Annotated in this window: 55 protein-coding genes (1 of these 55 cut by a window edge); 34 read left to right on the top strand and 21 right to left on the bottom strand. The window is 70.5% G+C overall.

The annotated features are described in order from the left end of the window. Nucleotides 1-28: 28 nt before the first annotated feature. Both ACWD0F_RS31830 and ACWD0F_RS31825 read left to right on the top strand, forming a co-directional pair. On the top strand, nt 29-346 hold the full coding sequence (locus ACWD0F_RS31830) for a hypothetical protein (RefSeq protein ID WP_449881906.1): 318 nt from the start codon (nt 29-31) through the stop codon (nt 344-346). A 23-nt stretch (nt 347-369) separates the two neighbouring features. Then, nucleotides 370-2,493: a carbon starvation CstA family protein gene (locus tag ACWD0F_RS31825; RefSeq protein ID WP_449881903.1), complete on the top strand. Its 2,124-nt coding sequence runs from the start codon at nt 370-372 to the stop codon at nt 2,491-2,493. A 33-nt stretch (nt 2,494-2,526) separates the two neighbouring features. On the opposite strand, the gene ACWD0F_RS31820 is transcribed toward ACWD0F_RS31825, so the two are convergent. Then, nucleotides 2,527-3,114, bottom strand: coding sequence for a histidine phosphatase family protein (locus tag ACWD0F_RS31820; protein WP_449881900.1), 588 nt, complete (start codon nt 3,112-3,114; stop codon nt 2,527-2,529). 52 nt (nt 3,115-3,166) lie between these two features. Between ACWD0F_RS31820 and ACWD0F_RS31815 the strand changes: the two genes are divergently transcribed. Together ACWD0F_RS31815 and ACWD0F_RS31810 are read left to right on the top strand one after the other, a co-directional pair. Next, nucleotides 3,167-4,117, top strand: coding sequence for a DNA polymerase domain-containing protein (locus tag ACWD0F_RS31815; RefSeq protein ID WP_449881898.1), 951 nt, complete (start codon nt 3,167-3,169; stop codon nt 4,115-4,117). Between the two features lie 118 nt (nt 4,118-4,235). Beyond that, nucleotides 4,236-5,741, top strand: a complete 1,506-nt coding sequence (locus tag ACWD0F_RS31810; protein WP_449881895.1) for a M28 family metallopeptidase — start codon at nt 4,236-4,238, stop codon at nt 5,739-5,741. Between the two features lie 45 nt (nt 5,742-5,786). On the opposite strand, the gene ACWD0F_RS31805 is transcribed toward ACWD0F_RS31810, so the two are convergent. The 4 genes from ACWD0F_RS31805 to ACWD0F_RS31790 all read right to left on the bottom strand — a co-directional run bounded on the left by ACWD0F_RS31805 (nt 5,787) and on the right by ACWD0F_RS31790 (nt 10,179). Beyond that, nucleotides 5,787-7,163: a M20/M25/M40 family metallo-hydrolase gene (locus ACWD0F_RS31805; protein WP_449881894.1), complete on the bottom strand. Its 1,377-nt coding sequence runs from the start codon at nt 7,161-7,163 to the stop codon at nt 5,787-5,789. 60 nt (nt 7,164-7,223) lie between these two features. Continuing rightward, nucleotides 7,224-8,777, bottom strand: a complete 1,554-nt coding sequence (locus ACWD0F_RS31800; RefSeq protein ID WP_449881891.1) for a M28 family peptidase — start codon at nt 8,775-8,777, stop codon at nt 7,224-7,226. Nucleotides 8,778-8,890: 113 nt separating this feature from the next. Then, nucleotides 8,891-9,499, bottom strand: coding sequence for a hypothetical protein (locus ACWD0F_RS31795; RefSeq protein WP_449881889.1), 609 nt, complete (start codon nt 9,497-9,499; stop codon nt 8,891-8,893). A gap of 80 nt (nt 9,500-9,579) precedes the next feature. Beyond that, nucleotides 9,580-10,179, bottom strand: a complete 600-nt coding sequence (locus ACWD0F_RS31790) for a TetR/AcrR family transcriptional regulator (protein WP_449881886.1) — start codon at nt 10,177-10,179, stop codon at nt 9,580-9,582. Between the two features lie 156 nt (nt 10,180-10,335). Here ACWD0F_RS31790 and ACWD0F_RS31785 point away from each other — a divergent pair, with 156 nt between their 5' ends. Next, the gene (locus tag ACWD0F_RS31785) at nt 10,336-11,577 is read left to right on the top strand and encodes an alpha/beta hydrolase (protein ID WP_449881883.1); all 1,242 of its coding nucleotides are present in this window, start codon (nt 10,336-10,338) and stop codon (nt 11,575-11,577) included. A gap of 50 nt (nt 11,578-11,627) precedes the next feature. Here ACWD0F_RS31785 and ACWD0F_RS31780 read toward each other — a convergent pair whose 3' ends face one another. After that, complete coding sequence (locus tag ACWD0F_RS31780; RefSeq protein WP_449881881.1) at nt 11,628-11,963, bottom strand: hypothetical protein; 336 nt, start codon at nt 11,961-11,963, stop codon at nt 11,628-11,630. A gap of 113 nt (nt 11,964-12,076) precedes the next feature. Here ACWD0F_RS31780 and ACWD0F_RS31775 point away from each other — a divergent pair, with 113 nt between their 5' ends. Together ACWD0F_RS31775 and ACWD0F_RS31770 are read left to right on the top strand one after the other, a co-directional pair. Further along, the gene (locus ACWD0F_RS31775; protein ID WP_449881878.1) at nt 12,077-12,850 is read left to right on the top strand and encodes an XRE family transcriptional regulator; all 774 of its coding nucleotides are present in this window, start codon (nt 12,077-12,079) and stop codon (nt 12,848-12,850) included. Next, on the top strand, nt 12,847-13,338 hold the full coding sequence (locus ACWD0F_RS31770; protein WP_449881875.1) for an NUDIX domain-containing protein: 492 nt from the start codon (nt 12,847-12,849) through the stop codon (nt 13,336-13,338). Before ACWD0F_RS31775 ends, ACWD0F_RS31770 begins: the two co-directional genes overlap by 4 nt. Before the next feature lie 108 nt (nt 13,339-13,446). Here the strand turns inward: ACWD0F_RS31770 and ACWD0F_RS31765 are convergent, their stop codons facing one another. After that, complete coding sequence (locus tag ACWD0F_RS31765) at nt 13,447-16,977, bottom strand: NACHT and WD40 repeat domain-containing protein (protein WP_449881872.1); 3,531 nt, start codon at nt 16,975-16,977, stop codon at nt 13,447-13,449. A 69-nt stretch (nt 16,978-17,046) separates the two neighbouring features. Continuing rightward, nucleotides 17,047-17,286: a hypothetical protein gene (locus ACWD0F_RS31760; protein WP_449881869.1), complete on the bottom strand. Its 240-nt coding sequence runs from the start codon at nt 17,284-17,286 to the stop codon at nt 17,047-17,049. 19 nt (nt 17,287-17,305) lie between these two features. On the opposite strand from ACWD0F_RS31760, the gene ACWD0F_RS31755 reads away from it, so the two are divergent. From ACWD0F_RS31755 to ACWD0F_RS31730, 6 genes are all read left to right on the top strand, one after another. After that, the gene (locus ACWD0F_RS31755) at nt 17,306-18,601 is read left to right on the top strand and encodes a hypothetical protein (RefSeq protein WP_449881866.1); all 1,296 of its coding nucleotides are present in this window, start codon (nt 17,306-17,308) and stop codon (nt 18,599-18,601) included. A 731-nt stretch (nt 18,602-19,332) separates the two neighbouring features. Then, nucleotides 19,333-19,857 carry a sigma-70 family RNA polymerase sigma factor gene (locus ACWD0F_RS31750; protein ID WP_449881864.1) on the top strand — a complete coding sequence of 175 codons (525 nt, stop codon included), beginning with the start codon at nt 19,333-19,335 and terminating at the stop codon, nt 19,855-19,857. A gap of 90 nt (nt 19,858-19,947) precedes the next feature. Beyond that, a complete protein-coding gene (locus tag ACWD0F_RS31745; protein ID WP_449881861.1) occupies nt 19,948-20,643 on the top strand; it encodes an anti-sigma factor family protein in 696 nt (231 codons plus the stop codon). Between the two features lie 19 nt (nt 20,644-20,662). Continuing rightward, on the top strand, nt 20,663-21,517 hold the full coding sequence (locus ACWD0F_RS31740) for a PHP domain-containing protein (RefSeq protein ID WP_449881858.1): 855 nt from the start codon (nt 20,663-20,665) through the stop codon (nt 21,515-21,517). A gap of 25 nt (nt 21,518-21,542) precedes the next feature. Then, nucleotides 21,543-22,808 (top strand): FUSC family protein, encoded by a 1,266-nt coding sequence (locus ACWD0F_RS31735; protein WP_449881855.1) that lies wholly within the window; start codon nt 21,543-21,545, stop codon nt 22,806-22,808. A gap of 116 nt (nt 22,809-22,924) precedes the next feature. After that, complete coding sequence (locus ACWD0F_RS31730; RefSeq protein ID WP_449881852.1) at nt 22,925-23,587, top strand: 2'-5' RNA ligase family protein; 663 nt, start codon at nt 22,925-22,927, stop codon at nt 23,585-23,587. A gap of 56 nt (nt 23,588-23,643) precedes the next feature. Here ACWD0F_RS31730 and ACWD0F_RS31725 read toward each other — a convergent pair whose 3' ends face one another. The 3 genes from ACWD0F_RS31725 to ACWD0F_RS31715 all read right to left on the bottom strand — a co-directional run bounded on the left by ACWD0F_RS31725 (nt 23,644) and on the right by ACWD0F_RS31715 (nt 28,351). Continuing rightward, complete coding sequence (locus tag ACWD0F_RS31725) at nt 23,644-24,006, bottom strand: hypothetical protein (RefSeq protein WP_449881849.1); 363 nt, start codon at nt 24,004-24,006, stop codon at nt 23,644-23,646. A gap of 103 nt (nt 24,007-24,109) precedes the next feature. Then, a complete protein-coding gene (locus ACWD0F_RS31720; protein ID WP_449881847.1) occupies nt 24,110-27,556 on the bottom strand; it encodes a tetratricopeptide repeat protein in 3,447 nt (1,148 codons plus the stop codon). A gap of 102 nt (nt 27,557-27,658) precedes the next feature. Then, complete coding sequence (locus ACWD0F_RS31715; RefSeq protein WP_449881844.1) at nt 27,659-28,351, bottom strand: response regulator transcription factor; 693 nt, start codon at nt 28,349-28,351, stop codon at nt 27,659-27,661. A gap of 174 nt (nt 28,352-28,525) precedes the next feature. Here ACWD0F_RS31715 and ACWD0F_RS31710 point away from each other — a divergent pair, with 174 nt between their 5' ends. From ACWD0F_RS31710 to ACWD0F_RS31670, 9 genes are all read left to right on the top strand, one after another. Beyond that, on the top strand, nt 28,526-28,777 hold the full coding sequence (locus tag ACWD0F_RS31710; RefSeq protein ID WP_449881841.1) for a MoaD/ThiS family protein: 252 nt from the start codon (nt 28,526-28,528) through the stop codon (nt 28,775-28,777). A 72-nt stretch (nt 28,778-28,849) separates the two neighbouring features. Beyond that, nucleotides 28,850-29,515: an LmeA family phospholipid-binding protein gene (locus ACWD0F_RS31705; RefSeq protein ID WP_449881839.1), complete on the top strand. Its 666-nt coding sequence runs from the start codon at nt 28,850-28,852 to the stop codon at nt 29,513-29,515. A 37-nt stretch (nt 29,516-29,552) separates the two neighbouring features. Then, nucleotides 29,553-30,065, top strand: a complete 513-nt coding sequence (locus ACWD0F_RS31700; RefSeq protein ID WP_449881836.1) for a sigma-70 family RNA polymerase sigma factor — start codon at nt 29,553-29,555, stop codon at nt 30,063-30,065. After that, the gene (locus ACWD0F_RS31695; RefSeq protein WP_449881833.1) at nt 30,062-30,883 is read left to right on the top strand and encodes an anti-sigma factor family protein; all 822 of its coding nucleotides are present in this window, start codon (nt 30,062-30,064) and stop codon (nt 30,881-30,883) included. Before ACWD0F_RS31700 ends, ACWD0F_RS31695 begins: the two co-directional genes overlap by 4 nt. A 28-nt stretch (nt 30,884-30,911) precedes the next feature. Next, on the top strand, nt 30,912-31,391 hold the full coding sequence (locus tag ACWD0F_RS31690; protein WP_449881830.1) for a thioredoxin family protein: 480 nt from the start codon (nt 30,912-30,914) through the stop codon (nt 31,389-31,391). A 32-nt stretch (nt 31,392-31,423) separates the two neighbouring features. Beyond that, nucleotides 31,424-31,507 (top strand): putative leader peptide, encoded by an 84-nt coding sequence (locus tag ACWD0F_RS31685; RefSeq protein ID WP_350668905.1) that lies wholly within the window; start codon nt 31,424-31,426, stop codon nt 31,505-31,507. A gap of 57 nt (nt 31,508-31,564) precedes the next feature. Next, nucleotides 31,565-31,978 (top strand): DUF4395 domain-containing protein, encoded by a 414-nt coding sequence (locus ACWD0F_RS31680; protein ID WP_449881827.1) that lies wholly within the window; start codon nt 31,565-31,567, stop codon nt 31,976-31,978. Further along, nucleotides 31,975-32,814, top strand: a complete 840-nt coding sequence (locus ACWD0F_RS31675) for a sulfurtransferase (protein ID WP_449881824.1) — start codon at nt 31,975-31,977, stop codon at nt 32,812-32,814. Before ACWD0F_RS31680 ends, ACWD0F_RS31675 begins: the two co-directional genes overlap by 4 nt. Further along, nucleotides 32,814-33,116 carry a DUF1416 domain-containing protein gene (locus ACWD0F_RS31670; protein WP_449881822.1) on the top strand — a complete coding sequence of 101 codons (303 nt, stop codon included), beginning with the start codon at nt 32,814-32,816 and terminating at the stop codon, nt 33,114-33,116. Before ACWD0F_RS31675 ends, ACWD0F_RS31670 begins: the two co-directional genes overlap by 1 nt. Before the next feature lie 83 nt (nt 33,117-33,199). Here ACWD0F_RS31670 and ACWD0F_RS31665 read toward each other — a convergent pair whose 3' ends face one another. Beyond that, nucleotides 33,200-33,751 (bottom strand): helix-turn-helix domain-containing protein, encoded by a 552-nt coding sequence (locus ACWD0F_RS31665; RefSeq protein WP_449881819.1) that lies wholly within the window; start codon nt 33,749-33,751, stop codon nt 33,200-33,202. A 221-nt stretch (nt 33,752-33,972) separates the two neighbouring features. On the opposite strand from ACWD0F_RS31665, the gene ACWD0F_RS31660 reads away from it, so the two are divergent. Beyond that, nucleotides 33,973-35,214 carry a hypothetical protein gene (locus tag ACWD0F_RS31660; protein ID WP_449881816.1) on the top strand — a complete coding sequence of 414 codons (1,242 nt, stop codon included), beginning with the start codon at nt 33,973-33,975 and terminating at the stop codon, nt 35,212-35,214. A 9-nt stretch (nt 35,215-35,223) separates the two neighbouring features. On the opposite strand, the gene ACWD0F_RS31655 is transcribed toward ACWD0F_RS31660, so the two are convergent. From ACWD0F_RS31655 to ACWD0F_RS31645, 3 genes are read right to left on the bottom strand one after another with little or no spacing between them, the layout of a single operon-like run. Beyond that, entirely contained in the window at nt 35,224-36,387 is a 1,164-nt protein-coding gene (locus tag ACWD0F_RS31655) for a hypothetical protein (RefSeq protein ID WP_449881814.1), read from the bottom strand. Nucleotides 36,388-36,394: 7 nt separating this feature from the next. Continuing rightward, a complete protein-coding gene (locus tag ACWD0F_RS31650; protein ID WP_449881812.1) occupies nt 36,395-37,045 on the bottom strand; it encodes a hypothetical protein in 651 nt (216 codons plus the stop codon). Then, a complete protein-coding gene (locus ACWD0F_RS31645) occupies nt 37,042-37,707 on the bottom strand; it encodes a hypothetical protein (protein ID WP_449881809.1) in 666 nt (221 codons plus the stop codon). Before ACWD0F_RS31645 ends, ACWD0F_RS31650 begins: the two co-directional genes overlap by 4 nt. Nucleotides 37,708-37,876: 169 nt before the next feature. Between ACWD0F_RS31645 and ACWD0F_RS31640 the strand changes: the two genes are divergently transcribed. The 5 genes from ACWD0F_RS31640 to ACWD0F_RS31620 all read left to right on the top strand — a co-directional run bounded on the left by ACWD0F_RS31640 (nt 37,877) and on the right by ACWD0F_RS31620 (nt 46,034). Continuing rightward, a complete protein-coding gene (locus tag ACWD0F_RS31640) occupies nt 37,877-39,823 on the top strand; it encodes a hypothetical protein (RefSeq protein ID WP_449881806.1) in 1,947 nt (648 codons plus the stop codon). Nucleotides 39,824-39,990: 167 nt separating this feature from the next. Further along, nucleotides 39,991-42,876 carry an ATP-binding protein gene (locus tag ACWD0F_RS31635; protein ID WP_449881803.1) on the top strand — a complete coding sequence of 962 codons (2,886 nt, stop codon included), beginning with the start codon at nt 39,991-39,993 and terminating at the stop codon, nt 42,874-42,876. A 111-nt stretch (nt 42,877-42,987) separates the two neighbouring features. Continuing rightward, nucleotides 42,988-44,217: a MurT ligase domain-containing protein gene (locus ACWD0F_RS31630; protein WP_449881800.1), complete on the top strand. Its 1,230-nt coding sequence runs from the start codon at nt 42,988-42,990 to the stop codon at nt 44,215-44,217. After that, nucleotides 44,207-44,920 carry a type 1 glutamine amidotransferase gene (locus ACWD0F_RS31625; RefSeq protein WP_449881798.1) on the top strand — a complete coding sequence of 238 codons (714 nt, stop codon included), beginning with the start codon at nt 44,207-44,209 and terminating at the stop codon, nt 44,918-44,920. The genes ACWD0F_RS31630 and ACWD0F_RS31625 overlap by 11 nt, the downstream gene beginning before the upstream one ends. A gap of 55 nt (nt 44,921-44,975) precedes the next feature. Further along, nucleotides 44,976-46,034 carry a YihY/virulence factor BrkB family protein gene (locus tag ACWD0F_RS31620; RefSeq protein WP_449881795.1) on the top strand — a complete coding sequence of 353 codons (1,059 nt, stop codon included), beginning with the start codon at nt 44,976-44,978 and terminating at the stop codon, nt 46,032-46,034. A gap of 25 nt (nt 46,035-46,059) precedes the next feature. Here ACWD0F_RS31620 and ACWD0F_RS31615 read toward each other — a convergent pair whose 3' ends face one another. After that, nucleotides 46,060-46,422: a DsrE family protein gene (locus ACWD0F_RS31615; RefSeq protein ID WP_449881792.1), complete on the bottom strand. Its 363-nt coding sequence runs from the start codon at nt 46,420-46,422 to the stop codon at nt 46,060-46,062. 158 nt (nt 46,423-46,580) lie between these two features. On the opposite strand from ACWD0F_RS31615, the gene ACWD0F_RS31610 reads away from it, so the two are divergent. The 4 genes from ACWD0F_RS31610 to ygfZ all read left to right on the top strand — a co-directional run bounded on the left by ACWD0F_RS31610 (nt 46,581) and on the right by ygfZ (nt 49,189). Then, nucleotides 46,581-47,069, top strand: coding sequence for an FABP family protein (locus ACWD0F_RS31610; RefSeq protein WP_449881789.1), 489 nt, complete (start codon nt 46,581-46,583; stop codon nt 47,067-47,069). Between the two features lie 6 nt (nt 47,070-47,075). Beyond that, entirely contained in the window at nt 47,076-47,372 is a 297-nt protein-coding gene (locus ACWD0F_RS31605; RefSeq protein ID WP_449881786.1) for a DUF2470 domain-containing protein, read from the top strand. A gap of 336 nt (nt 47,373-47,708) precedes the next feature. Beyond that, nucleotides 47,709-48,122, top strand: coding sequence for a Fur family transcriptional regulator (locus tag ACWD0F_RS31600; protein ID WP_449881783.1), 414 nt, complete (start codon nt 47,709-47,711; stop codon nt 48,120-48,122). Nucleotides 48,123-48,250: 128 nt separating this feature from the next. Continuing rightward, nucleotides 48,251-49,189, top strand: a complete 939-nt coding sequence (gene ygfZ, locus ACWD0F_RS31595) for a CAF17-like 4Fe-4S cluster assembly/insertion protein YgfZ (RefSeq protein ID WP_449881780.1) — start codon at nt 48,251-48,253, stop codon at nt 49,187-49,189. Nucleotides 49,190-49,254: 65 nt separating this feature from the next. Here the strand turns inward: ygfZ and dtd are convergent, their stop codons facing one another. Further along, nucleotides 49,255-49,680: a D-aminoacyl-tRNA deacylase gene (gene dtd, locus ACWD0F_RS31590; RefSeq protein ID WP_449881778.1), complete on the bottom strand. Its 426-nt coding sequence runs from the start codon at nt 49,678-49,680 to the stop codon at nt 49,255-49,257. A 61-nt stretch (nt 49,681-49,741) separates the two neighbouring features. Between dtd and ACWD0F_RS31585 the strand changes: the two genes are divergently transcribed. Continuing rightward, a complete protein-coding gene (locus ACWD0F_RS31585; protein WP_449881775.1) occupies nt 49,742-50,650 on the top strand; it encodes an asparaginase in 909 nt (302 codons plus the stop codon). A gap of 35 nt (nt 50,651-50,685) precedes the next feature. Here ACWD0F_RS31585 and ACWD0F_RS31580 read toward each other — a convergent pair whose 3' ends face one another. Next, on the bottom strand, nt 50,686-52,293 hold the full coding sequence (locus tag ACWD0F_RS31580; protein ID WP_449881772.1) for a DUF2207 domain-containing protein: 1,608 nt from the start codon (nt 52,291-52,293) through the stop codon (nt 50,686-50,688). A gap of 28 nt (nt 52,294-52,321) precedes the next feature. Continuing rightward, on the bottom strand, nt 52,322-53,392 hold the full coding sequence (locus ACWD0F_RS31575; RefSeq protein ID WP_449881770.1) for an FAD-dependent monooxygenase: 1,071 nt from the start codon (nt 53,390-53,392) through the stop codon (nt 52,322-52,324). Nucleotides 53,393-53,503: 111 nt separating this feature from the next. Here ACWD0F_RS31575 and ACWD0F_RS31570 point away from each other — a divergent pair, with 111 nt between their 5' ends. Beyond that, on the top strand, nt 53,504-54,511 hold the full coding sequence (locus ACWD0F_RS31570; RefSeq protein WP_449881768.1) for a TetR/AcrR family transcriptional regulator C-terminal domain-containing protein: 1,008 nt from the start codon (nt 53,504-53,506) through the stop codon (nt 54,509-54,511). 94 nt (nt 54,512-54,605) lie between these two features. Here the strand turns inward: ACWD0F_RS31570 and ACWD0F_RS31565 are convergent, their stop codons facing one another. Both ACWD0F_RS31565 and ACWD0F_RS31560 read right to left on the bottom strand, forming a co-directional pair. Beyond that, complete coding sequence (locus ACWD0F_RS31565) at nt 54,606-54,839, bottom strand: hypothetical protein (protein ID WP_449881767.1); 234 nt, start codon at nt 54,837-54,839, stop codon at nt 54,606-54,608. A 48-nt stretch (nt 54,840-54,887) separates the two neighbouring features. Beyond that, nucleotides 54,888-55,103, bottom strand: partial view of an alanyl-tRNA editing protein gene (locus tag ACWD0F_RS31560; RefSeq protein ID WP_449881765.1) — the final stretch only. Its footprint extends 546 nt past the window's final position; the window shows 216 of its 762 coding nt (coding positions 547-762); its start codon lies off the right edge, out of view; its stop codon occupies nt 54,888-54,890.

Below are 55,103 nucleotides of genomic sequence, written 5' to 3'. Positions count from 1 at the left end.
TGAGCTGCCTGATATTCAGGAGCCCCAGATGTCCCGTATCACGCTTACCCCCGCCGCCCGTGAAGCGCTGGACGACGAAGAAGTGGTGTTCTTCGACTGGCACGTGACCGGCCTCTGCTGCGCGGACGCGGGCGAGTTCTCGGTCCGGCCGCTGCGCCGCGCGCGACTGCCCCGGCGGGCGCGCAAACTCGGGACCGATCTGGTCTACGCCCATCCGACCGCCTGGGTGCATCTCGTCGAGCGTCCTGTCACGATCGACTGCCGCCCGCTGTGGCGCTGGCGGCGTTTCGTCACCGATCTGCCGCCGGACGCCGGCCTGCGCTGCTGCCTGGGGCGCCCTGTTTAGCCCTCATATAGAGGAGGTAACCGGTGAAGCTGCGCTCCATCATCATCTGGACGGCGGTGGCTCTCGTCGGAGCCATCGGGTGGGGTGTCCTCGCCCTGTCCAGAGGTGAGAATGTCAACGCGGTGTGGCTGCTCTGCGCGGCCATCGGCTCCTACGCCATCGCCTACCGGTTCTACGCCCGCTTCATCGTGCGCAAGGTGTTGCGCGCCGACGACCGCAGGGCCACCCCGGCCGAGCGGCTCGACAACGGGATCGACTACCAGCCGACCGACCGGCGGATCCTCTTCGGCCACCACTTCGCCGCCATCGCCGGGGCGGGCCCCCTGGTGGGGCCGGTGCTGGCCGCGCAGATGGGATACCTGCCCGGCACCATCTGGATCGTCGCGGGGGTGATCTTCGCCGGCGCGGTGCAGGACATGGTGATCCTGTTCTTCTCCATGCGGCGCAACGGCCGCAGCCTCGGGCAGATGGCCCGCGAGGAGATCGGTCCCGTGGGCGGGGTGGCGGCGCTGGTCGCCGTCTTCGCCATCATGATCATCCTGCTCGCGGTGCTGGCGCTGGTCGTGGTCAACGCCCTGGCGCAGTCGCCCTGGGGGGTCTTCTCCATCGCGATGACGATCCCGATCGCCCTGTTCATGGGCTTCTACCTGCGGGTGTTCCGGCCCGGCCGGGTCGTCGAGGTCACCGTGATCGGGGTCGCGCTGCTGCTCCTGTCGATCGTGGCGGGTGGCTGGGTGCAGGAGTCGAGCTGGGCGCCGTTCTTCACGCTCAGCCCGTCCGCGCTGGCGCTGTGGCTGATCGCGTACGGGTTCGTCGCCGCGGTGCTGCCCGTGTGGATGTTGCTCGCGCCGCGCGACTACCTGTCCACGTTCATGAAGATCGGCACCATCGTGCTGATCGCGATCGGCATCGCCGTCACGGCGCCGCCGCTGCGGACCACCGCGTTCACCGACTTCGCCTTCAGCGGCAAGGGGCCGGTCTTCGCCGGATCGTTGTTCCCGTTCGTGTTCATCATCATCGCCTGCGGCGCGTTGTCGGGGTTCCACTCGCTGATCTCCTCCGGCACGACGCCCAAGATGATCCAGAAGGAGACCCAGGTCCGCATGATCGGGTACGGCTCCATGCTCATGGAGTCGTTCGTCGCGATCATGGCCATCACCGCGGCCTGTGTGCTGACCCCCGGGCTCTACTTCGCGATGAACTCGCCGGCCGGTGTCGTCGGGGCCACGGTCGAGACCGCGGCGCAGGCGGTCACCAACCTGGGCTTCGTGATCACACCGGCGGAGTTGCAGGCCGCGGCGGCGGCCGTACAGGAGCAGACCCTGATCGCCAGGACGGGCGGTGCGCCCACGCTGGCGGTCGGCATCTCGCAGATCTTCTCCGGGTTCCTCGGCGGAGCGGGGTTGCAGGCGTTCTGGTATCACTTCGCGATCATGTTCGAGGCGCTGTTCATCCTCACCACGGTCGACGCGGGGACGCGGGTGGGCCGGTTCATGTTGCAGGACACCATCGGCAACCTGTGGAAGCCGATGCGCAGGGTGAGCTGGTGGCCAGGACTGGTGGCGGCCAGCGCGATCGTCGTGGCGGCCTGGGGGTACTTCCTCTACCAGGGCGTCAACGACCCGCTCGGCGGGATCAACCAGCTCTTCCCGCTGTTCGGCATCGCCAACCAGCTGCTCGCGGCGGTGGCGCTCACGGTGGCCACCACCCTGCTGATCAAGAGCGGGCGGCTGAAGTGGGCCTGGGTGACCGGGGTGCCGCTGGCCTGGGACGTGGCCGTCACGCTGACGGCCAGCTACCAGAAGGTGTTCTCGGCCGATCCCACGCTCGGCTTCTTCGCCCAGCGTGACCGCTACCAGTCCGCCCTGGACCAGGGCAGGCTGCTGCCGCCCGCCAAGACCCAGGACGCGATGCAGCAGGTCGTGGTCAACTCCACCGTGGACGGGATCCTGGCCGCGCTCTTCGCGGTCCTGATCATCGTCGTCATCCTGGACGCCGCGCGCGTGTGGGTGCGGGCGATCAGGACGCGGGAGCCGCTGCCCAGCTCGGAGGCGCCGTTCGAGGAGTCGAAGATCCTCGCCCCGGCCGGGCTCATCCCGACCCGCGAGGAGCGCGAGATGATGGCGAAGGCGTCCTCCGGCGGCTAGCCGCGGCCGCTTCCTCCCGGGGCCCGGGGCCGGTTACAGGCGCAGCTCCGGGGGGAAGCCCGTCCACCGCAGCTCAGCGGGCAGGTGCGCCATGTCGTTGAAGCAGAGCAGGGACGGCGGGCGGCTGGGCGCGTACTTGATCACGGTCAGGGCGGCGTTGCCGTGGTTGAGGCCGAGCCAGCGCCATTCCGGGGCGTCCAGCGCCGCGCGGACGAGCCAGCCGATCAGGAAGTTGTGGGTGACGACCAGCTCGTGGCGGGTGCCGTCGACCGGGCCGGTGAACAGGTCGAGCGCCTGGCGGGCCAGCTTCTCGCCGTTCCCGTCCTCGGGGAACTGGTCGAGGAAGCGGGCCAGGTCCGGCGGCAGGACGTCCTTGTCCGGGCGGTACGGCACATAGTCTCCGGCGGCCTCCGAGACCTGGAGGGGCACGCCCGGGAGCTGCTCGCCGATCAGGCGCGCGGTCTGCGCCGCCCGGGGGAGCGGGCCGTGATGCACGGCCGACAGGGGGACGTCCTGGAGCCGCGCGCCGAGCAGCGCGGCCTGGCGGCGGCCGTTCTCCGTCAGCTCGCGCTCGTCCGGCGTCGCTTCGCCGTGCCGGGTGAGATACAGGAAACGGGTCATGGGCGGCCTCTCGTCGTTGACCGGTGGTGCGCGTGTCGGCATCGTAGGGCGGGTGGCCACCGATGAGACGCGTGACGGTGTCGCGCTGAGCAACCTCGACCAGCCGATCTTCGACGAGGCGGGGGCGACCAAGCGCGACCTGGTCGATTATCTCGACGCCGTCAGCGACCGCATCGTCCCGGTGCTGCGCGGGCGCGCGCTCTCGGTCGTCCGGGTGCGCCCGGGGCAACCGCCGTTCATGCAGAAGAACCTGCCCAAGTACGCCCCCGAGTGGGTGAAGTCGGTCTCCGTCTGGGCCGAGGCGTCACGCAGGCAGGTGACGTACGCGCTGTGCGACGACAGAAGGACGTTGTTGTGGTTCGCCAACCAGCGGGCGGTGGAATACCACCCGGCGCTGTTCGCCGGCGAGCACCCCACGCACATGGTGCTCGACCTCGACCCGCCCGAGGGGACCGAGGCGTTCCCGCTGGCCGTGCGTGCCGCCTTCCTGGTACGCCAGGCGCTCGCCGACGCCGGCCTGTCCGGGGCGGTGAAGACCAGCGGGGCCAAGGGCGTGCACGTGTTCGTGCCCGTGGTGCCGGAGACCGCGATGGACGACCTGGCGGCGGCCACCCGGGCGCTGGCCGCCCGCGCCGAGCGGCTGGATCCGGCGCTGGCCACCACGGAGTTCATCCGGGAGGACCGCGCGGGCAAGGTGTTCGTCGACTCCACCCGGGCGGGCGGGGCCACGGTGGCGGCCGCCTACAGCCCCCGCATCCGCCCCGGCGTCCCGGTCTCCTTCCCTGTGCCCTGGGCGGACCTCGGCCAGGTCGCGCCGGGCGACTTCACCGTCCGTACGGCGGCGGGGCTGCTCAAGCAGGCCGACCCGTGGGCCGAGCAGATGCCGCGGCCGCAGCGGCTGCCCGACGACCTGGTCGCGGAGGGGCACACGATCCCGGTGGCCCGCGTGCGGGCGATGCATGAGGGCAAGCGCCGCGCGGCACGCGCCCGGCGCGGCGAGTAGGGCTATGTAAGGATTTTGCCGCATTAGTGGGTCTTCACAGTGATTTCTGGACGGGTTACGTTCTCGTCGCGGCTCGGGGGAAAAGTGCCGCGTTCCAGGCCCATCAGGGGGACCCCTTATGCGCAGAATCGTTATCGCGATCATCACCGCCCTCGTCTTACCCGTGGCCATGGCGACACCGGCCAGCGCCACAGGTCTGGACGACGTCTTCGCCAAACTGCTCGTCAAGAAGGTGAAGGGCGCCAACGCCAAGAAGCACCTCGAAGCCCTCCAGGCGATCGCCACCGCGAACGGCGGCACCCGCGCGGCCGGCACGCCGGGCTACGACGCCTCCCGTGACTACGTGGCGGGCAAGCTGCGCAAGGCCGGCTACAAGGTCACCCTGAAGCCGATCGACTTCGTGGAGAGCTGGACCGAGAACAGCCCGCCCACCCTGAACCTGACCGCGCCCACCGCCAAGACCTTCCTCCCCAACGAGGACTTCTTCACCTTCCAGCCCTCACCGGCCGGTGACGTGACCGCGCAGGTGCAGGGCGTGGACCTGACGCTGCCGCCGACCCCGACGCCCACCTCGACCAGTGGTTGCGAGGAGTCGGACTTCGCCGGCTTCGTGGCCGGCCGCATCGCGCTCGTCCAGCGCGGCACCTGCGCCTTCGCCCTGAAGGTGCGTAACGCGGGCCGCGCGGGGGCCTCCGGGCTCATCGTGTTCAACGAGGGCCAGCCGGGGCGGACGGACGCGTACCCGCTGGACATCGGCGAGTGGCGGGCCGGCATCCCGATGGTGTTCGCCGACTTCGCCGTCGGCAACGAGCTGGCCGCGACTCCCGGCGCGACGGTGCGGCTCAAGGTGGACGCCACGCTCGTGCTCGGCACCAACGACAACGTGATCGCCGAGTCCCGCTTCGGCGACCCGCGCAACGTCGTGATGGTCGGCGCGCACCTCGACAGCGTGCCCGCCGGTCCCGGCATCAACGACAACGGCTCGGGCACCGCCTCGATCCTGGAGGTCGCCGAGGAGATGGCGGGCTTCCCGATCAAGAACAAGGTGCGCTTCGCCTTCTGGGCCGCCGAGGAGATCGGCCTGCTCGGCTCCGACCAGTACGTCGAGGCCCTGACCGCCGCGGAGCGGGACCGCATCCGGGTGTACCTGAACTTCGACATGGTCGCCTCGCCGAACTACGCGTACATGCTCTATGACGGTGACGACTCCGACGCCGAGGGCTCGCCCGCCGGGCCGCCCGGATCGGCCGAGATCGAGAAGCAGCTGGAGAAGTTCTACGGCTCCCGCAACCTGCCCACCATCGGCACCGACTTCGACGGCCGCTCCGACTACGGGCCGTTCATCGCGGTCGGGATCCCGTCGGGCGGCATCTTCACCGGAGCCGAGGGCATCAAGACGCCGGAGGAGGCGGCGCTGTTCGGCGGCACGGCCGGGGTCGCCTACGACGTCTGCTACCACCAGGCGTGCGACACGATCGCCAACATCAACGACACCGCCCTGGACGTCGATCTGGACGCCATCGCGGACTCCACCGCCAGGTACGCACTCAACCTGCGCGCCATCCCGCCCCGCGCCGCCACGCAGCGGGCGGCGGCCGCGGTGACGGCCGAAGCGGCGAACTGACCCCAAGGGAGAGCCGGGCGGCCCCCGCCCGCCCGGCTCCCCTCCTCAGCTCGCCGGCACGGGGAAGCTGACGGGGCTGCGATGCCCCGTCTTGTCCACGGCCCGCACCCCGAACTGGAAGTTGTCCTTCGACATCCCCTCCACCGTGTACGAGGTCACGTCGCCCACGAACCGCGTGTGCGTCCACGACGACGCGGTCGTGTCCCGCCACACCACCTCGTACCCGGCCAGGTCCTGCTCGGGATTGGCGTCCCAGCGCAGGTCCGTGTCGTTGGTCAGCCGGCTGGTGACGACCGCCGCCCGCGCGGGGGACCTGGGCGCGCGGGCGAGCGCCGCCAGCGCCGCCGTGTTGACCTGCGCGACCCGTGCCACGTAGTCGTTCTCGACGAACGGCAGCAGGTCCCCGAACTGGACCCCGTCCTCCACCCGCACGTCCTGGTGCTGGTGCCGGTAGTCCTCGTGCACCTCGGTGAAACGAACGGCGGCGTACCCCTGCTGGAGGAACGGGATCTGGTCCCCGCCGCGCAGGTAGCGGTCCCTGCGGTAGTACATGCGGGCGTCGAAGGCGGGCACGTAGAGCTTGGCGCTCTCGTTGACGAAGCGGGCGAGCTGCCGGGAGACGCCGTCGTTCTCGCCCCCGACCGACTGCCGGACGGCGGCCTGGGCCGGGGTCTCCGAGGTGGGCACACCTTCCGAGAACACCCGGACCGACCGCGGGTCCCGGCCGTTCTCACCGTCGGCGCTGCCGACGATGTCGTTGGTGAACATGCCCTGCACGTCGACGTTGTTCTGCTTGGCCTGCTGCGCGAAGTACGCGGACCCGTACAGGCCCTGCTCCTCGCCCGCGACGGCCATGAAGACCACGGTGGCGTCGAACTCGTGCGCGGCCATCACGCGGGCTGCCTCCAGGGCGACCGCCACGCCCGAGGCGTCGTCGTTGGCGCCGGGGGCGTCGCAGGTGGCGTTCATGACGTCGGTGCAGCGGGAGTCGTAGTGGCCGCTGACCACGTACGTGCGGCCGGCGTCCTGGGTGCCGCGGAGCGTCGCGACCACGTTCGTGATCACGGTGGGGACGGGGACGCGCGGCGAGACCGGCTGGACGAACGACTGCTTCTGCACGGTCATGCGCCCGCCGGAGGTGGCGGCGATCCTGCCGTACTCGTCGTAGAGCCAGTCCCGGGCGGCGCCGATGCCCCGCGCCGGGTCGTCCTGGCTGGACAGGGTGTGCCTGGTCCCGAACGAGGCGAGCTTCGCGATGACCCGGCCGATGTCGCGCGCGGACACCTGCCGCACCATCCCCTCGATCTCGCGGTCGCGCGGGGCGCCGGCCTCCGCGGCCGGGGTCAGGACGGCGGCGAGCAGGGCGACGGCCAGCAAGGGAAGGGTCGATCTACGGACATAGGTCGATAACGGAGGTGCCATGGGGCGGCTCCACAAGGGTGTGGCGGACCGGGCCGGGCGAGGGCCCGGTCCGCGAGGGAGCTATCGGGTGATCTTGACGTCGTCGACGCCCGCCTCGACCAGCGAGGCTCCTGAGGCGTCGGCCGCGTCGATGAGGATGCGGACCGTCTGGCCCGCGAACGCGTTGAGACCGGCGGTGGCCGAGCCCCACGAACCGTCGCGGTCCGAGACCGCGCCGAGTTGCTGGAACACGGTCGCCGTGGTGGTGCCGACCACGCGCACCCTGAGGTAGTCGGCGCTGGAGGCGTTCGAGCCGTGCGCCAGATACCAGGAGAACGACAGGTTCAGCGTGCCCGTGGGCAACGTGATCGGCGGCGACTGGATCGAGGAGACACCGCCGTCGAGGTCGAACGCGCCCGCCGAGGTGCCCGCGAGCCTCCCGGTGACCAGGTCGTTCGTGCCGCTGGCCGTGGTGCCGAGCTGCTTGGCCCCCGACGACGTGGTGGCCTCGGGGTCGCCGCGCTCCCACTGGCCCGTGGTGGCGGTGTCGGTCGCGGCCGGGTTCACGGTCCAGCCGTTCGCCGTCTCGAAGGTGTCCTGCCAGACCACGACAGGGGGCACCGCGGTGGCGGTCGTCCACACCGAGTACGCGATCGCGTCGGCGTTCCGGTCCAGCGCCGTGTCGTTGATGTTGGCCGTGGTGTCGCAGGCGCGGTGGTAGCAGACGTCGAACGCCTGGCCGGACGTGCCGCCCCACAACGTGGCCTGCGCGGCCGTCTTGATGCCCTCGGCACCCGTGAACGTGCCGCCCGCCGGGATGCCCACGGCGATGAACGGGCCGTAGTCGGAGCGGCCGTCGAAGTCGGTGCCCCGGGTCGCGACCCCGATCGAGGTGAAGTAGTCCTGGATGGTCTTCTCCAGGGCCGCCGAGCCGGCCGGTCCGGGTCCGGAGCCGGTGCCGTCGGAGTTGTCGCCGTCGTAGACGAAGTATCCGGGGTTCGGGGAGCCGACCATGTCGAAGTTCAGGTAGCCCTTGATCCTGGCGCGTTCGGCGGCCGGCAGGTTGTTGACGTAGAACTGCGAGCCGCGCAGCCCCAGCTCCTCCGCGCCCCACCAGGCGAAACGCAGGTGCTTGGTGGGCTGGAGCGACTGGCGGGCGACTTCGAGCGCGGTCTCCAGGATGGACGCGCTGCCCGAGCCGTTGTCGTTGATGCCGGGGCCGGCGGTGACGCTGTCGAGGTGCGCGCCGGTCATCAGGATGTCGTTCAAGTCCCCGCCCGGCCAGTCGGCGATGACGTTGTAGCCGGTGGCGCCGTTGTAGGTGAAGGACTGCAGCGCCGTGGTGTATCCGGCGGAGTCGAGCAGGCCCTTGACGTAGTTCGCCGAGGCCAGGTAGCCGGGGCGGCCGTGCGCGCGGGTGCCGCCGTTGGCGGTCGCGATGGACTGGAGCTGGGCCAGATGCGCTTTGACGTTGGTCAGGGAGATGTTCGGCGCGACGGCGACGGCGGTGCGGGCGGTCGGAGCGGCGGCGGCGTGGGCGGTCGGGGCGGCGGCGTGGGCGGGCGGGGCGCCCGGTCCGGCGGCGGCCAGGGCTAAGGACAGTGTGGTGATCGCCGCGGCGATGGGTGATCTCATGCCATTTCTCCAGGCGAGCGGCATGGCGGCGCCTCCATCCGAGGTCGAGGGTGGAAGATCCCGAGATGGTGCTGTATTGGAACTTAACCCCATAAAAGGGGCTCGCCTAGAGGTTAGGAAGGCAGCGTCAAACCGGAACGCAGGGCCGCCACCACAGGCCCCGGATCGTCGGCGAAGAAGCGGATGGTGCCGGCCTCCGCGCGGCGGCCGAGCGGGCGGACGACCGCGATCGGCTCGGTCAGCTCGATCGTCACGTTGGTCCTGGAGGCGACCGCGACGCTGAGCCGGCCGTCCTCGATCGTCACCATTCCCTTCGCGTTGTCGTCGCGGCTCGTGCGCACCGAGGCGATCAGGTCGCGGGGTACGCGGAGGTCGAAGTAGGCGCCGTACCTGACGCGCAGCTCGCCGGCCGTGAGGACGTGCGGCCTGGTGGCGCAGGTCGCGGCCAGCATGACGCCGAACAGCAGGCCGTACAGGTCGGCGATCAGCACCCCCGAGCGCAGCCAGCCCGGCACGCCGGTCGCGGCGAGCAGCAGGTCCAGGACCACGGTCTCGACGACCGTCGCGAACAGCAGGAGCGACAACATGAACGTCTGCTCCTTGGCGTAGGTCGCGGTGATGGCGCCGGCGGGGACGCCGTGCTTGCGGCGCGCGAGCCACAACCCGAGGGCCACCAGCCCCTTCACCTCGAAGCCCAGGATCCTCAGCGCGGCTCTGACCATCGGGTCCCTCTCCGTCGGTGGTGATCACCACCGATTAGACAGGTTGACGTCGCGTCAAGGTCAAGCCGGGTGGTGTTGTTTCAGTGCGGGTTCGGTGGGGGCGGTGGGGTGAGGGCGCGCAGGACGTGGGTGATGAGGGAGCGGAGGTAGGCGGGGTCGGGCATGCCGAGGTGGAGGGCCATGCGGTGGTAGAGCGGGCCGTACAGCAGGTCGAGTGCGACGTCGAGGTCGGCGTCCGGGTGCAGTTGGCCGGCGTCTTGGGCTCGGCGGAGCCGTTGCTTGAACGTGGCGATGCGCGGCTGGATGATGCGTTCGCGCAGGTCGCGGGCGAGGTCGGGGTCGTGCAGTGCCTCGGCGATCACTCCGGTGCCGGGTGATGTGTGCGGCGGGGCGAGCATGCCGATGACCTCGGTCAGCATGCTGTGCAGGTCGGCGGCCAGGTCGCCGGTGTCGGGCGGGTCGGCGGCGATGGTCGCGGTCTCGTCGAGCAGCTCCAGGACGACCGCGCCCTTGGACGGCCACCACCGGTAGATGGTCTTCTTGCTCACCCCTGCGCGGGCGGCGATGGCCTCGATGGTCAGCCGCCCGTACCCGAGCTGGCCGCACAGTTCCCCGGTGGCGGCGAGGATCGCCTGCCGGCTGCTCTCCCTGCGGCGCGCTGGGTTCGGTGCCTTGGACATGCCGCCACTGTAGGTGGAAACGGAACGTGTCGTGTTGACACTGAGCGGCCCTTTCGGGCATCGCCCTGGCGACACGATACGTGTCGTTTAGTCTAAGGTTGAGGCGGAGACCGGAGGGCGTCATGGTCACCCCAGGTCAGGCGCTCTTCTCGGCCCATGCCGAAGCCGTACGTCGGCGCGCGGACGGTCACGGTCTCCGACCAGCCGGTGTTCACCCCTGGAGGTTTCGTGCCCGTCGGGTATCTGTTCCCTGTGGCGCTTGTCGCGATCGGCGCGCTGTTCGCGTTACGGCCGGTGCCGTTCTCAGGCCCGCTCGGCCGCCCGGGCTACTACTTCGGTCTGGCCGCCAATGAGCTGCCGTTCGCGGCCTTCTTCTGGATGTTGCTGCTCCCGACGGCGCTGGCGTTCGCCGAAGGCGACATCGACTCGGTGGGCGGGTGGGCGATCGTCGCCCTGGCCGCCGTGACCACGCTCGGGCTCGCGGTCATCGCCCATCGCGGACTCGGGGAGCGGGCGCGGATCGAGCACGCCCTGGACCAAGGGCTGGGCGCCGGATGGCGCGCTGCCCTCGACGCCGACCTCGCCGAAGGGCTGCGCCGCCGGCCCCCGCTGGCCCGCATCCTGTTCCTGCCCATCCTCAAGCGCCGCCTGGACGTCCGGCGCGTGGCCAACCTCTCCTACGGCGACGCCGGCCCCCACAACCTGCTCGACCTCTACCATCACCGCTCGCGCCCGCAAGGCGCGCCCGTCATGATCCACCTGCACGGCGGCACCTACTCCGGCGGCCACAAGAACAGCGAGTCGCTTCCCCTGCTCTACCACCTCGCCGGCCAGGGATGGGTGTGCATCAGCGGCAACTACCGGCTGCGGCCCCAGGCCCAGCACCCAGACCATCTGATCGACCTCAAGAAGATCATCGCCTGGGCGCGCGAGCACGCCCACGAGTACGGCGCGGACCCCTCAACGCTGTTCGTCGCCGGCAGTTCGGCGGGCGGGCACATGGCGGCGCTGGCCGCGCTCACCCAGAACGACCCCGCCTTCCAGCCGGGCTTCGAGGACGCCGACACCTGCGTGACCGGCGCCATCTACTTGAACGGCTGGTACGGCTCCTACTTCGGCCAGGGGCCCGAGTCCTCGCCCCTGGCCCACATCACCGCGGACGCACCGCCGTTCCTCGTGGCCCATGGCGATCTGGACCCGGTGGTGCCCGTGACCGAAGCCCGGCACTTCGCCGACCAGCTACGCCAGACCTCGGCCAACCCCGTCGTCTACGCCGAACTGCGCGGCGGGAACCACGCCTTCGACCTGTACCACTCGGTCCGCTTCGAGGCGGTCGTCGACGCGATCGAGGGGTTCACCGCCTGGGTGAGATCACGGGAGAGGAAGCCCAAGCCCTAACGGGACACCGCGGACGGCCGGCGGCACCCGCAACCGGCGGGCTTGGGGAGTCATCGGGGCCCCTGGCGGGACTGCGCGTTATGGATGAGGGCCGCCTGCCAGGCCAGCGTGGTCGCGAGCGCGATCGCGTCCTGGCACTGGATGAACGGCAGGACTCCGGCTGTGGCCTCCTCCAAGGTGATCTGGTGGCTGAGCCGGGCGGTCCACCACATCCGGCCGGTCGAGTCGGGTTCGTACGCGATGCTCCATCCCGGGTAGGTGTTGCGCAGGACGGAGAGCTGCCGGGCTCGCATGTCGAGCTGCAGCTCCGCCTGAGCGAGAAGATGACGGGCGTGCTGGTCGGCGGCTCGAACGAGCGCGTTCAGCTTCGGGTCGATCAACGGCACGTCACACACCTCTCACGAGCTGCGCTTTTGCAGCTACCGTGAAGCATGTTCCGTAGCCGGGGGACAGCGCGCCGTCACCATTGGACACCTAGAGACATCTTGCGGTCACCTAGATGCACGAAGGTGTGGTGCGGCAGGATGCCGCCATGGTGAACGAACGCCTGCGCCGAGCCATGCTCCGGGCCGGGCTCGATCCTCAACAACTCGCCGGCGTGGCCGAGGTCAGCGTCAAATCTGTTGAGCGCTGGCTACACAGCACCGTCGTGCCGTACCCCAAGACCCGCTACCGGATCGCGGCCATCCTCGGAGAGGACGAGTCCTATCTGTGGCCCGACGCGATCGACAAGGCATCGCTCGTGGGCGCCGAGGTGATCGCCTCCTACCCGCGCCGCAACGACGTGCCGCGCCACCTGTGGACGGAGACGCTACGCAGCGCGGAACGCAACGTTGACCTGCTCGCGTTCGCCGGCCTGTTCCTCACGGAGGAGCACCCCGACTGGCTTCCCACCCTGACGAGCAAGGCGAAGACGGGCACGCGCGTGCGACTCTTGCTCGGAGACCCGCAGGGAGCGCAGCTCGCGTCACGCGACGCCGAGTACCAGATCGGCGGTGGCGTCGCCGGGCGGGTGACGGCGGTCTTGGCCTACTACGGCCGGCGCATGCCGCCGACCGTGCAGATCAGGCTCCACGACACGCCGCTCTACAACAGCATCTACCGGTTCGATGATCAGATGCTGGTGAACGTCCACGTGTACGGACTGCTCGCCGCCTACACGCCCACGATCCACCTGCGGAGGATGGACGGGGCGTGGTTCAACACCTACCTGGAGTCGTTCGAGCGGGTATGGGCATCCGCCCGGCCGTGGGAGTACGGGGAGTCCGCATGAAGAAGCGCCGACGCATCGACCACTGGCGGGACCCGGACGCACCGAAGCCGACCAGCCGCAAGGCATCCGCCTCGGTGTTCGTCCGTGATGAAGCCGGTCGTCTGCTGTTGCTGCGCCGTACGGACAACGAGTTGTGGACGATCCCCACCGGAGGAGTGAAGAAGGGCGAGACGGTCGCGGAAGCGGGCGTGCGGGAATGTCGCGAGGAAACCGGTCTCGAGGTAGACGTGACGGGTCTGGTGGGAATCTTCTCCACGCCAGATCACGTCATCGTCTACATGCACGGCAAGAAGGTGGACGAGGTTCGGCAGCCTATCAATGTGTGCCTGCGTGCCCGCGTCGTCGGCGGAGACGTGCGGCCAGAGCCGGAGGAAGCGCGTGAGGTGCGCTGGGTCGAGCCCGATGCCCTCGACGACTATGCGATCCATCCGGCGATTCGGCTGCGGATAGACCGCGGTCTCGAGGATGAGGGACCGTACCTCGGCTAGTGACGTCCGAACCGGCCGCGCACCTCGCCGCCCGATAAGGACGGAGCGGACTCAGGCAAGGAAGAGTAGGCCCTGACCCAAGCAGAACATCGCGTCACGTCAAGCGGCTCAGGATGGCGGAATGGCGTTGGAGTACTCACGTGAAGGCGTCGCTGTGTTCCATACGCGGACGGTGCCGTCGTCTGCCTCTGTGGCCATCGTTCGTCCGTCGCTGCTGAACTGGATTTCGGACACGGGGCCGGTGTGCCCGACGAGCTGACGGCGGGGCTGGACAGTAACGGTGTCCCATAGCCAAACCGTTTCATCGACCGCTGCGGCAAAGATGCGTCCATCAGGGCTGAAGGCCACCGCCCGTATGCCTCTGAGGATGTTGCCATGAATGCGCAATGGAACGCAGGATTGGCGGGTGGCCGTGTCCCAGATGCAGGCGGTGTCATCATCTTCCGATGAGTCGCCAGGGGGGTCTATGACCACTACGGCGAAGCGATTTTCGGGGCTGAACTGTGCGCTGCTGGCGTTATAGAGGGTGTCGCCGGCAATCGTCAGCCTCTGCGGTGTCCGCTTGTGCGCCAGATCCCACATCCAGATGGTGCCGCCCGTGGCACTGATAACCGCCAGGGTGCGGTTGTCAGAACTGAAACTCGCCTCGCTTATGGGTCTTGACGGACTTGAGTTCAGCCAATCTAGCTGTTTACCGCTGCCGACATCCCATAGCGTCACCCTTCCTGGTGCTTCTAAGGGATAAGTCACCAGCGTGCGGCCGTCCGGGCTGTACCAAGTTGAAGAGACGTCGTTGGTCCTGAGCTTCCACAGAGGCCGAAGCTCGCCGGCATCCCATATCCAGACCGCGCTTCCGCTGCCAGAAACAGTGCTCAGTGTTCGGCTGTCCGGGCTGAAGGTGACGTCAGTGACGTCTGACCGGAGAGCGGAGACCGTCGCCGGTAGCGCGCGGAGTGATCCTGTACGTATGTCCACCAGCTGAAGCGGCGCGTTTCTCCTGTATAGCGTGAAAGCGCTGCTGTCGGGGGTGAAAGACGTATAATCATCAAAAGTTTTAATGACCTGCCGAAGCAGTTTTCCCGTGCCGACATCCCATATCTGAACGGTGGAGCCGGCCGGATCGGCACTGTCCACCATGAGAAGCCGACCATCCGCGCTGAATGACAAGGGTTGGCCGGGATTCGATGCGAGGGTGTGGACATGTCGCTGTATGTTCCACTGCCAGATGTTTACCCTGCCGCGTCCATCGGCAAATGCGACGGTTTTCCCATCGGTGCTGAAGATCGGATATCCATCGGTCAGAAAGGTAGCCTGCGACTGATCATCAGGCAGATTTCCGATCAGGGTGTTCCATGCGAGCAGGCCGGTGACGGTCGCTGCTGCGACAAGCGAGCGACGCCGCCGCTTTGCCTTGATGGCGGAAGAAGCCGAGACTGGCAACTGCTGATTCGCCAGCCACTCTTGCACCCGATAATGCCTAAATTGGTACGTTCCACCTGATTGTCGCAGTAACTCTTCCTTGCGGGCATGCGCGAGGAAGCCGAGCAGCCGCCAGGGCAACTGACCACGTGCTGCCAGGACCGCTCTGGCGATGACGAACCTCGGCCAGGCACGGGTGAGCATGATGAGAAGGCCGAATCCCAGTCCGATGAGAAGGGTGGTCGAAAGAGGAAGCAGCGAGCGGTAGCCGGCAATGCCGAAACTGGCGTCGATCACGTCGCTTGCGGTCGGCTCACCTGACCACCCCATGCCCAATCTCATGAGGACGCCGGCGACGGCGACCCCGGCGGCCAGGCAGGGGAGCGAAGCCAGTGAAAGCACGGTGCCCGCGGCCACGGCTCCGACCGGAGAAGAGACGCGGTCCTGCCGGAGGAACGCGTGAGGACTCGCCTGAGCCGACCGCGTGGGCGGGGCTTCCAGCCAGCTGTGGACGGCCATCGCCAGCCCGATGACACAAGCGAGCGAGACCATCAGCGCCAGGAAGTGCCAGTACCTCTCGATGACTGCCGGCTCAGGCGGCCAGGGTCCGGCAAGACTGACGATCCCAACCCCGATCGCTGTCGGGACCAGCAGGATCGCGGCCAGAGCGGCCCCTGCGGCGAATCCCCGGCGCAGCCGCACCAAGGACCCGGTCAGCGCGAAGGAGAGCTTCCCCGGTGCTCGGCCCGCGCCGATGTACCAGGCGACCATGGCCAGCACCGCGTAGAACACGCAGACCGTGACGTTGCCGCCGAGCATGTCCAGCACACCCCCAGTGGTCGTGCCGGTGTCTGGGTCAGGGGTTCCCAAGGTCGCAAACATGATCATGAGCAGGATGAACCCGGCGGTGATGCCGATGCCGGAGGCGACCCACGGTGAGAGCAGTCGCTGGCTGAGGAGCCACCACGCCAGATCCCGCTCGCGATGCTGATGCAGGTATTTCGCGAGGAACACCAGCCAGCCCCGCGCTTTGTGGGCGTCCCATTTGGCGGTCGGCGTCGTGTACGCCGCGTCGATCATGCGGTCGATGAGATAGTCCTCCACGGCGTGCCTGCTGCCGAACCTCGCATCGTCGAGCAGCTCACCCGGATCGCCGCCGCAGCGCTGATAGGTGCGACGGGCGAGCGACACCATGAGGGGAGTGGACAGAGAGGTGGCAACCGGACCCTCGGGGTCGTCGTGCAGGTGGGTGAAGACGGTGCTCCAGTCGGTGCCGTCGGGCCAGGGGACCTCCGAGAGGTAGGCGACGACGTCCGGGGCGGCGAGCGGGGCGACCTCCACCACCGGCGCCTTGCGCAACACCGGCACGCCACCGGTGATGACGTCCTCGTACTCGACGGATCGGCAGGTGACGATCACCGGGCGCTCGCGGCCGATCGCGGTGCTGATGGCGCGGACGGCGCTGCGGCGCACCGACTCCTGGATCTCGTCCAGACCGTCGATGACAGGCACCAGGAGTCCGCGATCGGACAGCAGTTGGGGGATCTGGGGGCGGCCGTTGTAGTAGGAGGCGGCCAGCGCCCGTACTATCCACTCGTCCATGGGCTCGCTGACCGGATCCCACGACGAAGCGGCCAGCAGGACGGGAACCGGGGTGCCGGCGACGCGGGTTTTGCCGAGCAGGCCCAGGGTGAGGAGGATCGCCAGCACGCTCTTGCCCGCGCCGGGCTCGCCGAGGATGACGAGCCGGCCGCTGGCCAGGCGGCCGTAATCCGCGGCGAGCTGCTCCGTCGCCTCATCGAATCCGCCGGTGATCCGGCCGGTCAGACGGAGTCGTAGCACTCGACCGGTGCGGGGTGGCCCGGAAAGGACGACCGACGTGTCACTGACCTGGCGATCAGTGGCGGACCAGGTGAGCGGGAGGACTCCCGTGTCACTCAGGCCCCGGGCGCGGGCCTCGTCCAGCCACTGCCCTTTGATCGTGCTGGCCAGGTCGTCGGCCAGCTCTTCCGGGCGCAGCGGGCGTTCTTCGCCGCCGCGCAGGTAGTCGGCGACGGTCACGCCCAGGGCGGCCAGCCCGATGAAGCAGCTGATCACGCTCGCGCGGGCGTCATTTTCGGCCAGACCTGAATTGAATGTCCAGTAGGCCAGTGCGAGGAGCGACATTCCCATTATCGCGACCATCGCATTGCGAATGTGTCGCCGCCACGTGCCGGGCATGGGGTGAGTGTAGCCCAGCGGACGGCGCGTTTATCGGGCGTCCGCGCAGCCGTTGTCAGGGTTTCACGATCACGCCCTGGTTGCGGCTCCCTTGCTGGTCAGGTGGGCTTCGTCGTGGATGAAGGTGACGCTGATCTCCATTTCGTCCGGCATGATCGAAAGATTCTGCCGCCGCCTTGATGTCACGTGTGCTTTTTGCGCATCGGATTGAACCCGTGCCGCGCCGCCGGCGTACCACGTGACGGAAAACGGTAATTGCCGATGGCCCGACCTGCCTGCGTGAACATCGGCGTGCCGGGCCGCGCTCATCAGCACCTTGGGGATGGCGATGGACTTTCAGGGATGGAGTGGCGGACTGGCCCTGCTACCCCGGGATTACCTGGGGCAGGGCGAACCGCTCGGCGCCGTCGTCCAGACGGCGGGACCCCTTCAAGGCGAGGCCCTCTACCTGTTCGCGCTGGGCACCGCCGCCACCATGGCGCGGCTGCACCTGGGCGGGATCGCCGGACTGCGCCTTGAGCCGGGGAACGTCATGATCGGGCCGCGTGGCCAGGCGTTCTTCGCGCCGGGGCCGCGCAGCAGTGAGTTCCCCTCGCAGGACGTTCGGGACTGGGCCGGGGTGATGGTGTTCGCGGCGACCGGGCGGCATGAGGGGCGGCAGCCCGATCTCGGCCGGGTGCCGCCCGCGCTGCACTCGGTGATCGACGAGTGCCGCCGCCAGGACGCCGGTGCCCGCCCGACCGCCGTGGACCTGGTGCGGATCCTGCTCGGCCGGTCCGGGACCACCCCCCGCTCCTCGGTGCCCGCCCTGCTGCGCGAGGCGGAGCAGCGGACGCGGTCGTACGTGGAGCCGTACGCGAGGGAGCGGCGGACCCGGCCGTACGCGGGGTCGGCGCCGCGCGGGGCGGTGGCCGTGCCGAAAGCGGTCTGGCGCAGGCCGGCGTACCTCGTCGGCATCGCTGTCGGCGTGCTGGTCGTCACGGTCGCGGCGGGCGCCGTCACCGTGATCGCGGGCGGGCAGGACGGGCGGGCTTCGGTGGACGTGGTCAGCGCCATCGGACGCCGTACCGCCACCTTTCATCAGGAGGGGGCCGCGCGCCTGACGAGGTTCGCCGCCGACGGTGAGCTGAGCTTCGACCAGAACGCCGCCGACGCCGCGTACGAGATGCGGGTGACCTGCCAGAACGCGACCACCCCCGTGGCCGTCTCCCTCGTGGGGAGCAAGGGCGTGGCGGGCGGGGTGCCGTTCGACGTCGAGCGGCCGCAGGCCGGGCCGTGCGCGCCCGCCGAGGCCCCGTCCATCCGGCGCTACAGCTCACCCCACACGATCAAGGCCCTGCTCGAAGCGGCGGGGACGAACACGAGCAGCACGTCGGCGCCCGGCGCCGGCCGGACGATCACCGGAACGGCCATGGGGCACCGGATCCGGGGCGAGGACGTGCGCGGGTCCTATGGAACGGCGATCGGGGAGGGGCCGATCCGGTTCGAGGTGGCGGTGAACGGCGATGGGCTGCCGACGCGGCTCAGGATCGAGATGGACAGCAGGTTCGGCGGCCCCCTGACGGTCGAGACCGTTTACGGGGACTGGCGTGCCTTCGAGGGCGCGGAGGTGCCGCATGGCTGAGGAGTTCACCGGCAACGGCGCGGAGGCTGAGACTGAGGCTACGAGCGTTCTGCTGCTCGACGCCCTCGGCGGGAGCGGGTGATGAGGCCGCTCGCGCTCGGCGTGCTCACCGGTGTCCTGGTCGCGACCATCGTGGCGTCGCTGGCGTTCGCGCTGGCGGACCGGGCCGCTGCTGCGGGCACGACGAGAGCCGCTGTTCTCACGGAGGAGCCCGTTCCTCCAATCGCTGCGTGGCGACGAACGTGATCGGCGTCAATATTCCGAAAAGTAGAAAATATGCGCTTTTCACCAGGATGGCTATAGCGATGGAAATGGGCGGCGGCAGCGGCGACGAAAGAAGCTCGACCGCGCTATTGCGGTGCCGCGCCTCGCTGCTGACACGACGATCTTGGCGGCAGCATTGCCCGGGCGGGCGGCCAGGGCCGCGTGCGCTCGGGCCGGCCCACGCTGATCGACGCTCCAGGCGCGAATGGGCTGTCCGCGAGGGGGGACTCGGGGTTGAGGTGGGCGGTGCCGGACTCCGGTCCTGCGGTACGGGCGAAGCGGGGTCGAACGTCCGCCGAATGATCATAATTCACTCGTCCGGGAGTGGGCCCGATTTATCGATTGAATCTGGCTATGCAGCAAGAACGGCAAAGTGCCTGACCCGGGCCCCGCGCGTGGCTAGAGTAACAATTCCCATATCAGCGCGATATTTCAGGATATCCGCAGCGCGAGGAGCCAGCCCTCTTGTGAACCACCGCGTAACCGACGAGGCCATGGTCCGAGCCCTCTACCGCGAATACGGCGCCCCCCTGATGGCCTTCGCCGTCCGGCTGACGGGCGGCGATCGGCGCTGGGCCGAGGACGTCGTGCAGGAGACCCTCGTCCGCGCCTGGCGCAACCTCCACGACCTCCGTACGGAGTCCGGTTCGCTGATGCCCTGGCTCGCGACCGTGGCCCGCCGCGTCGTCATCGACAACCGCCGCCGCTCGGGCACGCGCCCCCTCGACACCGTCGAGGACATCCACGACCGCGCCCAGCCCGTGGCCGCCGAGGACGAGCGCCTGCTGCGCGAGATCGTCGTGACCGACGCGATGCTCTCCCTCTCGCCGGCCCACCGCCAGGTGCTCACGGAGACGTTCCTGCTCGACCGGACGGTCCAGGAGGCCGCGCAGACCATAGGCGTGCCGGTGGGCACCGTGAAGTCCCGGGTGTACTACGCCATGCGCGCGTTACGGGTGGCGCTGGAAGAAAGGGGGGTGACGCTGCCATGACCACGGTGCGTCACGAGGATGAGGCAAGGGGGGTGACGCTGCCATGACCACGGTGCGTCACGAGGATGAGGGAAGAGGGGTGACGCTGCCATGACGGAGGTACGTCACGAAGATGTGGCCGCGTACGCGCTCGGCCTGCTCAGCGAGGACGAGCAGATCGAGTTCGAGCGCCACCTGGACGTCTGCGGAACGTGCTCCGGCGAGGTGGGCACGTTCGCGGCGATGGGTGAGCTGATCAAGACCGTGCATCCGGACGATCTGCTGCCCAGCCCGCCTGACGCCCAGGTCGAGTCCCTCCTGGTGCACCGGGCCGCCACCGAGCGACGCCGCCGGCGGCTGCACCGCACCGTCATGTCCGCCGCAGCCTGTGTGCTCGTGGCGGCCGGCGTCTTCATCGCCGTCAACTCGGTGACCGGCACCCCCAACCCCGACAGCGTCCACGGCCCGGCCCGCGAGCTGCTGCTCACCGGCCGGACGTACGAGATCACCGACCAGGCCACCGGCGTGACCGGCGTCGTCGGCCTGGAGGACAAGGGCTGGGGCACCCACGTCGCGCTGGAGCTCAAGGGCGTCAAGGGCCCGCTGCAGTGCCGCCTGCGCGCGTTCGGCGACGACGGCCGCTCCGAGGTCGTCGTGAGCTGGGGCGTGCCGGCCAAGGGGTACGGCGTGCCCGGCTCCCCGGACCCCCTGGTCCTGCACGGCGGCACCAGCCTCCCCCAGTCCGACCTGAACCACGTCACCATCGAGACCACCGACGGCAGGAGCCTGGCCACCGTCCAGGTGTGACGGCCTACGATCGAGGGCGATGCGCATAGACCTGCACAGCCACAGCACCGCCTCCGACGGGACACTGCCTCCGGCCGACGTGCTGCGCCGGGCCCGCGAGCAGGGGCTCGACGTGCTCGCGCTGACCGACCACGACACCGTCGCCGGGCACCGGGAGGCGATCGAGGCGCTGCCCGCCGGGCTGACGCTGGTGCCGGGCATGGAGCTGTCCTGCCGGCGCGGCGGCCAGAGCATCCACCTGCTCGCCTACCTCTTCGACCCGATGGAGCCCGGCCTGCTCGCCGAGTGCGCCCGCATCAGGCAGGCCCGCGAGGTCCGCGGCCGGCTGACCGTCGAGCGGCTGGCCGAGCTGGGCGTGCCGGTGACCTGGGAGCAGGTGGCCGCACAGGCCGCGGGCGGCCCGGTCGGGCGGCCGCACATCGCCCGCGCCATGGTCGAGGCCGGTGTGATCGCCGAGCCCGCGCTCGCGTTCACCCCCGAGTGGATCGGCGCGGGCGGGCGCGCGCATGTGAGCCGCTACGCCCTGGACCCCGAGCAGGCCGTACGCCTGGTGCGCGCGGCCGGCGGGGTCGCCGTGCTGGCCCATCCGAAGGCGGCCGGACGGGGCGAGGTCGTGCCCGACGAGTGGATCGCCGACCTGGCGGGGGCCGGGCTCTTCGGCGTGGAGGCCGATCACCAGGGTCACGACGCCCAGGCTCGCGCGCACGTCCGCGATCTGGCCGCGAACCTGGGGCTGGCCGTGACGGGGTCCAGCGACTACCACGGCGACCCGGGCGGGCCGGGGCTCGGCTCCGAGACGACGGCGGCGGAAGTCTACGAACGCCTGACGGCCACGGCGACGGGCGCCCGCCCGATCACGTCAGAGCACCCATGAGCTTCTGAACGAGCTTTTGAGCTGCGTGTTCGGTGTCTGGCGCCTGGCTGGGCAGGGCATGGACATGGAGCGCGAATCGGGGCGCGGGCGCGAGTCGGCCCGCTCCCCGCTCGGACGCATCGCGTCGGGCGGGGCGGCGGCGCTCGCGCGTATCCGGAGCATGGGGCTCGGCGGCTGGCTCCGGATGGAGCGCGACGAGCTCATCCAGACCGCGAAGGTGACGGGGGCCTGCGTCCTGGGCTGGTGGCTGGCGGCGCACGTGCTCAAGGTGGACCTTCCGGTCCTGGTGCCCATCGGTGTGCTCCTGACGGTCTCGGCGACCGCGTACAGCACGGTGGTGCGCGGCGCCCAGCAGGTCGGCGCCGTGGTCGTGGGTGTGGGGGCGGCCACGGCGCTGATCTCGCTGATCGGCGTCAACGAGGTGACGCTGGCGGTGCTGGTGGTGGCCGGGCTGGTGTTCTCCCGCCTGCTCAACCTGCCCGCCCAGAACGTGCAGATCCCCATCACGGCGCTGCTCGTGTTCGCGCTCGGCCACACCTATGGGTTCGCCCGGCTCGCGGACGTGCTGCTGGGCGCCGGGATCGGCATAGCGGCGAACCTGCTGATCCTGCCGCCCCGCTTCGTCGAGCACGCGGGCCGGGAGCTCGGCGCGCTCTCCGGCGAGCTGTCCGAGCTGGCCGGGGACATGGCGTCCGGCCTGCGGTCCGACTGGGACAAGGCGATGTCGGAGGACTGGCTCGACCGGGCCAGGGCGCTGTCGCAGCGCCTGGAGGACGCCAAGGAGGTGGCGGACCAGGCGGCGGAGTCGGTCCGGCTGTCCCTGCGCCGCCGCCGCTACGACCGCAGGCTCCGCCAGGTGGCCGAGGCCGCCACGTGCCTGGATCATGCCTGCCACCAGTTCAGGGCGATCGCGCGGGGGCTGGCGGATCTGGTGGCGGGTGTACGCGGGCTGCCCGGCGAGGACGCGGCCCACGAGCTGGAGCCGATGGCGGACGAGCTGGCGACGCTGTCGCGGATCTTCCACCTTTTCGGCCGGCTCCAGGCGGGCCGGGGCCGGCGTGAGGACATGGAGAAGCTGCGCGCGGCTCTGGGTGAGGGGGAGTGGCAGCAGCGCAGGCTGCTCCTGGAGTTCGACCGGACGCGGCACAACCGGCTGCGGTCGTTGCAGGGGGCCCTGCTCGACGAGTGCGCGCGGATCCGCCACGAGTTCGACCCGGATCACGGCCCGCACCGTGCCGCCTTCCCGCCCGTGCGGTCGCCGGAGCAGCGCGCCGCCGTACCCCAGGATTGAGGGGCGACCTGGCGCCTCGCGCGCATCAGGCGCCGGCTCCCCCCGAACGGTGACCGCGGCTTGCGCGCATCAGGCGCCGGTCCCCCGAGCGGGTGAGGACCGGGCATACTGCTCGGATGTCTGATTTTGCCGAGTTCCGTGCCAGCGGACGCGCGGCCCTGCTGGCGGGTCAGGCCACCCATGACATTCCCATGGTGGCAGGCGCGCGCCGATGGGGAGCGGCGGCCGTGCTCCGTCCTCCGGGCCCGGTCCTGGACCGCCTGACGGAGCTGGCCGGCACCCTGCGCGCCCCCGGCCACTGGGTGCACGGCCGCCGTACCCTGCACGTCACCCTCAGGTCCCTGGAGCCCTACCGCGACACGATCCCGGAGGGCGACCGGCTCCGCCGCGTGTACGGCGAGGCGCTGGCCGAGGCCGCCACCGGCCTGCCGCCCGCCCGGGTACGCCTGGCGGGCGTGAGCCCGCACGCCGGCGGCGTCCTCGTCCACGGCAGCCCGCAGGACGAGACGCTGGTCACGCTCTACGAGCGGTATGCCCGCGCCCTGGAGTCCCGCGGTGTCAGGGACCTCGAACGCGGCCGGGTCCGCGACCGCTGGTACGTCAGCCTCGTCCACTTCGCCGGCCCGCTCGCCGACCCCCGCGCGATCGTGGCCTGGTGCGACGCGCACGCGACCGCCGACCTCGGCGTGGCGGAGCTGGCCACGGCCGAGATCGTGCGGTTCGTCCTCGCGGGCACGGACATCCACGTCAGCTCCCTGGAGCGGGCCCGCCTGGCTTGAGACGGCGGGGCGTCACCCGGCCCCATACCTGAGGTGACGCCCCGCCGCCGCCCCGGTCAGCCCAGCAGCAGCGCCGTGACGAACTGCAGCAGGTGCCAGGCCACATAGGCGCTCACCGAGCAGAACGCCCATTCCTTGCTCCGGTTCACCCTGGCGATCCAGCGCGACTCCTCCGTCCTGCGCCCCAGCACGGTCCTGGCGACGAAGTACGCCGAGATCAGCCAGGCCACCCCCGAACCCAGGACAAGGGCGAGCGAGATACCCAGCAGCACCTCGAACCCGGGCGCCCCAGGCCACGGCGAAAGCTGGCGGGCCCAGGCGGCCAGGACTCCGGCGAGCAGGACGGCGGTGATCCGCCTGTCCTTACGCGTCTGTCGTTTCAGCGACTCAAGATCTCGCCGCAGATGGTCTTTGAGCATCCGGATCACCTCCGCTTGGAGTAGCTGGTAGCACCAGCTAACGGAAATTCCCGGAAAAGATCTGCGACCTCCTGCCCGCAATTCCACGACTTTTCGCGGAATTTCAGGCCAGATCCCGAAGTTCCTCCGCCACCCGCTGCGCCTCGAAGACGTCCCCCACCTCTTCGAGCGCCTGCCCGGCCTCCCGCAGATAAGCGACCGCCGCGCTCAGATGACCCAGCCGGGCCGAGATCAGCCCGAGCGCCCGCAGCGCGCACCCCAGATCCCGCCGGGTCCCGCACTCCCGATGCACGTCCCTGGCCTGACTCGCGTGAAGCAGCGCCTCCTCGGCCAGATCCAGGTCCAGCAGCACCATGGCCAGCGTCGTGGCCGCCGCCGCCCACCGGTCCCTGGTGCCGGTCTCGTTCTGCAGCTCGACCGTCTCCCGCGCGAACGGCAACGCCGCCCCGGGCTTGCCCGCCGTGTGCAGCGCCTGCGCGATCGACAACAACGAGCTGGCCCGGTTGTCCCGCAGCTCCTCCCTGACCGTCAGCGACGCCCTGGCGGCCTTCAGCGCCGGCGTGTGCTGCCCGAGCGACAGGTACGTGTACGCCAGCGTCTCCTGCACGTCCGCCTCGCCCCGCCGGGTGCCCATGCCCTGCACGATGTCGAGCGCCTCCAGGGCGTACACGAAGCCCACCTGCGGCAGCCCCTGCCGGCGCCGCACCCGGGCGAGCCGGTTGAGCATGCGGGCCTCCACCGGCCCGTCGCGGATCACCCGGCTGATCCCCAGCGCCTGGGTGAGGTAGTCGTCGGCGCGCAGGTAGTCCGACAACCGCCAGTGCACCAGGCCGATGTCGCCGAGCGTCTCCGCCTTGCCCTGCTCGTGGTGGAGCTCCACCTGCACGGCCAGCGCCTGCTCGTAGTAGGCCAGCGCCTCGTCGTAGCGGGAGCCGTTGCGCGCGATGCGCCCGAGCGCGCACAGGGCCCGCCCGCAGCCGTGCTGGTCGCCGGTCGCGGTGTAGCCGGCCAGCGCCCGCTCCGCGTCCCGCCGCGCGTCGTCCGGCAGCCGCAGCACGTCGTAGATCTCGGCCAGGCAGAGCAGCGTCTCGGCCTCGGCGTGCTCGTCGCCCAGCTCGTGGCAGATCGACAACGCCTCCAGGCCCTCCGACAACGCCGCGTTCGGCTCGCCCAGGTTCCGCTGCACCCGGGCCGAGATGATCAGGCTCTGCGCGGTGCCCCTGCGGTCGCCGAGCCGTCCCCGTACGTCCAGCGCCTGGCCCGCGTGCTGCAACGCCAGCTCGTAGCGCTCCTGGGACAGGTGCAGCCGCGACAGGGTGTGCAGGCAGCTCGCCACGCCGCCCAGGTCGCCGATCTCCCGGTAGAGGCCGAGCGCCTCGCCCGCGCAGGCCAGCGCGTCCTCGTTCTGGCCCGCGATGCCGTGCACCTCGGCCAGGTCGTTGAGCGCCCGCGCCCGTCCCACGCCGTCGCCGAGCGAGGTGAAGTCGGCCAGCGCCTCGCCGATGAACCTGGCCGCCAGCGTCGAGGGCCCGATGTCGCGGTGGATGGAGCCCAGGTGGCTGCGCATGAGCGCGATGGCCCGCCGGTTGCCCACCTGTATCGCCGAGGTCAGCCCGGCCTGCTGCACCTCAAGGTTGTTCTCGTAGTAGCGCAGGCTCCTGAACGGCGCGTACACGGCCTCCGCCAGCCGCCAGGCCATCCCGTGCGCGCCGTTCTCCTCCGCGAGCCGGACGGCCGACACCAGCGAGCGCCGCTCGGCCTCGAACCACTCGCGCTGCGTTCCCGCGTCGGTCGCGACCGCCAGGTAGTGGTCGAGCAGGCGTACCCGCGCCTCGCGCACGCCCGCCTCGGCGTGCCGGCCCAGCTCCCTGGCCAGCCGCTTGACCAGGTCGTGCACCCGGTAACGCGGCCCGGGCAGCGGCTCGACCAGGTACGCCCGGTGCAGCCCCTCCACCGCGACCACGGCCTCGCTCACCGGCACGCCCAGCGCGGCGGCCAGCACCTGCGGCGCGAAGTCGCGCCCCGGCAGCAGCCCGACGTGCCGGAACGCCCGGCGCTGCCCCGGGCTCAACGACTCGTACGCCAGGTCCAGCGCCGACCCGAACGCCTCCTCGGGATCGCCCGCCGGCAGCCGGTCGGGGCCGCGCAGCTCCCGCACCCGCGACTGCACGCTCAGCCCGGGGTTCTCGGCCAGTTTGGCCGCCGAGATCCGCAGCGCGAACGGATGGTAGGAGCACACCCTGGCCAGCTCCGCCAGCGCGTCCCGGCCGGCGGCCCGCGGCGAGTCCTTGCCGAGCACCGCCACCAGCAGCGCCACCGCGCTGCCGGGGTCGAGCACCGGCAGGTCCATCAGGTCGGCGTGCCCGGTGGCCCGCAGCGGCGCCATCCGGGTGCGGCTGGTCACCAGCACCACGCAGTCCTTGCTGCCGGGCAGCAGCGCCCGCACCTGCGCGGGGTCGGCGGCGTTGTCCAGGATGAGCAGCAGCCGGCGCCCGGCGATCCTGCTGCGGTAGAGCAGCATCAGCTCCGCCTCGTCCGAGGCGGGCTCGCTGATGCCGAGCGAGCGCAGGATCTGCCCCAGCGCCTCGACGGCGGTCATCGGCGGCTGGCTCGGCGACTGCCCGCGCAGGTCGATCACCATCTGCCCGTCGGGGAAGCGCTCGGCGTGCAGGTGCCCCCAGTGCGTCACCAGCGCGGTCTTGCCCACTCCTGGCAAGCCCTGCACGACCATGGTGTTCGTCCGCCGCGGCCGGTCCAGCCAGGCGGTGAGCAGGTCGAGGCTCTGCTGCCGCCCGGTGAAGTCGGACACCGCGGCGGGGAGCTGGCGCGGTTTGGGCACCTCGCCGACCGGCAGCCGCTCGCTCGGCGGGGGCGGGCCAGGCCGGGTCAGGAACGGCGTCACCTGCCCCTGCCAGATCGCCGACAGGTGCTCCCAGCCTCCGGCGGCGTCGCGCAGCGCGGACGGGTCGCTGATCCGCAACCGCCGGTATCCGGGACGGACCAGCCAGCCCCGCTGGACCCACTGCGTGAGCTGCCGCTGCACCACGTCCGGTGAGCTGCCGACGAGGTCGGCCAGCGTCTCCATGGACAGCGGCGGCGCCGACTCCGAGGCGAGCCCGTAGCGCTCGTCGAGGTGCAGCAGCCACACGGCCAGCCGGGCGGCCACGGGGGCGCGGGCGAGCGCCTCGTGCCTGCGGGCGGCCATGTTCCTGGCGAACAGCTCCTGGACCAGCGCGGTCAGCACGGCGGGGCTGGCTGAGGCGTGCTCGCGCAGCCGGCGCAGATCGATCGGCCAGGCCCGCAGCTCGGTCAGCGCGTCGACCTTGACCCGGTCGCCGGCGCTCCAGAAGGCCAGCTCGCCCACGAGGTCGCTGTCGCCGCGCAGGTCGTGCACGGCCTCGCGCTCGCCGGCCGGGGTGTATTCGCGGGCGTAGCCGTAGTCGATCACATAGATGCGGTGGGCGGCGCGCAGCGGGGAGCAGATGATCTCGTTGCGCCGGTAGATCCGGGGGCGGGCCCCCTCGTCCACCAGCGACCTGAACAGACTCACCGGACACCACCAATCTGGGGACGGCGGTGTCCTCGGTATGACAGCTGTGAAACAGCCCTAACGACTATTTGTCACATCAGCCGGTCCGGCTGTCAATCGGGGTCAGACGGCGGTGGCGTCGGCGCGGTCGGGGACGAAGCGGTAGCCGACGTTGCGGACCGTGCCGATGAGGGATTCGTACTCGGTGCCGAGTTTGGCGCGCAGGCGCCGCACGTGCACGTCGACCGTCCTGGTGCCGCCGAAGTAGTCGTAGCCCCAGACCTCCTGCAGGAGCTGGGCGCGGGTGAAGACCCTGCCAGGGTGCTGCGCGAGGTATTTCAGCAGCTCGAACTCCTTGAAGGTCAGGTCGAGCACCCGGCCGCGCAGCCGTGCGGTGTAGGTGGCCTCGTCGATCGACAGGTCGCCGCTGCGGATCTCGTCGGGCACGTCCTCCGTGGCCGACTGCGAGATGCGCCCGGTGGACATGCGCAGGCGCGCCTCCACCTCGGCCGGGCCCGCGCTGTCGAGCAGCACGTCGTCGACGCCCCATTCCGCGGTCATCGCGGCCAGCCCGCCCTCGGTCACGATGACCAGCAACGGGCAGTCGATGCCCGTCGTGCGGATCAACCGGCACAGACTCTTGGCCTGCACGAGCTCCCTGCGCGCGTCCACGAGGACGGCGTCGGCGGGTGGAGTGTCGATGAGCGCGGACGCCTCAGCGGGGGAGACCCGGACCGAGTGGAGCAGCAAGCCCAGTGCCGGAAGCACCTCGGCGGACGGCTCGAGGGCGTTGGTCAGCAGGAGCAAGTTGCTCATTACGGCCTCCTCAAACACGCAAGGACCCGGGGGCTACGTCGCCCAGGTCCCTAGGTGAGGATATCTCACATGGGCGTCGCGTCCATTGCGCGTCCGCCGCGTGAACAGCGCGTCACCTGAAACATCATCGTTAAGGGCGACGCACAATAGGTGCAAACCAACTGTGAGGTACGCATGGCCACAGGAAAAATACGTTATTGGGCTGCGGCCAAGGAGGCGGCGGGCCTGGCGGAGGAACCGTTTCAAGCGGTCACTCTTAGTGAACTAATGACGAAAATCACACAAAATCGCGCCGAACTGGCCCGGGTGGCGCGGCGCTGCTCGTTCCTCGTGGACGGTTCCCCGGTCGGCAGACGGCCTCATGACGAGGTGGTTCTCGGTGAGGGCGCGGTGGTGGAGGTGCTTCCGCCGTTCGCCGGCGGGTGATCGAGCGCTTCGTGGGGGAATGGGAGGTGTTGATCGATAGCCTCTTGACCCCCGCCTGAGACTGGGAGCCCCATGCGCAAGCTGATCATTTTCCTGATCGTCCTGGTCGTCGTCCTCGTGGCTGTCGATCGGGTGGCCGTGGCGGGCGTGCAACGCGACCTCGCGAACAGGATCGCGGCGGCCACCGACCTCAGCGGCACGCCCACCGTGACCATTGAGGGCATCCCCTTTCTCACACAGGCCGTCTCCGGGCGCTATCCAGAGGTACGGTTCAATCTCGGGACGTTCACCTATGGGGGCGTGCCGGTCAAGAACCTGCGGGGCGCCGCCTACGACGTGACGGCCCCGCTGGCCGACGTCCTCCAGAACAGGGCCAACATCCAGGCCGGGCGCGTGGTCATCAGCGGCATGCTGACCCGGGCCACGATCGACAAGTACGCCCCCCGCGGCGTCAAGATCGGCGGCAACGGGCAGCGGCTCACGGCGTCGGGCGAGCTGACGGTGGGGGTGCAGAAGGTGCGGTTCAACGCCGAGATGCGGGTCGAGCTGGCCGACGGGGGCATCAGGCTCCAGGCCGAGAAGATCGAGGGTGTGCCCGACCAGCTCGCGCGGTTCGTCTCCTACACGATCCCGTTCAAGGGAAAGTTGCCCTTCGACGTCAAGGTGACCGGCGTCAAGAGCGTCGCCGAGGGGTTGGAGTTCTCGGCCGAAGCGTCTGACGTGCCCCTTCGTGGATGACCATGAACCGCTCGGCCCCCGCGTACGTGAAGAGGGTGTGAGCGCAGCCGGCACCGCGGACGAGGCACTCGTGCGGACCTTGTTCGACGAGCATGCCGGGCCGCTGTACGGCTACGTTCTGCGGCTGACCGGGGATTCGGGACGGGCGGAGGACGTCGTGCAGGAGACGCTGTTGCGGGCCTGGCGACATCCTGACGCCCTGACCGACCGGCCGATCCGCGCGTGGTTGTTCACGGTGGCCCGTAATCTCGTCGTGGACCAGCACCGCGCCAAGAAGGCCAGACCCCAGGAGACCGGCGACGATGCGCTGGCGATCCTGCCGGCCGACGACGAGCTGGAGCGCGCGGTCGAGTCCTGGGCGGTGGCCGGGGCGCTGGCCGCGCTGCGGGCCGAGCACCGCGAGGTGCTGATGGAGGTCTACTACCGGGGGCGATCGGTGAAGGAGGCGTCGGCGACGCTGGGCATTCCACCGGGCACGGTCAAGTCGCGCACCTACTACGCGCTGCGGGCGCTCAAGCTGGCACTCGAGGAGCGAGGGCTGGCGCCATGATGACGTGCGAAGAGGCCAAGATCGCGCTGGGTGCGCACGCGCTGGGCGCGCTCGACCCGGAAGAGGCGCTGGAGATGGACACGCATCTGGCGACCTGCCCGGCGTGCGGCGCCGAGCTGGAGGAGCTGGAGAGCGTGGCGTCGTTCCTGGGCAAGGTGTCGGAACGCGACGTCGAGCTGGTGGCCAGCCCCCCGCGCCAGGTGCTCGACCGGCTGCTGAACGACCGGGCCAGGCGCAGCAGGCGCGGCCGGCGGCTGACGGCCGTGGCCGCGGCCGCCGCGGTGCTGATCGTGGGCGGGACGGTGTGGACGTTGACCCAGACCGCCGCGCCGCAGCAGGAAACCACGGCCGCGGCCCCCGCGAGCACCGGCCAGGAGGATCGTGCCGAGCCCTACATCGCCTCGGACAGCGAGCCGGGGGCGGTGGCCAAGAGGATGCCGTCGTCCGTGTCGTCGTCCATGCCGTCGCCGTCCAGGCTGTCGAGCATCGCGCCCCGCACGAACGCCGACGGCCGCGCGTTCTCCGGCGAGAACCACGCCAAGGAGATTTACGCCACTGTGACGGCCCGGCCGGCCGACGCCGGGACGGAGCTGGGCGTGAGCCTCCGGGGCGTGCCGTTCGACACGACGTGCAGCCTCGTCGTCGTGAGCGCTGACGGCCTGCGGGAGGCCACCGAGAGCTGGGTCGTCAGCCGCGAGAGCTACCAGGACAGGGCCGTGTTCATGCGCACGACCTCCATGAACATGGCCGACATCGCCAGGTTCGAGGTCGTCGACCAGACGGGCCGGGTGCTCGTCAAGGTGCAGGCGCGGAAGTAATCGCGGCCGTCCGTGGTTGCACCAGGAGATGACGGGCTTCTGGGTGGCACTCGCGACGCTGGCGCTGGGTACGGCGATCGGGCTGTTCCGGCTGCGCCGCGATGGACGGGTGCGTGACATGGACCCCGCGAAGAACCGGCCGGAGGACCGGCCGGAGAGCCGGTTGTCCGCGGCCGACCTCGGCGCCGGGCTGGGCGAGCGGGCGACGCTGGTGCAGTTCTCGACCGCGTTCTGCCAGCCCTGCCGGGCGACCAGGCGGATCCTCGCGGACGTGAGCGGCCTCGTGCCCGGGGTGGGCCACGTCGAGATCGACGCCGAGTCCCGGCTCGACCTCGTCCGGCGGCTCGACGTCATGCGCACGCCGACCGTCCTGGTGCTGGACGCCGCGGGCGGCATCGTGAAGAGGGCCTCTGGCCAGCCGCGCAAGGCGGACGTCCTGGCCGCCCTTGCCACGTTCGTGACCGCCGATCCGTCTCACGAGTCGTCTCAGCCTCCGGACGAGATGTGACAGATGACGAGACGCCGAGTAGTGTCATCGCCATGAACCCATCGACAGAGCTGCTGACGAAGCGGCGCGCGGTAGATTTCTGCCGCGTGGCCACCGCGCTCTGTCGCGCTGCCTGAGGACGATCTCGCGGATATCCGATCCGCCCCAGTCGACCCCTTCAGGAGCATCCAACGATGCGTGCCGATCCTAGAGCGCTGCGCTTCGGCGCCGCCCTCACGACTCTCATCCTCGCCACCGTCCTGGTGACGCAGAGTGCCTGGCTGCTGACCGCGCAGGTGCTGGTGTTCATGCTCGCGGTGGCATGGCGCTCGCCGTACACGATGCTCTTCAAGGTGTTCGTCAGGAGCGCCCCGAAGGAGACCGAGGACTCCCGCCCGCCCCGCTTCGCGCAGGGAGTCGGGTTGCTCTTCGCGGTCGTCGGCCTGACCGGATATCTCACCGGGATCGCGGCACTGGCCCTCGTGGCCACGGCCGCGGCTCTCCTGGCCGCCTTCCTCAACGCAGCCTTCGGCTTCTGTCTTGGCTGCGAGCTGTACCTGCTCATTCGCCGTCTACTGCCCGCCGCCAAAATGGAGGTTTCCCAATGAGCCGCTCCGCCGCCCTGGTGGACGCCGAGTGGGTCGAGGCCAACCTCGACACCGCCGGAGTCGTCCTGGTCGAGGTCGACGAGGATGTCAGCGCCTACGACAAGGGCCACATTCGTGGCGCCGTGAAGGTCGACTGGCGGCAGGACCTGCAGGACCCGGTGCGCCGCGACTTCGTGGACAAGACCGGTTTCGAGGCCCTGCTGTCGGACCGCGGCATCTCCAACGAAGACACCGTCGTGCTCTACGGCGGCAACAACAACTGGTTCGCCGCCTACGCCTACTGGTACTTCAAGCTCTACGGCCACGACAACGTCAAGCTGCTCGACGGCGGGCGCAAGAAGTGGGAGCTCGACTCGCGCGAGCTGGTCCGCGACGTGCCGCAGCGTGCCAAGACGCAATACTCCGCGGCGGAGCAGGACAGCACGATCCGCGCCTTCCGCGACGACGTCACCGCGGCCATCGGCAAGCTCAACCTCGTCGACGTGCGCTCGCCCGACGAGTTCACCGGCAAGCTGCTCGCGCCCGCCCACCTGCCGCAGGAGCAGGCGCAGCGCGGCGGCCACGTGCCCACCGCCCGCAACATCCCGTGGTCCAAGGCGGCCAACGACGACGGCACCTTCAAGTCCGACGACGACCTGCGCACGCTCTACGGCGAGGCGGGCGTCGACTTCGGCAAGGACACCATCGCCTACTGCCGCATCGGCGAGCGCTCGGCGCACACGTGGTTCGTGCTGCACGAGATCCTCGACCAGTCCAACGTGAAGAACTACGACGGATCGTGGACCGAGTACGGCTCGCTCGTGGGCGTGCCGATCGAGCTGGGGGAGGCCCGCTGATGAGCACGGCACAGGGATGCGGAGCACCGGAGCAGACGATCGCCCTGCCCGCCGGGATCGACCTGTCCAACCAGGCCGTGATCCAGGGCGTGGTGACGGGCGTCGGCACCGCCTACGCGCGGCTGCTCGACAACTCGGGTGAGTTCACCGGCGAAGTCGTCGTGTCCGACGACGGCATCTTCCGTTTCTTCGCCGCTCCCGGCGACTGGACCGTCCGCATCATCGCGGGCGGCGGCGTCACCAGGGACATCCAGGTGGAGGCCAAGCTGGGCGAGGTCGCCCAGCTCGCGGTCGCCGTCTGACCGCTTCTGGCAGAGCTTCTGGCAGAGCTTCGAAAAGCCCGCGTCCGGCAGGACGCGGGCTTTTTCGTCCCGCCCGCCGCGGCTCAGGGGGGTTTGATCGGGTAACGCATGAGGAGGGTGGCCCTGACGACGTCGGGGCCGTGCGCCCGGTAGCCGTGCCGCACGTCGGAGATCCACGAGATGTGGTCGCCCGGTCCGGCCGTGAGCGGCTCGTGGAGCGGGCCGGCGCTGAGCGTGCCGCTGAAGACCGTGACGTGCTCGCTGACGCCCCCGTGGTGGGCGGGCGAGGTCTGCGTGAGGCCGGGCGGGATGCGCACCCGATAGAGCTCGTAGGTGACGCGGTCGTCCTCGAACACCTCAAGGAGCTCCGCCTCGATCGCCGTGCCGCGCATGATCTGCGCCTCGGGCGGCGCGTCGAAGATGGCCCCCATCGGCACGCCGAGCTGCGCCGTGATCGCCCAGAGCGTCTCCAGCGTCGGGTTGCGGCTGCCCGTCTCGACGCCCGACAGGGTCGCCTTGCCGATGCCGGCCCGCTTGGCGAGCTCGGACAGCGAGACTCCCCTGGCCTGTCGCAGCCGCCGCAGTCGATCTCCTACCACGCGGGGATCAGCGTCGAACGCGGGCAGCGGTTCCATACCGCCATGTTGCCGCACACATCGCGCTTCGTGCCCGGCATTTCCCGCCTGGATAATTCTTCTGGCGCCGATCGCCGCGTGTTCATGATCGATGTGCTCTGAGTCAGCGTTTTCCGGAGTTGCGGATGCGGTCCGAGGGACAGACCGATACGATCCGACAAATGTCCGGATCGACAGGTGTAATGGCGCCGCCCCGACCTGGGCCTACGCCGGGTCAGCGGATGCCGTCGCCGTACTCGTTGCCCCTGCACGCACTGCGCCTGGCGGGGAAGTGCGCCCTGCCCTTGATCCTCTGGTTCGCGGCCGGCGAGCTGGTGCGCTTCGTGCTGCTCTACGGCGCCACGGAGGTGGCCTACGGCGACTTCCGGCAGCTCCGCCTGGTCGCCACCATGACGCTGCTCACGTTCATCGTCATGGCGGCGCTGACGGTCGCCGCCGGCATGCTGCACAGCCTGCGCGGCGCGTTGTGGGAGATGCGGGCCAAGGCCGAGGAGGGCGTCGCGGACGAGCGCTTCTTCCGGACGCTGGACCGGGTCGCACCCGCCTTCGCGGTGCTCTACCTGGCGTGGGGCTTCCAGTCGGAGGACGCCAGGGCCGTCTATCAGATGGACCTGTTCCACCACTTCTACGACGGGACCGAGGCGTCCTGGTTCGGCGAGGAGAACAACGTCGGCCGGGGACTCGTCGACCTCGACTGGCGGGTGTCGCTCGGCGCGATGGTCGTCATGTTCGGGCTGAAGACGTTGTTCGCCAAGCTGGTGGAGAAGAAGCAGGGCAGGCTCTACGGCTTCGCCGCCGCGTTCTCCGAGTTCGCGTTCGTCTTCTACGGCCTGAACGCCACCGTGGCGGTCGCCGACCTGCGCTCCGAGTGGGTCCAGCACCGCAGCGTGATCGCCGGCACCGAGCAGGTCTGGACCGACGTGCGGGAGAACGTGCCCGTGTGGGAGGCCGTCACCGACGCGTTCGGTGAGGTCTGGCCGCTGTTCATCGAGGCCGTCGCGATCCCGCTCGCCTGGCTGGCCGTGGCGATGCTCGTCTTCGGCGCCTTCTCCGACGAGGCCAGGACCCTGGTGAAGGGCACCCGCCTGGAGAAGGGCGTGGACCGCCTCGAAGGCAGCCACGACCTGACGCAGCGCTCCTTCAACCAGCTGACCGGCGGCTTCAAAGACCGCTGGCTGCCGCTGGCCAACTCCTTGCGCATGGTCTTCAGGGCCGGCGTGCCGCTGTTCGGCATGATGTGCCTGTGCTACGTGAGCATCATCGCGGTCGCGGAATACGCCGAGCGCGGGCTGCTGACGCTCATCGGCAGCCGCGAGGAATGGATCTGGACCGTCCAGGGGCCGGCGGTCTCGTTCGTCCACGACATGGTCGTCACCGTGCTCACCATGGCGCTGCTGGCCGCCACGTACGACATCGCGGCCACCAGGGCCCGCCGCGACGGCCGGCCCTTCGACGAGGCGTGAGACCGGCCGTCAGCCGCGCCTGAACCGCAGGACGTCGGTCGCGGGCTCCTTGGACATGGCCTCCCGGTCGAAGAAGTCCTCCGTCGGGGTGTCGGAGCGGTAGGTGCTCGGCCGGAAGGTGAGCTCGACCTCCTTCGCCACCGGCGCCGGCACGATGGCCACCCCCTGGATCCTGTACTCCTTGCCCACCTCCAACCGGTCGGTCGGCCGGTCTTCGGGAGGCTGGATCTCCACGACCCACGAGCGGCCCGCGCGGTCCCAGAGCTTCATCTCGGTGGGCTGGGCGGTCATGGTGGCGTTGCCCGCGTCCAGGACCTTCTCCAAGACGTCCACCTTCAGCCAGGTCACCTCGGGGCCGTGCTTGGTGTCCTTCGGGGCGTCCATGGCCGAGAGCGCGGCCTTCCACTCGATGTTGTAGACCTTGCCCGCCTGGCCGGCGGCGACGATGACCTCCCTGGTCTCCACCCGGTTCTTGGTCTGGTCGTAGAAGAGGTAGCCGTCGTAGGTCTGCGCGGCCGTGGTGAGGACGGCCACCACGACGGCGGCGGCGGCGATCAGCAGCGTGCGCCGCCGCCGCGGCGGGCGCGTCGCCGTCGCCGGGCCCGGCGCGGGCTGGGACGGCTGCTGAGGCGGCGGTGCGTGGGGTGGTGGTTGTTGTCCCTGGGCCGCGAAAGCGTTCTGCGGCAGGGGCAACGGGGTCCGTACGGCGGGGATGGGCTGGGTGGCGCTGCTGACCGGCTCGCGGGAGGCCGGCGGCCAGACCTGCTGATCGGCGTGGGCCTGGCGGCGGCCACGGCTCGTCGGCCAGTTCTGGCCCTGCGGCCCGCCCCGGCCGAACGGCATGCCCTGCCCCCGCGCGCCCTGAGGACGCGGCGGGCCCTGCGGCGCGTCGTAGCCGGGGGGAGGCGGGACCTCACGGCCGCGGCGCCCTCCGGGACGGCGTGGCCGCCCCTGGCCGGGCGGCAGGGCGAGGCCCGGCGGTGGCTCCGTGCCGGACATCGGCTCGACGCCGGGCGGCAGGTTGTGAGCGGGTGGTGGCTCCGCGAGGGGCGGCAGGCCGAGGCCGGGCGGCGGCTCCCTGCCGGGTGGCGGCTCTGAGCCGGGCGGCGGCTCGTCCTCGGGCCGCCGGTCGTTGCTGGGCGCGAACCAGTCGCGTTCGTCGTTCGTGCTCATGCGGCGATCACTTCTTAGCGGTCGAGTAGACGTCCTGCGGCGCGGCCGCGAGCTTGCCCGCCGCCGCCTCGTCCAGGCCGAGGTCGACCTCGACCTCCGGTTGATACGACTCCACCAGCACCGACGGCGGCAGGCCGAACACGACCCGCGCCCCGGGCAGCGCCGACGGCGGCACCTCGAAGTAGAACCGGCCGCTGACCCAGATGTCCGGCTGCACCCATGTCGTCGACATCGTCACCCCGGTGTCGACCCGGTCGGTGGCGTCGAACTTCTTGCCGTCGGCCGTCAGCAACACCGGCTGGCCCAGGTGGTACGGCTTGAGGCTGGACTTGGCGGAGACGCTCACGATGAGGAAGAGCTGGTCGGTCCCGATCGTCTGGGAGCCGTCCTGGATCGACCTGGCGGCGGTGAACGCGTCGAGCCGCACGGTGAAGCGCTTGGCGTCCACGATCTCGCCCTTGGCGCCGGCGTAGGTCAGCGGGGCGCTGCGCTGCTCGTCGGTCAGCCGCAGGGCCTGCACGCCGATGGCGGCGGCCACCAGGAGCAGCCCGGCCACGACGCCGAGCAGCCGCGTTCCGCCCCCGCCCCCGCGCCGGCCGGCCCGCCGGTCGCGACGGGTCCCTGGAACGACGGAGGTCCGCGGCTCGGTGGCGGTCACGACGCCTCCCCCTTCTTGACCTGCAGCGTCACGCGCGCCTTGACCTCGGGCAGGAACGAGCGCTCGCCCGCTTCCTCGGCGATCATCTGCCAACGCGGGATCTTGCTGCCGAAGTCGGGGCGCTCCTCGAAGGTGGCCACGTCGAAGCTGACCTTGTCCGGTGGCTGCTGGTCGTCTTTCAGCAGGTAGCGCAGCACGACCTGGCTGGTCACCCCGGGATGCAACTGACGGCTCTCGCCGCCCTTGACGCGGGCGAAGGCGAACGGGCCCGCGTCCTTGCCGAACGCCGGCGTGATCCGGACCAGCGAGGAGGCGAAGGAGGTGGACACGTACGCCTGCTCAGGCTTCTCGGCGGGCAGGCCGACCGACAGGGTCTCGTCGCCCTTGTTGGTCACCTCGAAGATCAGCTCCACGAACCGCTTGTCCTCTTCGAACTGGGACGAGCCCCGATCCACCGTCACCCGCGACTCGACGAACTTGGTGGAGTACAGGCCCTGGTCGATCACCGCGCCCTGGCTGAGCGGGTCCGGTGGGACGGTGGCCTCGTTCAATCCGCCCAGGAGCGCGGTGATGCCGACGGCCGTGATCGCCACGAGGGCCACCACGGGCACCGCAACCGGGCGTCGGGGCCTGTTCTCGCTGCCGCCGGTGGGTTCCGTCATGGGTAAGGATGGTAATAGGTCTCGCTTGTCCCATCTGCCGCAATGCTCTCATCGGACTGGTGGAATTGCCGAGAACCCTGCCGCTACGGGGGTTGAAGCTCATACGCTGTCACGGAGCGGAAAGGGCTGGCCCCTACTCCTCACGACATATCGGCGGCCGGAGGGTCACGTGACGGACGTGCATCCCGAGCATGCCCAGCTGCAGGCGGACCGCATCTACCTGGGCTGGCAGTACATCCTGCTGCATCCCGACCCCGGCCCGCCACCCCGGCGTCCGTCGCCCGCCGAGGAGCCGGAGCCCGCCGCCGCGCCCGATCCCGCCGAGCTGGCGCTCCTGCGCCGCGAGCGGCTGCAGGAGGACATGCTCAACCGGCCGGTCCGGCACGTGCGGCTGTTCATGCTGGTGCTCAGCGTGCTGCTCGTGGCCGCGGCCGTCGTGGGCTACCTCGACTGGTCCTTCGCCATCCTCGGCGTGGTCGCCACCGGCGGCGTGGCCGGCGTCTGCAGTTACGCGCTGCTGCAGGGGGACCGGGCGGTCAAATACCGCGTGCTGGAGCAGCGGGCCAGGAACGAGCGACGGCGTCAGGAACGTGACAAGGAGTTGTTCCGCGCCCAGGAGGAGCACGCCCAGAGCTACCGGGACTGGCAGGAGTCCAAGGACCGGCACGACAAGCAGCTCTCCTGGTACGCGGTCGCCGTACCCGACGAACTCGACCGGATCGACGTGGCGGGCGGCACGTTACCGGGGTGGTCGGCGCTGATCACGTTGCTGGGGGCGACGCGGCTCTACAGCGGCGGCCACCTGACCGTGCTCGACCTGTCGGAGGGCGCGATCGCCAAGGACCTGATCGAGCTGGCCCGCAAGGGCGGCGACGATCCGCTGGTCTGGGTGCTCCCCGTCGACCTGCCCAAGCTCGACCTGGGCGCCACGCTCAAGCCTGAGGCGTTCGCCGACGTGCTGGCGCACGTGGTGAGCGTGAGCGAGGAGAACCGCACCACGCGCGACCTCAGCTTCGACAACGCGATCCTGGAGCGGGTGCTGGAGGTGCTCGGCGAGAACGCCACCATCAGCCAGGTCACGGCCGCGCTGCGGGCGCTGGCGCAGGTGGGGGATCCGCGCGACGACCTGAAGTTCGGGCTCATCACCGCCACGCAACTGGAGCGCATCGGCACGCTGTTCGGGCGCGGGGTGAGCGACCGGGTGGTGATCGAGCGGGCCTGGGCGCTTGAGTCCCAGCTCCGCAAGCTGGAGACGCTCGGCACGGAGGCCGTGCGCCTGCCGCCCGCCAGGCTCAGGGTGGTGAGCATGGACCGGCAGGCGGGCGTGTTCGGCAACCGGGTGCTCGGCACGTACGTGGCCACCGCGCTCACCCACATCCTGCGCCAGTCGCCGGCCTCGGACCGGCCCTGGTACCACACGATCATCGTGGCGGGCGCGGACAAGCTCAGGGGCGACGTCCTGGACCGGCTGATGGACGCCTGCGAGACCTCCCGCACCGGGCTCGTCCTCACCTACCGCTCGCTCACCCCCACCGTGCGGGAGCGGCTCGGCCGCGGGCACGCGGCGGTGGCGTTCATGCGGCTGGGCAACGCCGAGGACGCCAGGGTCGCCAGCGAGCACGTCGGGACCGAGCACCGGCTGGAGCTGGCCCAGCTCACCGAGACGATCAGCGACTCGCTGCCGGGGCTCGACGGCGGCTACACCTCGACCATCTCGCAGATGGACGAGGTCAGGGAGGACCGGGAGGAGACCCGTGCCGATCTGGTGGGGGACATCACCGAGTCCACCGAGTGGGGCAGGACGGCCGACAAGATCTCGGAGAGGGAGCGGGTGCTGCAGCGCTCGCGGGAGTTCCTGGTGGAGCCGCACCAGCTCCAGCAGCTCCCGACGACCTCCGTGATCGTCACGGACGCCACGGCCCAGGGCCGGCGCGTGCGCCTCGCCGACGCCAACCCGGCCATCCTGACCTTCCCCAAGACCACGCTCGGCGAGCTGGAGGAGGTGCGTGAGGCCGTGCTCGCGCTCGAACCGCAGACTCAGGACGGCGACGGGGAGCCGCCGCCGAACCTCGGGCCACCACCGCCACGCCTGGACTGGCGCAAGGGCAGGCAATGACATGGTCAATGTCAAGGTGACGAGCTGACGGTTGCCGGAATTTAGCAAAGAACCGTCCGTGGGGGAATGATATGCAGCCGAGTGTCTCGCTGAGTGGGCCCTGGTATCGAATCCAGTCGATCGCAGCACCCTCGCGAAGCTCGTCAGCGGAATGGGACTTCGTCACCGTGCTGCCGGCGGTGTTGTCGGCGGCCCAGCGCGACCGGCCGTTCGTCATCGGCTGGTTGTCGCGGGGCTCAGGAGCCCCGCTCGAACTCATCACCAACGCGGGCCCGCTGTCGCCGCCGCGTCAGCCCCGCCGGGCCACCGGCGGGCCGCCCGATCAGCCGAGCGGGCCGCAGCCGCTGCTGTTCCCCGGCGGGGCGCGCGGGGTCGAGCTCGACGACGAATACCTGGCAGACCTGGCCGACCTGGTGTGGACGCCGTGCCCCGGCCGCCAGGCGCCGCCGCTCGGGAGCAGGGGCCGCGAATACTCCGACCTCGATCCGGAGGAGCTGAAGCGGCCCACGCTGTTCGAGGCCACGCTGGTGACGCTCATGTCGCGGCCGTTCGCGTGGCTGGTGGTGGCCGAGCCGACCGACCTGCTCGACGCCGAGGTGGCGCACCTGCGTACCCAGCTCAACGTGCTGCGCCAGTACGGCGACGCCTCCGAGCGCTCCCGCTTCGACGCCGAGCGGGCCGAGCGCCGCATGCAGGAGCTGGACGCCTTCCGCGAGGCGGGGCTGTGGAACGTGCGCGTGCTGGCCGGCGGCGCCACCGCCGAGGAGCTGCGGCAGATCGCGCCCGTGCTCGTCGGGTCCGTCGAGATGAGCCACCACCCCTACCGGCTGCGCAGCTCCCACGGCGCGGTCTACGCGTTGTCGGAGGCCCTGGCGATCACCATGCAGGACCCGGCGGACGGCGCGGCGGCCCCCTTCGCCGCCACCGCGGGGGCGATGGCCGCGCTGGCGGGGCTGCCCAGGCGGGAGGTGCCGGGCGTGCGCGTGCTGGAGTCGGGCTACTTCGACGTGACCTCGGAGGCCGACGGCGGTGAGCTGGAGCTGGGGGAGATCCTCGACGGGCAGGACCGGGCGGTCGGCTCCTTCCGGGTGCCGCTGGCCACGCTGAACCGGCACGCGTTCGTCACGGGCGCGACCGGCTCCGGCAAGTCCCAGACGGTCCGGCACCTGCTGGAGCAGCTCAGCAAGGCGCGCATCCCGTGGCTGGCCATCGAGCCCGCCAAGTCCGAGTACGCCGCCATGGCCGGCCGCGTGGACGAGCCCGTCACGGTGATCAACCCGTCCGCGCCGGACGGCGTGCCGTTCAGCATCAACCCGCTGGAGCCCGAGCCCGGCTATCCGGTCCAGGCCCACATCGACATGGTGCGGGCGCTGTTCATGGCGGCCTTCGACGCCGAGGAGCCGTTCCCGCAGATCATGTCGCTGGCCCTGCAGCGCGTCTACGAGGCCACCGGCTGGGACGTCGTCACCGGCGGCGCCGTCCCCGGCTCGAACGTCCAGCCCAGCATCCCCACCCTCGAACAACTCCAGCAGCACGCCATGGACGTCATCAAGGAGATCGGCTACGGCCGCGAGGTGCAGGCCGACGTCGAGGGCTTCATCTCGCTGCGGCTGCGGTCGTTGCGGGTCGGCTCGGCCGGGCGCTTCTTCGAGGGCGGCCATCCCGCCGACATCGGCGGCCTGCTGGAGCGCGACGTCGTGCTGGCCATCGAGGACGTGGCCAACGACGAGGACAAGGCGTTCCTCATGGGCACCCTGATCATCCGCATCGTGGAGCACCTGCGCATGCGGGCCAGGAAGGAGAAGACCCACGAGCTGCGCCACGTCATCGTGATCGAGGAGGCGCACCGGCTGCTGCGCGACCGCGGCCACGGGCGGGCCTCCACGCACGCCGTGGAGCTGCTGGCGGGCCTGCTCGCGGAGATCAGGGCGTACGGCGAGGGCATCGTGGTGGCCGAGCAGATCCCGACCAAGCTCGTCTCCGACGTCGTCAAGAACACCGCGCTGAAGGTCGTGCACCGGCTGCCCGCCGAGGACGACAGGAAGCTGGTCGGCGCGGCCATGAACCTGAGCGACGAGCAGTCCCGCCACGTCGTGTCCCTGCAGCCGGGCTGCGCCGCGGTGTTCGCCGACGGGATGGACCGGCCGCTGCGCGTCCGCGTGCCGCTCGGCGAGTCCAGGGAGAAGGTGCTGCCGGGCCCGCCCCCGCCCATCCGGGGGCGCAGGTCGGCGGCGTGCGGCGCGGCCTGCCGCTCCGGGCTGGCGTGCACGCTGGTGGAGCTGCGTGAGGCCGACGTGCTCGCCGACTCGCCGGACTGGGCGTGGTTGCGCATCTGGTGCGACACCGTGGTGCTCGCCTTCGTCAGCAACCGGCCGCTGCCCGGCGTGCCGCGCGCCCTGTCGGCGGCCTGGGCCGACCTTCCGGCGCGCCGCCGGGAGTGCCTGCTCGCCACCCTCGTCGAACGCTCGGTCCAGCGGCGCGCCTGGTCGCTGCGGAGCTGGTTCGACCCGTCGCTGCTCACGGAGAAGGCGGCGGAGACCGCCACCCGGCTGCTGGGGGGCCTCGAAGGGGGCGGGGAGCGGCGGGGGGCGTCGTGGGTCATCCCGCAGGTGCGCTGGCTGCACGAGGTGGACCGGCTCTTCCCGTACGGCCAGCCCGTCCCCAACCTGCGCAGCCCCGCCCCGCCCATGGAGTACGCCCTGTTCCGCCAGGCGAGCAACGGCAACGGATCGGCCGACTACGTCCACACCGAGCTGCTCGGCCACCGGGCCAAGGCGCTGCGCCACCATCCCCTGTCCATGGAGGTGGACCACAACAGGGCGCTGGCCTGGCGGGTGATCCTCGGGGACGACGAGAACGAGGCCGTGCAGCGGGACGTCACCACCGTCGCGATCGGGATCGAGGTCACGGCCAGGGTCCGGCACGTCGCGCAGACGATGGGGGCCGCGTGGCTGGAGGGGGTGTTGTCGTGGCCCCGGCGGTTCGTGTTGCCGTTCGACCACGGGGGCGCGCCCGAGCTCGCCTTCGCCGAGTCGCCGGGCGCGCCGCTCTGACCGAGTCGGCGGCTTCGGCGAGCCGGCGAGCTCGCCGGTCTGATCGCGATGGCAGCGTGTTTTCGGGTGGATCTCCAGACTATGCGCCAACGGCGACTAGGATCCATGCACATGACCCAGCTTCCTCTGCGGGCGCAGCTCGCCAGCGCCCTGGGCCGCAGCGCCGCCACGCTGTCCCGGATGACCGGGCGCGGCGACGGCTCGGTGATCGGCGGGCGGGTCGGCCTGCTGCTTGAGCCCGACCTCCTGCGCAAGCTGGCCCGCGACCGCAAGCTGGCCCTGGTCAGCGCCACCAACGGCAAGACCACCACGACCAGGCTGATCACCTCGGCGCTGCTTGAGCTCGGCGATGTCGCCACCAACGCGTTCGGAGCCAACATGCCGGCCGGGCATGTGTCGGCGCTCTCCCAGTCCAAGACCGCCCCCTACGGCGTGCTGGAGGTGGACGAGAAATACCTGCCGGAGGTGCTCGACACGACCGGCGCGAGCGTCGTCTGCCTGATGAACCTCAGCCGCGACCAGATGGACCGCGCCGCCGAGATCTGGTTGCTGGCGCAGAAATGGCGCAGGGCCCTGTCCGGCAAGCCCACCCATGTCATCGCCAACTGCGACGACCCGCTCGTCACCTGGGGCGCCTCCACGGCCGCCAAGGTCACCTGGGTCTCCGGCGGGCAGCGGTGGAAGGAAGACTCCTGGTGCTGCCCCGAGTGCGGCGGCCCGCTCGACCGGAAGGACGCCGACTGGGCGTGCCGCGAGTGCACCTTCCACCGGCCCGAGCCGCAGTGGGCCATCGACGACGAGATGGCGGTCGACCCGCGCGGGCAGCGCTGGCGGCTCGACATCCAGCTTCCCGGCCTGGCCAACCGCTCCAACGCGGTGATGGCGCTGGCGGTGGCCGAGACGTTCGGGCTGCCGGTGGAGCGGGCGCTGCCCCGGCTGCGTGAGGTCACCTCGGTGGCGGGCCGCTACACCACCGTCGAGCGCGACGGGCGGCACGCGCGGCTGCTGCTGGCGAAGAACCCGGCCGGCTGGCTGGAGGCGTTCGACGTGTCCGATCCGCGGCTCCCGATCATCCTCTCGGTCAACGCGCAGGGCCCCGACGGCCGCGACACCTCCTGGCTCTGGGACGTCGACTACCGCATCCTGCGCGGTCGTCCCGTCTTCGTGACCGGCGACCGCCGCCTCGACCTGGCGCTCCGGCTCGACGTGGCCGACGTGCCGTTCACGCTGTGCAGCTCGTTCCCGGAGGCGCTGGCCATGCAGCCGCCCGGCCGGGTGGACGTGATCGCCAACTACACCGCCTTCCAGCGGATCCGATCGGAGTTCGGCCGTGCCGTCTGACAGCGCTCTTCGCATCGTCTGGATCTACCCTGACCTGCTGAGCACGTACGGCGACCAGGGCAACGTGCTGGTTCTGGAGCAGCGGGCGCAGCGCAGGGGCATCGCGACCGAGACGGTCCACGTCCGCTCGTCCGACCCCGTGCCGGAGACGGGCGACATCTACCTCATCGGCGGGGGCGAGGACCGGCCCCAGATTCTGGCCGCCGAGCGCCTGCGCAGGGACGGCGGCCTGCACAACGCCGTCGCCAGGGGCGCCGCCCTGCTGGCGGTGTGCGCCGGCTACCAGATCATGGGCTCCACGTTCGGCGGCGAGGAGGGCCAGCCGGTGGACGGCATCGGGCTGCTCGACATCGCCAGCTCGCGCGGCCCCGCGCGCGCGGTGGGCGAGCTGGCGGCCGAGGTGGACGCGGCGCTCAACCTGCCCATGCTGACCGGCTTCGAGAACCACATGGGCGTCACCCACCTGGGGCCCGGCGTCCGGCCGCTGTCCAAGACGGTCGTGGGCGTGGGCAATGGCGACGGGTTCGAGGGCTGCTACACGGGTCACGTCGTCGGCACCTACCTGCACGGTCCCGCGCTGGCGCGCAACCCGGCGCTGGCGGACCTGCTGCTGTCGTGGCGGGCGGGCGACCTGCTGCCGCTCGACGACTCCCGTTACGAGGCGCTGCGCCAGGAACGCCTGACGGCGGTGCTGCCTTCGTGATCCGGCTGGTCCTGATAAACCGCTAAAGCCACCAAACTGGGGTAGAACGTCCGCCGTGGGATCTACCGTCACCGTTCCCCAGACGCGCACGATGGACGGCGACGAGCTGTCCGCCGACGACGCGTGGGCGACGCTTCGCAAGTACGGCGGCTGGCATTTCGCGCGTGACTCACTGATCAGGTTCCGGTACGGCGACGGCATGAGTCACTCGCGGGCGCTGGCCTTCCAGCTCTGCCTGGCCATCATCCCCGGCGCCATCGCGCTGGTCGGGCTGAGCGCGGTCACCGACCAGGAGCAGCTCGGCCGGGTGCTGGAGCTCACGCTGAGCGGCCTGGCGCCCGGCGGCGGCGCGAAGGCCGTCAGGGAGGCGCTGGAGGGCGGGAACCGTACCCAGGACAAGCTCGCCCTCTGGCTCGGCCTGGCGACCACGCTGGCGGCGCTGACGACGGCGATGGCGCAGTTCGAGCGGGGCTCGAACCGGATCTACGGCGTTGAGCGGGACAGGCCCTTCCACCGCAAGTACGCCAGGGCGGCCGTGCTCGCGCTGACCTCCGGCGTCTTCATGATCACCGGCTTCACGGTCCTGGTCGGGGGCGGCGCGCTCGGCGAGGCGATGGCCGAGGTCTTCAAGTGGGGAGAGGGCGCGCGCCGGGCCTTCGCGTTCGCCCGCTGGCCGCTCGGCTTCCTGCTGGCCCTGATCTCCACCGTGGCGCTCTTCCGGGCCTCGCCCCGGCGCCGGCAGCCCGGCCACACCTGGATGGCCGTCGGGGCGCTCGTGGCGCTGGGCTTATGGACCCTGTTCACGCTGGCGCTGGCGCTGTACACCGAGCTCAACGGCACGTTCGGCGACACGTACGGGCCGTTGACGGCGGTCATGGCGCTGCTGTTGTGGTCGTTCCTGAGCTCGATCGCGCTCTTTCTCGGGATGGCGTTCGCGGCGCAGCTCGAAGCCTGCCGGGCGGGGTGCGCCGGGCCCGCGCACCCGGACCCGGGGCCCTCGGCCGAGGAGGAGCGTGAGCCGCTGGTGGGCGCGGTCGGGTCCGCGGTGATCGCGACCGCCAAAGGACTGCTGAGCCGGGTCGTGGCGGCCAGGTCGCGGCGCCCTGGTCAGTAGACGAGGGCGGGTCGCGGCGGCCTGGTCAGTAGACCAGGGCCTGGGCGCCCTCGCTGACCGCCTCTTCGACGAACGCCGGAGCGCCCGCGATGCGGACACCGTCGATGAGATCGTCGACCGTGATGTTCCTGCGGGCCGCGCACTGCGTGCACAGCGTCACCCGCCCGGCCGCCAGCACCGCTTCGAGCAGGTCGGGCAGCGGTGCGGCGTGCGGCAGGCTGAACTCCTTGGCCCGGCCCGGCAGCGCGAACCACGACGCCTCGCCGGTGAGCCACAAAGAGACGGGTACGCCGCTCGCGAGAGCCGCGGCCGCGACCGTGAACGCCTGGTTGCACCGCTCGGGGGCGTCGGCCCCGGCGGTCACCTTGATCACCAGTGATCGTGCCATGACCGTCACCCTAACGCCCGCCGGCCGCCGGACGAAGGAGGAGCAGGCCGATCGGGGCCGAGCGGGCGCGCGCCACCCGTCGTGATCAGGCAGGTGCCACCGGAGATCTGCTGCCGGGTGCGGGCGAGCGAGAACGCGGAGGACTAGGCTTGGGGAACATGGAAGAACCTGAGGTGCACCCCGATCTGGAGCCGATCGCGTTCCTGCTCGGCCGGTGGGAGGGCGCCGGTGTGGGCGGCTACCCGACGATCGAGAGCTTCAACTTCGGGCAGGAGATCGAGTTCGGGCACAACGGCAAGCCGTTCCTGACCTACGTGAGCCGCACCTGGCTGCTCGACGAGGCGGGCAACCGGGTCAGGCCGCTGGCCACCGAGTCGGGATACTGGCGGCCGCAGCCGGACCGGCAGATCGAGGTGACGATGGCGCACCCGACCGGGATCGTCGAGATCTACCTCGGCGAGGTCGTCTTCCACAAGATCGAGTTGCGGACGGACGTCGTCGCGCGCACCGCATCGGCGAAGGAATACACCGCCGGCCACCGGCTGTACGGACTGGTCAACGGCAATCTCATGTGGGCCTACGAGATGGCGGCCGTGGGCCATCCGCTGACCGACCATATGTCGGCGGAGCTGAAGAAGGTAGCTTGAGCCGACATGAGCACGCCTTTCTCCGCTGACGCCGTCGAGGCGATCAAGCGCCACATGAACGACGACCACACGGACGACGCCCTGATCATCGTCCGGGCGTTCGGGGGGCGGCCCGAGGCCGCGTCCGCGGTGACTAGCGACGTCGACGCGGAGGCGATCGAGTTCACGGTGGACGGAGGGGAGCGGGTGCGGGTGCCGTGGGGCGAGCCGATCACCGAGCGCGCCCAGGTCCGTAAGGCCGTGGTGCGGCTCTATCGCGACGCGTGCGACAAGCTGGGCATCGCCGCCCGCGGCGAGCACTGAGGCACCTGCGGCGAGGACAGAGGCACGCGCGGCGAGCACTGAGGCGCCGCTGAAAATAAAAGAGGGCCCCAGGCAACACTCCACCTGCTTCGCAGGTGGGCCGGATGGACCAAAGCCGGGAGTGATCTCCCGACCTCCGGCTGCCAGGGGCCCCGGTGGTTGCCTCGGTTTCGCTGAACGTCACGAGACAACAGTCCGCGTCGTCAGCGGACAACCACCTCGCTAGCCCGACTATGACTAACCATTATTCGGACCACCTCCTTTCGGCGTACTCAGAAGCTATGCGCTTCCCCGCGAAACGGGCAAGTGAATATCACCGGGTCGTAGACTCGGGGCATGACCGAGACGCAATGGCACGAGGAACTCCGTGCGAAGGGCTACCGGGTCACCCCCCAGCGCCAGCTCGTTCTCGAGGCGGTCAAGGATCTGGAGCACGCGACACCCGAGGAGATCTGCGTCAAAGTCCGCCAGACGGCTCGCGGGGTCAACATCTCGACCGTCTACCGCACGCTGGAGCTGCTGGAAGAGCTCGGCATGGTCACCCACACCCATCTCGGACACGGGGCTCCGACCTATCACCTGGCCGCTGAGGCCGATCACGTGCATCTGGTGTGCAGGGGGTGCGACGAGGTGTTCGAGGTGCGGCCGGAGCTGGCCGAAGGGCTGGTCAAGGGGCTGGACCAGGAGATGGGGTTCGCCGCCGACGTGGCCCACCTGACGGTGTTCGGCCGCTGCCGCAACTGCCGGTAGCCGGGTCCACGACCGCCCGCGCGCGTCCGGGAGGTGGCGGTGGGCGTTCGGGGGTCCGCGGTGAGCGTTGTCGGGGCCGGTGGTGGGCGGGGGAGCTCGCGGTGGCGACTGGCTATAGCCTGGAGGACATGCGTAGCCCTCTGCTCGATCTCCCCGGCGCCGTCGCGGCCGACGGGCCGGATTCCGACGTAGCCGCGCACTACGGTGACCTGTTCGCCGAGCAGCGCGCGCTGGCCAAGGGCGAGGCGGTCGTCGACCGCAGCAACCGCGAGGTGATCCGCATCTCCGGCGCCGACCGGCTGAAGTGGCTCAACGACCTGACGTCACAGAAGCTCGACACCCTCAAACCCGGTGAGTGGACGCAGACGCTCGACCTCGACCTGCAGGGTCGCGTGCTGCACCACCTGACGCTGGTCGACGACGGCGAGACCGTGCTGGCCCACGTCGAGCCGGGCACCGGGCAGAGCCTGGTCGACTATCTCGACCGGATGCGGTTCATGTTGCGCGTGGAGGTGTCGCGGGCCGACGACCTGGCCGTGCTCTCCACGGCCACGGAGGACCTCCTGGTGCCGCGCGCGGAGCTGTCCGATCATCTGGGCAGGCCGCTGGCGGGGCTGTGGGCGTACGAGGCGCTCAGGATCGAGGCGCACCGGCCGCGGCTGGGGTTCGAGACCGACCACAAGACGATTCCGCACGAGGTGGGCTGGATCGGTGCGGCCGTGCATCTGAGCAAGGGCTGCTACCGAGGCCAGGAGACGGTGGCCCGGGTGCACAACCTGGGGCATCCGCCGCGCCGGCTGGTGTTCCTGCATCTCGACGGGAGCGTCGACACGCTGCCGGCGCACGGGGCTCCGGTGATCTTCGAGAGCCAGGAGATCGGTGTGATCGGCTCGGCCGCCCGGCATCACGAGCTCGGCCCGATCGCGCTGGCGGTGGTCAAGCGTACGGTGCCGGTGGACGCGTCGTTGCTGGCCGGTGGGGTGGCCGCGGCTCAGGAGGTCGTGGTGCCGCCGGACGCTGGCCGCAACGTCTCCATCGACCCGAGCCTCCGCCGCCGCATCCGCTAGACGCTCGGACACGAGCCCCCGGGCGGCGCGACCGTCCGGGTGGCAAAGGTCCGGGGTCGGGGCCGTCAGAGGTCCAGGGTCAGGGTGATGGGGCCGTCGTTGACGAGGGACACCTTCATGTCAGCGCCGAAGACGCCCGTCTCCACATGTGCCCCGAGCCCGCGCAGCTCCGCCACCACCGCCGCCACCAGCGGCTCCGCGACCGGCCCTGGAGCCGCCGCCTGCCACGTGGGCCGGCGGCCCTTGCGCGCGTCGCCGTACAGGGTGAACTGGCTGATCACCAGGAGCGGGGCGGACACGTCCGAGCAGGACTTCTCCCCGTGCAGGATCCGCAGGCCCCACAACTTGGCGGCGAGCTTGGCCGCCTCGGCGCGCGTGTCCGTGTGCGTCACGCCCACCAGGACGAGCAGTCCCGGCTCGGCGATCGCCCCGACCGTCCGCCCTTCGACCTCTACCGAGGCCGAGCTCACTCGCTGCACCACCGCTCGCATGGGATCCCATTCTGGACCAGAAAAAACCCTTCGTAGACTCGTCCCGAAAGGGGAACGCTAAATGTCGTTGATTGTGGAAGTTGTCCGGTCCGGGTTCGTGGAGTCCACGCATCAGGCTCGCATGCTGACGGTGGACGCGGAAGGGCGCCCGGTCGAGGCGAAGGGCGCGGTGCACGTGCCCGCGTCGCCACGGTCGTCGATGAAGCCGCTCCAGGCGCTGGGCATGCTCCGCGCCGGGCTGCGGCTGGAGGGCGAGCTGCTGGCGCTCTCCTGCGCCTCCCACTCGGGCGAGCCGTTCCACGTGGACGGCGTACGGAAGATCCTCGCGGGCGCGGGGCTGGAGGAGTCGGCGCTGCGGTGCCCGGAGGACTACCCGTTCGACCGGGCGGTCTCCGAGCGCGGGCGCGTCTGGATGAACTGCTCGGGCAAACACGCCGCCATGCTGGCCACCTGCGCGCTGAACGACTGGCCGCTGACCACCTACCTGGAGCCGGCGCATCCGCTCCAGCGGGCGATCCGCCAGACGGTGGAGGATCTGACGGGGGAGCGGGTGGCGGCCTCCGGTGTGGACGGGTGCGGGGCGCCGCTGTTCTTCGTGTCGATGCTGGGGGTCACCAAGGGCTTCAGGGCGTTCCCGCTCTCGTCCGAGGACTCCTTCGAACGCAAGATCTTCGACGCCATGCGTGCCTACCCCGAGTGGACCTCGGGCACCGAGCGGGCCGAGGCGAAGCTCATGCGCGCGCTGCCGGGGCTGATGCTGAAGGCGGGGGCCGAGGGGTTCGACGCGTTCGTGTTCGAGGACGGGCGCGCCGGGACGATCAAGATCGAGGACGGTTCCACGCGGGCCCGCGTGCCCGTGACCGTGGCGGCCCTGCGCTCGCTCGGCCTGGACGCGCCCGAGCTGGCCGAGCTGGCCGCGCCGCAGGTGCTCGGCGGCGGCCGGCCCGTGGGCGAGCTGCGGATCCGCTGAAAAACCGCGGATCCGCTGGTGGTCCAGCGGGTCCGCTAGAGGGCGCGGAACTGGCGGGTGGCGGAGATGGCGCCCGAGGTCGTCGTGGTGAACGTGCGCATCGACCCGGCGAACTTGGACAGATCCCACTCGGCGGGCCCGTGGTACCAGTACAGGTTGTCCGACGGGTGGCCGTTGCCGGTGACCGAGGCCACCACCCGTGACCAGTGCTCCACACCGTCGAAGATCACCGCGTAGGGCAGGTAGCGGGAGAACAGCTCCACCCGGTGCTGTTCGGGCACCTCGCCCAGCTCCCCGGAGAACAGGTACTGGCGGAAGCCCATGGTGTGCGCCAGTGCCGCCGAGCCCTTGGCGGTCTTGGCCGGCATGTACTGGCCGCCGATGGCCAGTGCGCCGCCCGCGATGACGACGGCCAGCCCCAGCAGCCCGTACGTGGTGAACCAGGCCAGCGCCACCGTGGCCAGCAGCCCGGCGACGATCAGCAGCACGCCGATGGTCGTCCACCTGGTGCGCTCGGTGTCGGGGCGGCGGGCGAACCAGCCCTGCTTGACGACGTCGGCGTACAGGGCGTCGCGGACCTTGCCCAGGTGGGCCGCGAACGAGCCGGAGAGCTGAGACAGCAGCACCGCGTCCCGGCCGTCGAAGATGGCGTCGTACAGGGCGCGCTCGTACGGCAGGAGCGTGGTGGGAGGTGCGGCCGGCAGCCTGACCAGCATCCAGTCGGGCGCGTCGTACGTCTGGCGGGACTGCTCGTCGATCCGCAGGTAACCGCGGACCGCGAGGTCCACGATCGTGGCCGTCACGTCGACCACGTCGGCCTGCTCGTCCACCAGCGTGCCGATCTGGCCGGGCCGCACCCCGTCGGGCGGGGAGAAGTGGCCGTTCTGGACCGGATCGACCGAGCCCTGCTCGTGCCCGGCGACCCTGGCGTCGCGGCCTCGCGTCCAGTAGATCAGGGCGAGGCCGCCGAGCAGCAGCAACAGCAGGCCGGCCAAGGCGCCGCCGGTGAGGGTGTCGAGGGTGAAGGCGGCGGCCAGGGAGAACCGCTTCTCCAGGATGGGGGCGCCCTGGCTGGTGCCCTTGGGGTAGCCGACGACCACCGTCAGAGCCTGGCCGGGCGCGATGTTCTCCTGCTCGAAGTCGGCCCGGGTGGCCGAGTGGTCCATGGAGGCCGAGGTGCAGCCGATGGCCGAGGTCAGCTCCCCGGCGAAGCAGGAGAGGTTCTGTACCTGCCCGGGGCTGTCCACCTGGACCGTGGCCTTGGCGACCGGCTGGTTCCAGCCGTTCACCGCGAACCAGCGCAGCTCCTGGACACCGCCCGAGGTGGTCACCGCTCCCTTGACGTCGTACTCGACGGTCCCGCCCGTCGTCGTGAGCACGTCGCCCGCGAGGGTGCCGCCCTTGACGTTCGAGATCTGGTAGACGCGGTCGTTGCCGTCGTCGTACCGCGTCCTGGTGATGAACGTGCGCTGCAGCTTCCCCGACGCCCCGGTGATCTTCTCCACCACGTGCAGGGTGCCGTTCTCGCCCAGGGTCATCGTCACCTCGTCCGTGAACCCTGCCGCCGCTGCCACGGCGGGGGCGGTGGTCAACGTCAGAGCGGTGGCGGCCAGGACGGCCAGCGTGAGTCTGAAACCCATCATGGCGGCAAATCGTAGCGGGTCGGACTTCTCAGTCGAGCGTGATGCCGTCGGCAGCCAGCCGAACGCTTTCGGGCGCCGCGCCCCCGCCCGGGTTCTCCAGGGCCAGCGCCTGGTTCTGAGCGACGAACGGGCGCATGCGCTCCTCGTACCGCTCGAACGCCCCGTCCGTGCCGAGCTCCCGAGCCAGCACGTACGCCCCCACGACCGCCAGGCTCGTGCCCTGCCCCGACAGCGGCGAGGCGCAATAACCGGCGTCGCCCACCAGCGTGACCCGCCCCTTCGACCAGCTCGGCATCTTGACCTGCGCCATCGAGTCGAAGTAGAAGTCGTCGGCCTTCCACATGGCCTCCAGCAGCCTGGGACCCTCGTAGACCCCGCCGCAGTGCTCCTGGATCAGCGCCTTCTGCTGCTCGGCGTCGCGGTGGTCGTACACGATCGGGTCCGACTGGAAGCCCAGGTTGACCCGCATCACGCCGGTGTCCCGGTCGCTGAAGATGCCGCCGCCCGCCTCGCCCTCCTGGAACCAGGTCTGCCAGTGGTCGAGGCCGAGGAAGTTGTCGGCGGTGAAGATGGACACGTAGGTGCCGAGGTGGTGCACGAACTGCGACTCGGGGCCGAAGACCAGGTCGCGCACGTTGGAGTGCAGGCCGTCGGCGCCGATCACGTAGTCGTATCGGCCGCCGCCGCCGCTCTCGAACGTCACCTCCCCATCCTCCGTGAGCGTGGCGATCGAGTCGTCGTAGCGGTATTCGGCTCCGGAGGCGGCGATGAGGACGGTGTTCAGGTCGTCGCGCATGATCTCGACGTCCGGGCTGTCGAACCGGCCGCCGCTGAGCGTGCCCTCGGTGTCGCGCATGAGCTCGTTGCCTTCGCGGTCCACCATGGACATGCCGCGCATGGTCGTCCGCAGCGCCTTGACCTGGTCGAGGAGGCCCATCCTGGCGACGACGGTGACCGCGGCGCCCCTGATGTCGACGGCCTGGCCGCCCTTGCGGGGGCCGGGCGCCCGCTCGACGACCGTCACCTCGTGCCCGTGCCGCCGCAGCCAGTAGGCCAGGACAGGGCCGCCGACGCTTGCCCCCGAGACGAGAACCTTCATGTGTGCGCTCCTTGTGTGGACGTTGTACGCAGAGGTGAATGTACGTCGTACATACAGGCAGGCACAAGGCTATAGTGGGAAGATCTGTACTAGTACAGGAGGCTGGGAGAGTTGGACACGGGACCAGGGGCGCGCATCGCGGCCGACATCAAGCGGCGCATCGCGGACGGCCGGCTGCGGCCTGGTGACCGGGTGCCGTCCACCAGGCAGCTCGCCCGGGACTGGGGCGTCGCCCTGGCCACGGCGGCCAAGGTGCTGACGGGGCTCGCCCGGGAAGGCGTCGTGATCGCGGAGCCCCGCGTGGGCACGATCGTGGCCGAGCCACACGGCAGCAGAGCGGCGCAGGGCACGGGACCGTCCGAGCAGCAAGGCGGTGGCGCGGCGCTGTTTCAGCAGCAGCAGCAGCTTCAGCAGCAGCGGGGCGGCAGGGCGGCGCGGACGCCGGTGCCATCGGAGCGCGAGCTGACCCGCGAGCGCATCGTCCGCGCGGCCGTCGAGATCGCCGATGTCGAAGGGCTCGCCGACCTCACCATGCGCGCCGTCGCCGGCCGGCTCGGCGTGGCGACCATGTCCCTCTACCGCCACGTGGGCGGCAAGGACGACCTGGTCATGCTGATGATCGACGAGGTGATCGACCGGTTCCCGCTGCCGCAGGAGCCCCCGCAGGGCTGGCGGGCCCGGCTGGAGGTGTCGGCGCGCACCCAGTGGGCCGCCTACCGCGCCCACCCGTGGATGGCGCGGGTCACCTCACTGACCCGGCCGTTGCCGTCGCCGAGCCTGCTCAAGCACACGGAGTGGGCTCTGGCGGCGCTCGCGGGCAGCGCGCTCGACGCCACGGGCAAGATGCACGTGCACATCCTGCTCTACAGCTACGTGCAGGGCATCGCGGCCAACATCGAGCTGGAGCAGCGGGCCCGCGCCGCCACCGGGCTCACCGAGGACGAGTGGATGAGCGAGCAGGAGGATCACCTGCGCGCGATCGCCGAGTCCGGCGGCGCGACCGCCTTCATCGGGCTGGTGGACGAGCTGGGCGGCGATTTCGACCTCGACCTGGACCGGCTCTTCGACTTCGGGCTGGCCCCGCTGCTCGACGGGCTGGCAACGGTGATCGAGGGCTAGCCGGTGATCGGGATACGCAGGCGGTGGAAACCCCCGGCCCTTGCTCTCGGCCTTGGCCACCAGGTCCGCTGCGTGGAGTCCGACACCCCCCTACTCAGTCACCGGAGCTGCGGCGCCGCACCAGCGCGTTGCTGATCTGTTGCGCTGCTTCGAGCTCGGGTGCCATCCACGGAAGACCAGTGTCTCCCACCTCTGCCGGCTCGGCGATCGCCTGCGGCAACGGCCGGTCATCCACGTCGGCCTGCCACGTCGTCGGATCTGGCCGCTCGGGGAGGTGTCGGAACCGACCGCTCTGTGCCTGCTCACTCATATTAATCATGACGATCACGACACCCGCGAGGTTCCCCGCCGAATCGAGACCAGCGTTTGCGGCCCGCTAGTCGCAGATCTCGACGCGTACCCGGCGGAAGCCGCGGCCCTTGCTCTCCACCTTCGCCACCCGAAGGCGGCCGATCTGCTTGGTGGAGGCGACGTGCGTTCCGCCGTCCGCCTGGGTGTCCAGACCGGCGATATCCACGATTCGCACATCGGTGACCGTATCCGGGATCAGGTTCGTTGCGGTCCGGATGATGTCCGGAATAGCGAGAGCCTG

The sequence above is a fragment of the Nonomuraea sp. NPDC002799 genome (genome assembly GCF_053592075.1).
This window is presented reverse-complemented; position numbering and strand designations above follow the sequence as displayed.

What these genes read in the sequence shown, in the direction of transcription:
- ACWD0F_RS31730 (WP_449881852.1), top strand. Translation starts at nt 22,925, where the DNA reads ATGTCTGATTTTGCCGAGTTCCGTGCCAGCGGACGCGCGGCCCTGCTG.
- ACWD0F_RS31820 (WP_449881900.1), bottom strand. Translation starts at nt 3,114, where the DNA reads ATGACCCGTTTCCTGTATCTCACCCGGCACGGCGAAGCGACGCCGGAC.
- ACWD0F_RS31695 (WP_449881833.1), top strand. Translation starts at nt 30,062, where the DNA reads ATGATGACGTGCGAAGAGGCCAAGATCGCGCTGGGTGCGCACGCGCTG.
- ACWD0F_RS31600 (WP_449881783.1), top strand. Translation starts at nt 47,709, where the DNA reads ATGACCGAGACGCAATGGCACGAGGAACTCCGTGCGAAGGGCTACCGG.
- ACWD0F_RS31775 (WP_449881878.1), top strand. Translation starts at nt 12,077, where the DNA reads ATGCACGAAGGTGTGGTGCGGCAGGATGCCGCCATGGTGAACGAACGC.
- ACWD0F_RS31575 (WP_449881770.1), bottom strand. Translation starts at nt 53,392, where the DNA reads ATGAAGGTTCTCGTCTCGGGGGCAAGCGTCGGCGGCCCTGTCCTGGCC.
- ACWD0F_RS31660 (WP_449881816.1), top strand. Translation starts at nt 33,973, where the DNA reads ATGCCGTCGCCGTACTCGTTGCCCCTGCACGCACTGCGCCTGGCGGGG.
- ACWD0F_RS31770 (WP_449881875.1), top strand. Translation starts at nt 12,847, where the DNA reads ATGAAGAAGCGCCGACGCATCGACCACTGGCGGGACCCGGACGCACCG.
- ACWD0F_RS31710 (WP_449881841.1), top strand. Translation starts at nt 28,526, where the DNA reads ATGGCCACAGGAAAAATACGTTATTGGGCTGCGGCCAAGGAGGCGGCG.
- ACWD0F_RS31830 (WP_449881906.1), top strand. Translation starts at nt 29, where the DNA reads ATGTCCCGTATCACGCTTACCCCCGCCGCCCGTGAAGCGCTGGACGAC.
- ACWD0F_RS31810 (WP_449881895.1), top strand. Translation starts at nt 4,236, where the DNA reads ATGCGCAGAATCGTTATCGCGATCATCACCGCCCTCGTCTTACCCGTG.
- ACWD0F_RS31630 (WP_449881800.1), top strand. Translation starts at nt 42,988, where the DNA reads ATGACCCAGCTTCCTCTGCGGGCGCAGCTCGCCAGCGCCCTGGGCCGC.
- ACWD0F_RS31765 (WP_449881872.1), bottom strand. Translation starts at nt 16,977, where the DNA reads ATGCCCGGCACGTGGCGGCGACACATTCGCAATGCGATGGTCGCGATA.
- ACWD0F_RS31745 (WP_449881861.1), top strand. Translation starts at nt 19,948, where the DNA reads ATGACGGAGGTACGTCACGAAGATGTGGCCGCGTACGCGCTCGGCCTG.
- ACWD0F_RS31680 (WP_449881827.1), top strand. Translation starts at nt 31,565, where the DNA reads ATGCGTGCCGATCCTAGAGCGCTGCGCTTCGGCGCCGCCCTCACGACT.
- ACWD0F_RS31645 (WP_449881809.1), bottom strand. Translation starts at nt 37,707, where the DNA reads ATGACGGAACCCACCGGCGGCAGCGAGAACAGGCCCCGACGCCCGGTT.
- ACWD0F_RS31800 (WP_449881891.1), bottom strand. Translation starts at nt 8,777, where the DNA reads ATGAGATCACCCATCGCCGCGGCGATCACCACACTGTCCTTAGCCCTG.
- ACWD0F_RS31740 (WP_449881858.1), top strand. Translation starts at nt 20,663, where the DNA reads ATGCGCATAGACCTGCACAGCCACAGCACCGCCTCCGACGGGACACTG.
- dtd (WP_449881778.1), bottom strand. Translation starts at nt 49,680, where the DNA reads ATGCGAGCGGTGGTGCAGCGAGTGAGCTCGGCCTCGGTAGAGGTCGAA.
- ACWD0F_RS31580 (WP_449881772.1), bottom strand. Translation starts at nt 52,293, where the DNA reads ATGATGGGTTTCAGACTCACGCTGGCCGTCCTGGCCGCCACCGCTCTG.
- ACWD0F_RS31795 (WP_449881889.1), bottom strand. Translation starts at nt 9,499, where the DNA reads ATGGTCAGAGCCGCGCTGAGGATCCTGGGCTTCGAGGTGAAGGGGCTG.
- ACWD0F_RS31785 (WP_449881883.1), top strand. Translation starts at nt 10,336, where the DNA reads ATGCCGAAGCCGTACGTCGGCGCGCGGACGGTCACGGTCTCCGACCAG.
- ACWD0F_RS31605 (WP_449881786.1), top strand. Translation starts at nt 47,076, where the DNA reads ATGAGCACGCCTTTCTCCGCTGACGCCGTCGAGGCGATCAAGCGCCAC.
- ACWD0F_RS31665 (WP_449881819.1), bottom strand. Translation starts at nt 33,751, where the DNA reads ATGGAACCGCTGCCCGCGTTCGACGCTGATCCCCGCGTGGTAGGAGAT.
- ACWD0F_RS31615 (WP_449881792.1), bottom strand. Translation starts at nt 46,422, where the DNA reads ATGGCACGATCACTGGTGATCAAGGTGACCGCCGGGGCCGACGCCCCC.
- ACWD0F_RS31760 (WP_449881869.1), bottom strand. Translation starts at nt 17,286, where the DNA reads ATGAGCGCGGCCCGGCACGCCGATGTTCACGCAGGCAGGTCGGGCCAT.
- ACWD0F_RS31755 (WP_449881866.1), top strand. Translation starts at nt 17,306, where the DNA reads ATGGACTTTCAGGGATGGAGTGGCGGACTGGCCCTGCTACCCCGGGAT.
- ACWD0F_RS31705 (WP_449881839.1), top strand. Translation starts at nt 28,850, where the DNA reads ATGCGCAAGCTGATCATTTTCCTGATCGTCCTGGTCGTCGTCCTCGTG.
- ACWD0F_RS31725 (WP_449881849.1), bottom strand. Translation starts at nt 24,006, where the DNA reads ATGCTCAAAGACCATCTGCGGCGAGATCTTGAGTCGCTGAAACGACAG.
- ACWD0F_RS31715 (WP_449881844.1), bottom strand. Translation starts at nt 28,351, where the DNA reads ATGAGCAACTTGCTCCTGCTGACCAACGCCCTCGAGCCGTCCGCCGAG.
- ACWD0F_RS31675 (WP_449881824.1), top strand. Translation starts at nt 31,975, where the DNA reads ATGAGCCGCTCCGCCGCCCTGGTGGACGCCGAGTGGGTCGAGGCCAAC.
- ACWD0F_RS31690 (WP_449881830.1), top strand. Translation starts at nt 30,912, where the DNA reads ATGACGGGCTTCTGGGTGGCACTCGCGACGCTGGCGCTGGGTACGGCG.
- ACWD0F_RS31610 (WP_449881789.1), top strand. Translation starts at nt 46,581, where the DNA reads ATGGAAGAACCTGAGGTGCACCCCGATCTGGAGCCGATCGCGTTCCTG.
- ACWD0F_RS31685 (WP_350668905.1), top strand. Translation starts at nt 31,424, where the DNA reads ATGAACCCATCGACAGAGCTGCTGACGAAGCGGCGCGCGGTAGATTTC.
- ygfZ (WP_449881780.1), top strand. Translation starts at nt 48,251, where the DNA reads ATGCGTAGCCCTCTGCTCGATCTCCCCGGCGCCGTCGCGGCCGACGGG.
- ACWD0F_RS31655 (WP_449881814.1), bottom strand. Translation starts at nt 36,387, where the DNA reads ATGAGCACGAACGACGAACGCGACTGGTTCGCGCCCAGCAACGACCGG.
- ACWD0F_RS31670 (WP_449881822.1), top strand. Translation starts at nt 32,814, where the DNA reads ATGAGCACGGCACAGGGATGCGGAGCACCGGAGCAGACGATCGCCCTG.
- ACWD0F_RS31585 (WP_449881775.1), top strand. Translation starts at nt 49,742, where the DNA reads ATGTCGTTGATTGTGGAAGTTGTCCGGTCCGGGTTCGTGGAGTCCACG.
- ACWD0F_RS31790 (WP_449881886.1), bottom strand. Translation starts at nt 10,179, where the DNA reads ATGTCCAAGGCACCGAACCCAGCGCGCCGCAGGGAGAGCAGCCGGCAG.
- ACWD0F_RS31805 (WP_449881894.1), bottom strand. Translation starts at nt 7,163, where the DNA reads ATGGCACCTCCGTTATCGACCTATGTCCGTAGATCGACCCTTCCCTTG.